The sequence below is a fragment of the Aquitalea sp. FG25 genome (assembly GCF_057809375.1).
Genome location: NZ_JBMDJV010000029.1, coordinates 1 through 55,607 on the forward strand (window position 1 = coordinate 1; position 55,607 = coordinate 55,607).

The 55,607-nt window shown below is 55.4% G+C and carries 58 protein-coding genes and 2 pseudogenes; 26 read left to right on the forward strand and 34 right to left on the reverse strand.

Features of this window, described 5'->3' with window-relative positions:
* Positions 1–123 precede the first annotated feature (123 nt).
* On the forward strand, positions 124–780 hold the full coding sequence (locus ACODR9_RS20590; protein WP_488811862.1) for a BON domain-containing protein: 657 nt from the start codon (positions 124–126) through the stop codon (positions 778–780).
* Positions 781–835: 55 nt separating this feature from the next.
* Here ACODR9_RS20590 and ACODR9_RS20595 read toward each other — a convergent pair whose 3' ends face one another.
* From ACODR9_RS20595 to ACODR9_RS20605, 3 genes are all read right to left on the reverse strand, one after another.
* Positions 836–1,018: a YMGG-like glycine zipper-containing protein gene (locus tag ACODR9_RS20595; RefSeq protein WP_488811864.1), complete on the reverse strand. Its 183-nt coding sequence runs from the start codon at positions 1,016–1,018 to the stop codon at positions 836–838.
* Between the two features lie 104 nt (positions 1,019–1,122).
* Complete coding sequence (locus tag ACODR9_RS20600) at positions 1,123–1,269, reverse strand: lmo0937 family membrane protein (RefSeq protein ID WP_488811866.1); 147 nt, start codon at positions 1,267–1,269, stop codon at positions 1,123–1,125.
* Positions 1,270–1,344: 75 nt separating this feature from the next.
* The gene (locus ACODR9_RS20605) at positions 1,345–1,755 is read right to left on the reverse strand and encodes a PRC-barrel domain-containing protein (RefSeq protein ID WP_488811868.1); all 411 of its coding nucleotides are present in this window, start codon (positions 1,753–1,755) and stop codon (positions 1,345–1,347) included.
* A 251-nt stretch (positions 1,756–2,006) separates the two neighbouring features.
* Here ACODR9_RS20605 and ACODR9_RS20610 point away from each other — a divergent pair, with 251 nt between their 5' ends.
* The 5 genes from ACODR9_RS20610 (at position 2,007) to ACODR9_RS20630 (ending at position 5,760) form a co-directional block, all read left to right on the forward strand.
* A complete protein-coding gene (locus tag ACODR9_RS20610) occupies positions 2,007–2,294 on the forward strand; it encodes a CsbD family protein (protein WP_488811870.1) in 288 nt (95 codons plus the stop codon).
* Between the two features lie 73 nt (positions 2,295–2,367).
* Positions 2,368–3,210: a BON domain-containing protein gene (locus ACODR9_RS20615; protein WP_488811872.1), complete on the forward strand. Its 843-nt coding sequence runs from the start codon at positions 2,368–2,370 to the stop codon at positions 3,208–3,210.
* Between the two features lie 42 nt (positions 3,211–3,252).
* Entirely contained in the window at positions 3,253–4,092 is an 840-nt protein-coding gene (locus ACODR9_RS20620; protein ID WP_488811874.1) for a hypothetical protein, read from the forward strand.
* Positions 4,093–4,176: 84 nt separating this feature from the next.
* Entirely contained in the window at positions 4,177–5,376 is a 1,200-nt protein-coding gene (locus ACODR9_RS20625; protein WP_488811876.1) for a class I SAM-dependent methyltransferase, read from the forward strand.
* A 21-nt stretch (positions 5,377–5,397) separates the two neighbouring features.
* Positions 5,398–5,760, forward strand: a complete 363-nt coding sequence (locus tag ACODR9_RS20630) for a hypothetical protein (RefSeq protein ID WP_488811878.1) — start codon at positions 5,398–5,400, stop codon at positions 5,758–5,760.
* A gap of 71 nt (positions 5,761–5,831) precedes the next feature.
* Here the strand turns inward: ACODR9_RS20630 and ACODR9_RS20635 are convergent, their stop codons facing one another.
* The 5 genes from ACODR9_RS20635 to ACODR9_RS20655 form a co-directional block, all read right to left on the reverse strand.
* Positions 5,832–6,332, reverse strand: a complete 501-nt coding sequence (locus tag ACODR9_RS20635; RefSeq protein WP_488811880.1) for a ferritin-like domain-containing protein — start codon at positions 6,330–6,332, stop codon at positions 5,832–5,834.
* A gap of 32 nt (positions 6,333–6,364) precedes the next feature.
* On the reverse strand, positions 6,365–6,583 hold the full coding sequence (locus ACODR9_RS20640) for a hypothetical protein (RefSeq protein ID WP_488811882.1): 219 nt from the start codon (positions 6,581–6,583) through the stop codon (positions 6,365–6,367).
* A 191-nt stretch (positions 6,584–6,774) separates the two neighbouring features.
* On the reverse strand, positions 6,775–6,981 hold the full coding sequence (locus ACODR9_RS20645) for a hypothetical protein (protein WP_488811884.1): 207 nt from the start codon (positions 6,979–6,981) through the stop codon (positions 6,775–6,777).
* Between the two features lie 154 nt (positions 6,982–7,135).
* Positions 7,136–7,699, reverse strand: coding sequence for a BPSL1445 family SYLF domain-containing lipoprotein (locus tag ACODR9_RS20650; RefSeq protein WP_488811886.1), 564 nt, complete (start codon positions 7,697–7,699; stop codon positions 7,136–7,138).
* Between the two features lie 83 nt (positions 7,700–7,782).
* Entirely contained in the window at positions 7,783–8,019 is a 237-nt protein-coding gene (locus tag ACODR9_RS20655; RefSeq protein ID WP_488811887.1) for a hypothetical protein, read from the reverse strand.
* A 560-nt stretch (positions 8,020–8,579) separates the two neighbouring features.
* Here ACODR9_RS20655 and ACODR9_RS20660 point away from each other — a divergent pair.
* The gene (locus ACODR9_RS20660; RefSeq protein ID WP_488811889.1) at positions 8,580–8,897 is read left to right on the forward strand and encodes a BON domain-containing protein; all 318 of its coding nucleotides are present in this window, start codon (positions 8,580–8,582) and stop codon (positions 8,895–8,897) included.
* A gap of 133 nt (positions 8,898–9,030) precedes the next feature.
* On the opposite strand, the gene ACODR9_RS20665 is transcribed toward ACODR9_RS20660, so the two are convergent.
* Genes ACODR9_RS20665 through wecB form a run of 7 tightly spaced genes read right to left on the reverse strand, consistent with a single transcriptional unit; the run spans position 9,031 to position 17,348 of the window.
* On the reverse strand, positions 9,031–9,867 hold the full coding sequence (locus tag ACODR9_RS20665; protein WP_488811891.1) for a hypothetical protein: 837 nt from the start codon (positions 9,865–9,867) through the stop codon (positions 9,031–9,033).
* The gene (locus ACODR9_RS20670; protein WP_488811893.1) at positions 9,864–10,688 is read right to left on the reverse strand and encodes a YaiO family outer membrane beta-barrel protein; all 825 of its coding nucleotides are present in this window, start codon (positions 10,686–10,688) and stop codon (positions 9,864–9,866) included. Before ACODR9_RS20670 ends, ACODR9_RS20665 begins: the two co-directional genes overlap by 4 nt.
* A gap of 31 nt (positions 10,689–10,719) precedes the next feature.
* Complete coding sequence (locus ACODR9_RS20675; protein WP_488811895.1) at positions 10,720–12,594, reverse strand: polysaccharide deacetylase family protein; 1,875 nt, start codon at positions 12,592–12,594, stop codon at positions 10,720–10,722.
* A gap of 2 nt (positions 12,595–12,596) precedes the next feature.
* Positions 12,597–13,556 carry a hypothetical protein gene (locus ACODR9_RS20680; protein WP_488811897.1) on the reverse strand — a complete coding sequence of 320 codons (960 nt, stop codon included), beginning with the start codon at positions 13,554–13,556 and terminating at the stop codon, positions 12,597–12,599.
* Entirely contained in the window at positions 13,553–14,566 is a 1,014-nt protein-coding gene (locus ACODR9_RS20685) for a bactofilin family protein (RefSeq protein WP_488811899.1), read from the reverse strand. The genes ACODR9_RS20680 and ACODR9_RS20685 overlap by 4 nt, the downstream gene beginning before the upstream one ends.
* The gene (locus tag ACODR9_RS20690; protein WP_488811901.1) at positions 14,563–16,164 is read right to left on the reverse strand and encodes a glycosyltransferase family 2 protein; all 1,602 of its coding nucleotides are present in this window, start codon (positions 16,162–16,164) and stop codon (positions 14,563–14,565) included. The genes ACODR9_RS20685 and ACODR9_RS20690 overlap by 4 nt, the downstream gene beginning before the upstream one ends.
* A gap of 2 nt (positions 16,165–16,166) precedes the next feature.
* Positions 16,167–17,348, reverse strand: coding sequence for a non-hydrolyzing UDP-N-acetylglucosamine 2-epimerase (gene wecB, locus ACODR9_RS20695; protein WP_488811903.1), 1,182 nt, complete (start codon positions 17,346–17,348; stop codon positions 16,167–16,169).
* A gap of 634 nt (positions 17,349–17,982) precedes the next feature.
* Here wecB and ACODR9_RS20700 point away from each other — a divergent pair.
* Together ACODR9_RS20700 and ACODR9_RS20705 are read left to right on the forward strand one after the other, a co-directional pair.
* A complete protein-coding gene (locus ACODR9_RS20700; RefSeq protein ID WP_488811905.1) occupies positions 17,983–18,270 on the forward strand; it encodes a cyclic nucleotide-binding domain-containing protein in 288 nt (95 codons plus the stop codon).
* On the forward strand, positions 18,261–18,695 hold the full coding sequence (locus tag ACODR9_RS20705; RefSeq protein ID WP_488811907.1) for a Crp/Fnr family transcriptional regulator: 435 nt from the start codon (positions 18,261–18,263) through the stop codon (positions 18,693–18,695). Before ACODR9_RS20700 ends, ACODR9_RS20705 begins: the two co-directional genes overlap by 10 nt.
* 254 nt (positions 18,696–18,949) lie before the next feature.
* Here ACODR9_RS20705 and ACODR9_RS20710 read toward each other — a convergent pair whose 3' ends face one another.
* The 5 genes from ACODR9_RS20710 to ACODR9_RS20730 form a co-directional block, all read right to left on the reverse strand.
* The gene (locus tag ACODR9_RS20710) at positions 18,950–19,162 is read right to left on the reverse strand and encodes a hypothetical protein (RefSeq protein ID WP_488811909.1); all 213 of its coding nucleotides are present in this window, start codon (positions 19,160–19,162) and stop codon (positions 18,950–18,952) included.
* Positions 19,163–19,284: 122 nt separating this feature from the next.
* The gene (locus tag ACODR9_RS20715; protein ID WP_488811911.1) at positions 19,285–19,614 is read right to left on the reverse strand and encodes a hypothetical protein; all 330 of its coding nucleotides are present in this window, start codon (positions 19,612–19,614) and stop codon (positions 19,285–19,287) included.
* 242 nt (positions 19,615–19,856) lie between these two features.
* Positions 19,857–21,755, reverse strand: a complete 1,899-nt coding sequence (locus tag ACODR9_RS20720; RefSeq protein WP_488811913.1) for a putative bifunctional diguanylate cyclase/phosphodiesterase — start codon at positions 21,753–21,755, stop codon at positions 19,857–19,859.
* Between the two features lie 5 nt (positions 21,756–21,760).
* The gene (locus tag ACODR9_RS20725) at positions 21,761–24,304 is read right to left on the reverse strand and encodes a chemotaxis protein CheB (protein WP_488811915.1); all 2,544 of its coding nucleotides are present in this window, start codon (positions 24,302–24,304) and stop codon (positions 21,761–21,763) included.
* 196 nt (positions 24,305–24,500) lie between these two features.
* Positions 24,501–25,196: a Crp/Fnr family transcriptional regulator gene (locus tag ACODR9_RS20730; protein WP_488811917.1), complete on the reverse strand. Its 696-nt coding sequence runs from the start codon at positions 25,194–25,196 to the stop codon at positions 24,501–24,503.
* Positions 25,197–25,553: 357 nt separating this feature from the next.
* Here ACODR9_RS20730 and ACODR9_RS20735 point away from each other — a divergent pair, with 357 nt between their 5' ends.
* On the forward strand, positions 25,554–25,946 hold the full coding sequence (locus ACODR9_RS20735) for a phasin family protein (RefSeq protein ID WP_488811919.1): 393 nt from the start codon (positions 25,554–25,556) through the stop codon (positions 25,944–25,946).
* A 56-nt stretch (positions 25,947–26,002) separates the two neighbouring features.
* Here ACODR9_RS20735 and ACODR9_RS20740 read toward each other — a convergent pair whose 3' ends face one another.
* Entirely contained in the window at positions 26,003–26,716 is a 714-nt protein-coding gene (locus ACODR9_RS20740) for a Crp/Fnr family transcriptional regulator (protein ID WP_488811921.1), read from the reverse strand.
* A gap of 197 nt (positions 26,717–26,913) precedes the next feature.
* Between ACODR9_RS20740 and ACODR9_RS20745 the strand changes: the two genes are divergently transcribed.
* From ACODR9_RS20745 to ACODR9_RS20770, 6 genes are all read left to right on the forward strand, one after another.
* Entirely contained in the window at positions 26,914–27,570 is a 657-nt protein-coding gene (locus tag ACODR9_RS20745) for a BON domain-containing protein (RefSeq protein ID WP_488811922.1), read from the forward strand.
* A gap of 139 nt (positions 27,571–27,709) precedes the next feature.
* Entirely contained in the window at positions 27,710–27,910 is a 201-nt protein-coding gene (locus ACODR9_RS20750; RefSeq protein WP_488811924.1) for a hypothetical protein, read from the forward strand.
* A 196-nt stretch (positions 27,911–28,106) separates the two neighbouring features.
* Positions 28,107–29,492, forward strand: coding sequence for a class II fumarate hydratase (fumC, locus tag ACODR9_RS20755; protein WP_488811926.1), 1,386 nt, complete (start codon positions 28,107–28,109; stop codon positions 29,490–29,492).
* 107 nt (positions 29,493–29,599) lie between these two features.
* Positions 29,600–32,293: an aconitate hydratase AcnA gene (acnA, locus tag ACODR9_RS20760; RefSeq protein ID WP_488811928.1), complete on the forward strand. Its 2,694-nt coding sequence runs from the start codon at positions 29,600–29,602 to the stop codon at positions 32,291–32,293.
* 528 nt (positions 32,294–32,821) lie between these two features.
* Entirely contained in the window at positions 32,822–33,694 is an 873-nt protein-coding gene (locus tag ACODR9_RS20765; RefSeq protein WP_488811930.1) for a slipin family protein, read from the forward strand.
* Between the two features lie 123 nt (positions 33,695–33,817).
* The gene (locus ACODR9_RS20770; RefSeq protein ID WP_488811932.1) at positions 33,818–34,024 is read left to right on the forward strand and encodes a hypothetical protein; all 207 of its coding nucleotides are present in this window, start codon (positions 33,818–33,820) and stop codon (positions 34,022–34,024) included.
* A 425-nt stretch (positions 34,025–34,449) separates the two neighbouring features.
* Here ACODR9_RS20770 and ACODR9_RS20775 read toward each other — a convergent pair.
* Positions 34,450–35,344 (reverse strand): annotated as a pseudogene (locus ACODR9_RS20775) (IS5 family transposase).
* A gap of 665 nt (positions 35,345–36,009) precedes the next feature.
* On the opposite strand from ACODR9_RS20775, the gene ACODR9_RS20780 reads away from it, so the two are divergent.
* From ACODR9_RS20780 to ACODR9_RS20790, 3 genes are all read left to right on the forward strand, one after another.
* Positions 36,010–36,366 carry a helix-turn-helix domain-containing protein gene (locus tag ACODR9_RS20780; protein ID WP_488811934.1) on the forward strand — a complete coding sequence of 119 codons (357 nt, stop codon included), beginning with the start codon at positions 36,010–36,012 and terminating at the stop codon, positions 36,364–36,366.
* Positions 36,367–36,369: 3 nt separating this feature from the next.
* Positions 36,370–37,278: a plasmid replication initiator TrfA gene (gene trfA / locus ACODR9_RS20785; RefSeq protein ID WP_488811936.1), complete on the forward strand. Its 909-nt coding sequence runs from the start codon at positions 36,370–36,372 to the stop codon at positions 37,276–37,278.
* A 744-nt stretch (positions 37,279–38,022) separates the two neighbouring features.
* Positions 38,023–38,406 (forward strand): hypothetical protein, encoded by a 384-nt coding sequence (locus ACODR9_RS20790; RefSeq protein WP_488811938.1) that lies wholly within the window; start codon positions 38,023–38,025, stop codon positions 38,404–38,406.
* A gap of 26 nt (positions 38,407–38,432) precedes the next feature.
* On the opposite strand, the gene ACODR9_RS20795 is transcribed toward ACODR9_RS20790, so the two are convergent.
* The 6 genes from ACODR9_RS20795 to ACODR9_RS20820 form a co-directional block, all read right to left on the reverse strand.
* Entirely contained in the window at positions 38,433–38,684 is a 252-nt protein-coding gene (locus ACODR9_RS20795) for a hypothetical protein (protein ID WP_488811940.1), read from the reverse strand.
* A complete protein-coding gene (locus ACODR9_RS20800) occupies positions 38,681–38,842 on the reverse strand; it encodes a hypothetical protein (protein ID WP_488811942.1) in 162 nt (53 codons plus the stop codon). Before ACODR9_RS20800 ends, ACODR9_RS20795 begins: the two co-directional genes overlap by 4 nt.
* Positions 38,843–38,944: 102 nt before the next feature.
* Positions 38,945–39,202, reverse strand: coding sequence for a hypothetical protein (locus tag ACODR9_RS20805; RefSeq protein WP_488811943.1), 258 nt, complete (start codon positions 39,200–39,202; stop codon positions 38,945–38,947).
* A gap of 61 nt (positions 39,203–39,263) precedes the next feature.
* A complete protein-coding gene (gene virB5, locus ACODR9_RS20810; protein ID WP_488811945.1) occupies positions 39,264–39,971 on the reverse strand; it encodes a P-type DNA transfer protein VirB5 in 708 nt (235 codons plus the stop codon).
* A 51-nt stretch (positions 39,972–40,022) separates the two neighbouring features.
* Complete coding sequence (locus tag ACODR9_RS20815; RefSeq protein WP_488811946.1) at positions 40,023–41,054, reverse strand: TrbL/VirB6 family protein; 1,032 nt, start codon at positions 41,052–41,054, stop codon at positions 40,023–40,025.
* A gap of 10 nt (positions 41,055–41,064) precedes the next feature.
* Positions 41,065–41,304 (reverse strand): EexN family lipoprotein, encoded by a 240-nt coding sequence (locus tag ACODR9_RS20820; RefSeq protein WP_488811948.1) that lies wholly within the window; start codon positions 41,302–41,304, stop codon positions 41,065–41,067.
* 131 nt (positions 41,305–41,435) lie between these two features.
* On the opposite strand from ACODR9_RS20820, the gene ACODR9_RS20825 reads away from it, so the two are divergent.
* The 5 genes from ACODR9_RS20825 (at position 41,436) to ACODR9_RS20845 (ending at position 45,273) form a co-directional block, all read left to right on the forward strand.
* Positions 41,436–41,627 (forward strand): hypothetical protein, encoded by a 192-nt coding sequence (locus tag ACODR9_RS20825; protein WP_488811949.1) that lies wholly within the window; start codon positions 41,436–41,438, stop codon positions 41,625–41,627.
* Between the two features lie 322 nt (positions 41,628–41,949).
* On the forward strand, positions 41,950–42,498 hold the full coding sequence (locus tag ACODR9_RS20830; RefSeq protein WP_488811950.1) for a plasmid mobilization protein: 549 nt from the start codon (positions 41,950–41,952) through the stop codon (positions 42,496–42,498).
* A 425-nt stretch (positions 42,499–42,923) separates the two neighbouring features.
* On the forward strand, positions 42,924–43,151 hold the full coding sequence (locus tag ACODR9_RS20835) for a hypothetical protein (RefSeq protein WP_488811951.1): 228 nt from the start codon (positions 42,924–42,926) through the stop codon (positions 43,149–43,151).
* Positions 43,152–43,271: 120 nt separating this feature from the next.
* Positions 43,272–43,850, forward strand: coding sequence for a recombinase family protein (locus ACODR9_RS20840; protein ID WP_488811953.1), 579 nt, complete (start codon positions 43,272–43,274; stop codon positions 43,848–43,850).
* Positions 43,851–43,926: 76 nt separating this feature from the next.
* On the forward strand, positions 43,927–45,273 hold the full coding sequence (locus tag ACODR9_RS20845; RefSeq protein ID WP_488811954.1) for a DNA cytosine methyltransferase: 1,347 nt from the start codon (positions 43,927–43,929) through the stop codon (positions 45,271–45,273).
* Position 45,274: 1 nt separating this feature from the next.
* Here ACODR9_RS20845 and ACODR9_RS20850 read toward each other — a convergent pair whose 3' ends face one another.
* A complete protein-coding gene (locus ACODR9_RS20850; RefSeq protein ID WP_488811956.1) occupies positions 45,275–46,306 on the reverse strand; it encodes a NotI family restriction endonuclease in 1,032 nt (343 codons plus the stop codon).
* Between the two features lie 48 nt (positions 46,307–46,354).
* Here ACODR9_RS20850 and ACODR9_RS20855 point away from each other — a divergent pair, with 48 nt between their 5' ends.
* Both ACODR9_RS20855 and ACODR9_RS20860 read left to right on the forward strand, forming a co-directional pair.
* The gene (locus tag ACODR9_RS20855) at positions 46,355–46,753 is read left to right on the forward strand and encodes a very short patch repair endonuclease (RefSeq protein ID WP_488811957.1); all 399 of its coding nucleotides are present in this window, start codon (positions 46,355–46,357) and stop codon (positions 46,751–46,753) included.
* A 365-nt stretch (positions 46,754–47,118) separates the two neighbouring features.
* Positions 47,119–49,218: an AAA family ATPase gene (locus ACODR9_RS20860; RefSeq protein ID WP_488811959.1), complete on the forward strand. Its 2,100-nt coding sequence runs from the start codon at positions 47,119–47,121 to the stop codon at positions 49,216–49,218.
* A 204-nt stretch (positions 49,219–49,422) separates the two neighbouring features.
* On the opposite strand, the gene ACODR9_RS20865 is transcribed toward ACODR9_RS20860, so the two are convergent.
* The 5 genes and pseudogenes from ACODR9_RS20865 to cysD form a co-directional block, all read right to left on the reverse strand.
* Positions 49,423–50,280, reverse strand: a complete 858-nt coding sequence (locus ACODR9_RS20865; RefSeq protein ID WP_488811960.1) for an HNH endonuclease signature motif containing protein — start codon at positions 50,278–50,280, stop codon at positions 49,423–49,425.
* A gap of 100 nt (positions 50,281–50,380) precedes the next feature.
* Positions 50,381–51,448: a site-specific integrase gene (locus ACODR9_RS20870; protein WP_488811962.1), complete on the reverse strand. Its 1,068-nt coding sequence runs from the start codon at positions 51,446–51,448 to the stop codon at positions 50,381–50,383.
* A gap of 191 nt (positions 51,449–51,639) precedes the next feature.
* Positions 51,640–52,974, reverse strand: a complete 1,335-nt coding sequence (locus tag ACODR9_RS20875; RefSeq protein ID WP_488811964.1) for a tyrosine-type recombinase/integrase — start codon at positions 52,972–52,974, stop codon at positions 51,640–51,642.
* 153 nt (positions 52,975–53,127) lie between these two features.
* The gene (gene cysN / locus ACODR9_RS20880; RefSeq protein WP_488811966.1) at positions 53,128–54,558 is read right to left on the reverse strand and encodes a sulfate adenylyltransferase subunit CysN; all 1,431 of its coding nucleotides are present in this window, start codon (positions 54,556–54,558) and stop codon (positions 53,128–53,130) included.
* Positions 54,559–54,636: 78 nt separating this feature from the next.
* A pseudogene (gene cysD / locus ACODR9_RS20885) lies at positions 54,637–55,563 on the reverse strand (sulfate adenylyltransferase subunit CysD); the annotation flags it as partial.
* Positions 55,564–55,607 lie beyond the last annotated feature (44 nt).

Sequence of the window (55,607 nt, forward strand, 5' to 3'; positions counted from 1 at the left end):
TGGGGCCTAGTGTGAGGCTCTCGAAGTGTCTAGGAAAGAAGGGGCGATTCAGTGCGTTAACAGACAGACAGCTAAGCAGACTATTGGTGATGATGGGTGATCCGACCAAAAGGAGTAGTAATCATGATCAAGACAGACACCCAGCTACAGAAAGATGTGACCGCTGAATTGCAGTGGGACCCTCAGATCAATAGCAGTCAAATCGGCGTGCAAGTCAACGATGGTGTCGTTACCCTGAGCGGCGTCGTTACCGACGCCCCCCAGAAATGGTCAGCCGAACGTGCTGCCTTGCGGGTCGAAGGTGTCCAGGCACTGGCGGTTGACCTGACAGTTGTCGTTCCTGATGCCGAGCAACGCAGTGATAGCGATATTTCACATGCAGCTGCCAGCGCGCTGCAACTGATGGGAACACTCAAGGGGCATGCGATCAAGGTCATAGTTGAAAATGGCTGGATCACGCTAACTGGAGATGTCGAATGGGACTTCCAGCGAAAAGCAGCAAGCAATGTGTTGCGCCATCTCTCTGGTGTGACCGGCATAAGCAATGGCATCAATCTACGCAGCAAACCCATCAGCCACGCTGTTCAGCAAGAAGTGCAAGCAGCCCTCAAACGCCGTGCGATCCGAGATATTGACAGCATTACCGTAAGCATTGATGGCCCAGATGTCATTCTTGGTGGCAGTGTACATAGCTGGTCAGAGCAAGCCTTAGCTAGGCACGCCGCCGCAGGGATGCCTGGAGTACGAAATGTTATCGACAACATCCGCATTGTCATTTGAACACATAGTGCACTGCGGTAGCCACCGCAGTGAATTCACTTCACCTCATGACCAATCACCCCGCCGATGGCAGCGCTACCCAGGGTGCCTGCCGCACTGCCACCGGTAAGGAGGCCCCCACCCCGGCGCCAACACCGGCACCAATGGCGGTATCCTTACCGCGCTCGGACATGGAAGAACAGCCGGCCAGCCCAGCCAGCAACATGGCGGTGAAGAAACTGCTTCGTATTGCATTCATGAATGTCACCTTGCGCCCTTGCCGGCAGCAACACCGGGTTGGCTGCCGACGGCCGGGTTTGAAAAACGCCGGCGTCTGCTGCCGGAAGCACGCTGCCGACATGGCTAGAGACGACGCCCCTGCAGCACACGCACCAGCACCACGATCAGCATCAAGACCAGTAGCAGGTGGATCATGCCCCCCATCGTGTAGGACGAGACCATGCCCAAGGCCCATAGCAAAAACAGAATCACTGCAATTGATTCCAACATGATTAAACTCCTGCAAACAGGCTGGCGATAGCTGGCTGATGACCATCTTCACACCAGACACATGGCCGACCGTATTTACTCGCTGTACATGTCGGTACCGTAAAAATCATGGACAGTAGTGGCCCAGGTGGGGTCAGCCATGTCCGGCCATTGCTCCTTGTCAAAACCCGGGGCATGGGAAAAGCGGTCCTTGCTGACATTCAGCATGAAGCGCTTGTTGATGGCATCCAGCACCAGTGCGCGCCAGGGCACGGCAAACAGCTTGCCGCCTATACCCATGAAACCACCAAAGGCCAGCACGACATATTCCACGCGTCCGTTGCTGACATTCAGCATGATTTCCTTGATGTCACCCAGTACTTCACCCTGTCGATTCAACACGGCATTACCGGTCAGCGTACTGGCACCCATCAGGTAGGGGCCGGGACCGCCGGTGCTGCTGCGGGTGCGATTACTGCCATCCGTATTGAGATTCATCTGGTTCATTACCGTCTCCTTTGCCTGAAGCGCCGCTCGCCTCTGCCGTAACCAAGAGGTATTGATGGTTACCGTCCGGTTTTACTCCCGGCAGCGACGGCGTTCTGTTCGGCAACACACCGAAGTCGGGCAAATCAATTTGTGCGAGATGTTTTCAAGGTGTGCGCTGGCGTACAGACCGCCCCCATGGCCCCTCCTAAGCTGCGAGCAGGCCAAGGCTCGCCATTTAGCGCAGCACGCCATCCGCAAAGGAGTAGTCCATGGACAATTCAGCAGAGCAAGACAAGGCCACTGCAAGCAAACCGGCTCCCGACGAAGTCAGTCACCGCGGCAGTGGGCTTCACCTGCCCAGCACCGAAGAACTCAAAGGCAAATGGAAGGAGCATCTGGGCGCAGCCAAAATTGTCTGGGGCAAGCTGACGGACGACGAATTGCTGTGCGCCGAGGGCGAGGCACAGAAACTGGCCGGGCTGATCCAGCAGCGCTACGCCGTTTCGCGTGAAGAAGCCGAGCGCCAGGTAAAGCAATTCCTGGACACACACAAGTAATGGCGTGATGCCTACCCGTGGCCGGCCTTGGTCCGGCCTTGGTCATATGGTTCGAATAGCGGAAATCCACATCATGAAAAACCTGCCCAGCCAATTGCCAGCAGCCACCCTGGCCCTCTGTCTTGCCCTGTGCCACGCCCCTCTTGTGCTGGCTGCCGCCAGTAATCAGGAACTGAACGATGCGCGCCAGGAAAGCCAGATCTCAACCACTTACGCCTTGAACCCTTCCCTTCGCGACCAGGACATCAGGGTGATGGTGCATGACAGCAAGGCAACCCTGACCGGCACGGTGGAAGATGGCATAAAAAAGGAGCTGGCCAAGGAAATTGCCCTGGGTGCCCCTGGCGTCAAAAGTGTGGACAACCAACTGCAAGTCAACAGCAATTTTGTGCCGGGCAAAACCGGCAGCACCAGCGCTTATGGCGAATTGACCGACGATGCCAACATTACCGCAGCCGTCAAATCCAAATTGCTGTGGAGCAAGTACGCCGATGGGCTTGCTGTGACGGTGCATACCAAGCAAGGCAGGGTCAGCTTGCAGGGAACAGCCAGTAGCACCATGGCCAGCCAGGCTGCCACACGCATGGCCAGCAGCACCCGCGGCGTGATGTCGGTGGACAACCAGCTGCAGGTTGGCAGCGCCAAACCCACGCTGGCCGAGTCCGTCAAGCATTCGAGCAATCAGGCCGAACAGAACATCTCCGACAGCTGGATCACCACCAAGGTGAAGTCCAGCCTGCTGTATTCCAGTCATGTGGAAAGCTCCAGCATCAAGGTCAAGACACGCAATGGCGTGGTTGCGCTCAGTGGCAGGCTGGCCAGCAAAAGCGAACGCGCACTGGCCATTGAACTGAGCAAGAACGTGCGGGGCGTCCGGCAGGTAGATGCCTCGGCCCTGTCCGTGGCCAGCCAGTAGCCACCATCACCGATCGCCAGGACGGTATCAGGAGCAAACACCATGCGTCACGCACTGATTGGTATTTCCCTGTCGCTGATGCTTGGGCCCGTTGCCACCTTGCAGGCCCAAATAAGTCTGGACATCAACATCAGCAGCTACCCGGCCCTGATCCCGATTCCGGGCTACCCCGTGTATTACGACCCCTCGCAGCAGCTGAACTACTTCTTTTACGGTGGGCGTTACTGGATTTTCCATGAAGACAACTGGTATTACAGCAGCTGGTATAACGGGCCATGGACACGGATGGAGGCAAACCTGGTTCCCGTCTTCATCTGGCGGATTCCATTACGTTACTACCAGCGCCGACCTGCCTATTTTCAAGGCTGGAACGCCGATGAAGCACCGCGCTGGGACCAGCACTGGGGTGCCGACTGGAAGCGCCACCACCCCGACTGGCAACAGTGGGACAGGCAGTCGGTTCCTGCTGCCAGCCCGCCGCCCGGACATCAGAAAAACGATGCCCCCCGCCACTACCCGCGCCCGACCAGGCAACAGCCCGCCGTTGAGCAGCCGCCAGCTGCACGCCCCCCTCACGGCTTGACCCCACCGGAGGCCAGACCTCCTTCATCGGCCCAACCGGCAACAGGGCCGGCGCACCATGCACGCCCACCGGCGCAGGACATCCGGCTCCCGGCAGGTGCCACGCCGCCCGGACCAGCCAACCCGGCAAACCCGCAAGCGCCACACACCGGCGGGGCCGGCATGCAGCACGCTGCCCCCTTGCACAAGGCGGAGCACAACACCGGCACAGACATGGCACCCGGCAGCCGGGATGCCACGCACCCGCCACCGCCTGCCACACCGGATGACATCAGGAAACGGCCAGGGACAGAGCCCTGAGCACATGAGCAGACTGTCCGGCTTCACCCCGGGGAAACGCCGCCGTGCCATGCGCGCCAGCGGCTTCGACGAGGAATGACAAACATGATCTGGCAACAACGCATGCAACGGCTGGCCAGCCACTTGCGGCAACACAGCCCATTACCTGCCCGTCTGGTCTGGGATGGCCAGGCCATTGATTTCGGCCTGTTCGAGCAACCGCTGGTCACCATGCACATCCGCAAGCCCGCCGGCTTGCGCTATTTGCTTTCCCCACGGCTGGACCATCTGGGCGAGGCATATGTCAGGGGCCTGGTGGATATCGAGGGCAAGCTCGATGACATCATCGACATGGCGCATGCCCTGGCCCGCCGTGGCAAACGCTACCCGCTGCAAAGACTGGCCGGTTTGCTGTTTTCACACAATCGCCGGGCCGATCGCCAGGCCATCCAGTACCACTACGATGTGTCCAACCATTTTTACGCGCAGTGGCTGGACCCGGAAATGGTGTACTCCTGCGCCTATTTCCCGCAGGGGGATGAAACACTGGCAGCGGCGCAAATCAAGAAAATCGACCATATCCTCACCAAGGTGAAACTGCAAAACGGTCATACCTTGCTGGACATCGGCTGCGGCTGGGGTGCGCTTCTCATCCGCGCGGCGCGACAATTCGATGTCAAATGCCTGGGCATCACCCTGTCACAACAGCAGTATGCCGAAGCCACACGGCGGGTAAGCCTGGCAGGCCTGCAGGACCGGGTGGAAATCCGCCTGATGGATTATCGCGACCTCACCGGCCGCTTCGACCGGATCACCAGTGTCGGCATGTTTGAACATGTTGGCGTCAAAGGGCTGCCGGGCTATTTCAGACAGATACTGAATCTGCTCACCCCGGATGGCCTGGCCCTGAATCATGGCATCACCTCGGTAAGCACCAACCAGCGTGACGCACCATTCGGCGCCGGTAATTTCATCGACAAATTTGTTTTCCCCGGCGGCCAGTTGCCCCATATCGGCACCACCCTGAGCACCATGCAGCAAGGCGGGCTGGAAGTGCTGGACGTGGAAAACCTGCGTCGACACTACGCCTTGACGCTCAGCCTGTGGTCACAGAATTACGAAACCAACAGCATGCGGATCCGGCAGGAAATCGGCGAGGAACGCTACCGTATCTGGCGCATTTATCTGGCTGGGTGTGCTCATGCCTTTCGCAACGATGTAATCAGCGTTTACCAGATCCTGTGCCAACCGGCAGGACGCTATGCCGATACGCTGGCATGGTCACGGCAATACATGTACGGCTAATGCCACTGAAAGGAGAACCCCATGTCTGAAGATGAAATCCTGCACCAGATTCAGGGCTTGAAAGGCAGTCCGCAGGGCGTAATGCTGGCAGCTTATTGGCTGATGATGGGTTCACGCTACGCCCCGATGAAATTTACAATTGATAATATCCGTGCGCTCGATGGCAATGGCCGGGCCATTTTTCACCGCATCAGTACCGGTATTGCATCTCGCAATATGGGAAAACTGAATGAGGCGACAATTCATCAGCTGCTGCAAATCATGGTATCCCACGAAAGCGGCGCAACCTGTGGGGTGTGCAAACTGTTTGACCAACTGCACCGCCAGTCCAACAGCGCGGCCAATCAACACGACATGACCAGCCCGCTTCTACGTAGCGGTTGAAGCATTTCCGTGTCGTATCAATATAAGAGTCCGCCAAATGCGAACTTTTATATTGATACGACACGGTACAATCAATCCAGTAGGCTGCGCATTTCTTCCGCATGCTCCTCTTCCGTTGACAGAATGGTGGTCAGCAGCAAGCTGGTGCTAGGGTCGCTATTGCCCAACTCCTGAATCATTTTCCGATACGATTCGATGGCAATACGCTCGGCCAGCATGTTGGCATGTTGCATTTCCTCCTGTGCATGCTGCATGAACTCGGCTTTCAATGCGGCATTGGACAGGCCGCTAACCATGTAATAGTGCCGGGTATAGCGGAGAAAACAAACCAGTTCAGATGCCAGGGCAGTATTGAGCAGGCCGATCAATCTGTGGCGCTCTCCTCGATAGCCCTGCGTGACGGCACCATCTTCCATCTTTTTGGAAGCATTGCAGCTCAATTTCTTTTCAGCATTCACAAGATCATCTTCTTTTTCATCTTTCATCATCAACACTCCTTGGGTATCTGGCGTGAGAAAAATACAAAACCCGTTTCTGAATACCGGTAGCAGGCAGCATATGACCACCACCATCAGTCATATGGCAGTGGTCATATACCGGCTAATTACAACTTGGGTTTGTTGGCAGGCGAATTACCTTGCCTTGCATCATGCATGCTTCCAGTGTCTTTCGGCGCAGGCTGCTTGCCCAGTTCGGTCTTCGGGGAGGCTTGGCCAACCTTTTCACCAAAAACAGGGGCAGGCTGTTTGGTCGTCGATGACGACTTGTTCTGGTCAATATTGGCAGATTTGTCAGTCTGCGATTTATCATTGAAATTGCTCATTTTCATATCCTCTAAAATATTGCCCCGTGTGAAAACACAAGGTCAACAGTCACATCATCCCATTTAAAACCTGAATAATCGGTGTGCCACACCACATAGAGTGGAGATAATGAGCAATCCGGACAATATGATAAAAAGCCCGCCAGAGCGGGCTTTTGCAAAGTGAATGAAACAAGGCATGACAGCCTCAATCATTGCCCTGAGCTGTCGCAGGCAGCTTTTGATTGCTGGTGCGCTGTCTCACTGCTTTGCAAGGCATTGGCCGAATTGGCCTTGGCTTCATCAGTTTTTTTGTTTTCATGACAATCAGCTGCTTTCATGTGCAAATCTGCACATGCTTTGTGTTCGGTAGCAGCTGCTTTGTGGGCATCACTCGGGTTGGTATTATCCAGGGACATGATATTTCCTTTGTAAAAGAATAATGTTCATGCCAGATGCGGCATCAGAAAATGCATCACACCCGGCATGAAAACAGTATGGGTTCTTATCAAATACAGCGCTGTACAGCAAGCCACATAATAATGATCAATACCAGACATCCTCCCCAAACCGTTAGGGGTCAAGCCGGGAAACTTTTGTTCCCTGCAAGGAAATGTTGAACATCAGCCCGCCATTCGTCATGACAAAGCCAATGACCGGTGCCTTGGCAGTTTCCGTATCAACCGATCCATCGGCCCCTATCGTCAGCACGGCAACATTGGCATCAACACCAGCCGTCCAGCCATTGCCCTGGCGGAAGTGATCCAGCGCTTCCTGGGTCATGAACAGGAAAATGATGGCCTTGGATTGCGCCCCGGCCTGAAAACCAAACGAGCCGGTCATGGTTTTGTAATAACCATCAGGCTGGTTTCCGATTCGCAACTCCCCTTCACCATATGACCCACCTACCATGAAGCCTGCCGTCAGTACCGATGGAAATACCAGCACACCTTTGGCTTTTGTCACCAGTTCGCGCGACCCTTTGGCCTGACGATAAAGACTGTTCAGTGTTGCGGCGGAGTCGGCATCAATTGCCTGCCGGGTTGTCATGTTACTAGCCTGTTGCGAAGGCATGGTGGTGGTACAGGCACTCAGCAGGACACCCAGCAGCAGGGCCATGCAGAAACGTTTGTTCATGAGAATTCTCCAGGAGATATCACGATGCATGTTTATGGCAAAAGGCCGTATAAGCATGAAAGTGATGTTTGGCAGCGGACAGATCAGTGACCGCGATAATTTTCGGGATATGCGGAAATCACTTTTCCGGCATATTCATCTGCTGCTGCACGCTGCGCATCAGTCATGGGCTCTGGAGCAGGCTGATCCACGGGGGACTCGGGGCGTTGGACAATGGCAGAAGTCATCGGCACCGTCGTGCTTGCCGTATCCGCTTCCGCCAGCACGATTTGGGCGGGATGCCCGCTCAGCACCATCGACAACAAGAATATATTGAGCATGTAAAGACTCCAGTGATTGAAAATCAATACACAGGCAGCCTGCAAAAAAATGCTGATCTTGCATGTGTCACCTTACGGGCTGATAGCTCGCCATAAAATCAGCCAGCAAGCATGACAGTGCCAGACATGGCACTAGGCATCTGTGCGCAAGTACACACAATGCACGACGAAATACACAGGGAAATAGCTGAAAATTCACCGCAAATGCCGTGCACGGTGCAACAAGGTCAATATACGTGTGACAGCGAACAGAATATCCGCTTGGCAGGGGTCAGAATCAAAGCGTGTAGTCATGACTACATGTCGGCATGTAGTTGATCAGGGTTTACAGGAAAACCTCAGCATCACTTCAATGTTCACCAAGGATGCAATATAGGCACCAGACGGCGCCATCATCACAGCTCGATGGCAAATACCTAAAGTGAAGTTATTTTCCAGACAGGCTGAAGATGGAAGCAAAACCGCTGCCAAGGTGACTGTTTGAAATTTGCTTGTCTGCTGGAAGTACCTGAACTGCCGTGGAATATGGAAATGCCGACCACTTGATCCATGGAGATATCATGAAAAACCAATTCACCACAATCATGTTTCTGGCGGGTGCAGTGCTGGGCAGCATGCCGCTGCATGCCGAAGAAACCATGCCCTACAGCGTGCAGCAGTATCAGGATGATGCACTCACCACCCAGAAGGTTCGCACGGCATTCGCGCGGGACAAATGGGTTAAAGGACTGGCCATTAATGTACGTACCGAGCGGGGTATTGTGGATCTGAATGGTACGGTCAATCGTCAGAAACAATCTGACCGTGCGGCGCAACTGGCCTCGACGGTTGAGTCCGTCATCGGCGTTAACAACAAGCTGACCGTGATGACCCGCTAGCGCAGCATGCTTGGGCGCATCCTGCACCATTGGCAGGATGCGCCCGGTACTAGGCATGAAGCATCAGCCGTTATCCTCGCGCACGACACCCCGCCGGCCATGTACAGCGGCAACATTCCGGCTTGCAGGTGCTTCAGGGGTCATTCGCATCGAAGCCCGGCAGCTCCGCCTGACGGCTTGGCTGGCCTTCCCAGCTCATCACCCAACCATAGAGTGCAATCAACAACAGCACCTCGACCATCAGGCTGCCCAGGATGAAAAGCAATGGCATGAACAACAGCGAGCCAAAATGCAGCAGCAATGCAGCGGCGAAATAATGCAGCGGTGCCTCCAAGTAAATGTAAGTCAGCGACAGCAGTGTCAGCAGCACTTTGTGCCAATTGGGCTTGTCGAGAATGTAAAAGGTCAGCGCATGTATCCATGGCACCAGAAAGAGCAGCAGCAGGACAAACTTGAGACAAGTGTGAAAATAATCGGGCAGTGAGTGACTGAACGCAGCAGGCATCAAGACAAAATACAGGCAGGAACAGGCCTGGATGATGCCGACCAGGCGCAGTGCATACCGTGCCGGCATGCGCTCCGGGCTGATGACAAAAGAAAGTAGCAGTAACAACAAGGCCGCAAGTGCATTCGCCCAGCTCTGCCAGAACGATGGCGTTGTGGCGGACAATTCCAGCCAGGGCAATACCAGCGGGGGCATCCAGCCTGCCTGCACGCGTAGCGCGGATACGTCCGCCATGCTACCGGTCACCGCGATGCTCCAGCGCGTGAGCACGAACCATCCGCCGGTAATCTCGGGTAGTAGCTTGAGTGTCAAAAGATTGCACAACAGGGGAAAACCGATAATCCAGGCCCAGCGCATAGGGCTGAAGTACTCGGTGCGCATGGCGCGATGCATCTGGATGATCCCGCCGCCATGTCCGGTGCTGCGCAGTGGTGTCAGCCCGTCCAGGCCTTGCTGTGTTTTCATGGCAGATCCCAGAATACGCCGGTGGTGAGGCCGCTGCGCTTGTAATAGGGGCTGTGGTAAAACTCGGCTCGGGCATGAACGCCCCAGTGCTTGCCTACCCACTCGCGCCAGCTCAGTTGATATAGCTGGCTATTGAATAACTGGCGGGGTTGGTTGTTACCGATCGGCATATACCCCTCCCCGCCGGCGTTAATCGCCAGCGTCACCAGCCTCCAGGCATTCCGCCCGTAAGTCATCGCAGCAAAGCCTTGTACCGACTCCACCGCCCCAGGATTGCTGATCGTATAGTGTACGCCGGCTTCTGCCACCCATGGCGCACTGAAGTAATAAGCCATGCTCAGGGTGAGGATGCGGTCGCTATAGCCTTGCCGGTTGTCGTTGTAGGCCAGGCCCAGGCCGGTCACCAGGTTGCGTTCCGGCAGCCATTTGCGATTGAGTGCCACGCCATAATGGGTGCCGGGCCAGAACGTGCCGCTGCTGCTGCGTCCCAGCTCCAGCCGGCCGAACCAGTCGGGACTGAAGTCGTGATTCCAGCCGCCATTCAGCGCGACACCATGTTCATCAAAGCGGCTGGCCTGCTCGGCAATCAGGTCAAACACATTGCTGGGGCTGCTTTGCCATACCCCGGACACGTACACGCCGCTCCAACCGGGATTGTTGGCACTCAAATGGGAGTGCGTGAAACCCAACTCTATGCTGCGCGCCTGGGTGTAGGCGGTGTCGGGCGCTGCTTCTACCGGTGCCGCCATTTCTTCAACCATCCCCGCCTCGGCCTCAGGCTCCTCTTCTGCGGCCCACGCCAGGCCCGCATGTGATGCCATGCAAACTGCTAACCATGTTGCGCGTTGTCGATCAATCATGCCCTGCTCCTTGTGCTGTGCTGGTCGGCTGCAAATATTCGAAGCGCAGTTCCTTGCCTGAGCGGGCGGTAATGCGCCAGGCATCAGGCAGGTCCTCTATGCTGGCAACGCCACTGAGCAGCACTGGCCGTGCCTTCGTCTTGGGCAACAGCCAGCTTTGATGTTGTAGCGATGCCGGATTGTGGGCGTTGACCGTGATCCACGGCTGTCTGGCACCCGCCACGGGCATGACCTGCCAGACGGTCTGTTCGCGTTGGGTCAGAAAGCGCGCCAGCTGTGTCATCGTGTACCAGCGAAACACGCCTTGCTCCCGCAGCTGCTGGGTCTGCTCCAGCCATTGCCGGGCGGTGTTCTGATAAAAGTAGACCCCGGGAGGGTGGAAATAGACCAGTCGTACCTCGCGCTGCCGGACGGTGAAACCGGTCATAGCTTCCAGCCAGGCGCTCATTTGTGACTCGGAGAATTTGTTGCGGACGGCTTCTTCGAACGATGCGACATCGCCATTGGCGGAGACGGGAAAGGCCCAGGGGCGGCCATGCATGTCGTCGGGGTCAATATAGGCGCGGGTCGGCCCCATCGACGAATCCCCGACAAAGTAATACGCCAGCACGCCGTTACGACGCAGCCAGTTGGTCACCCACTGCGGGTGATGGCCATTGGGGGCGGAATATTCGGTCATTTGCTGATGAGTGACATTTTCCAGGTCCTTCTTGTTGTTGACGAGGTAGGAGGTCCACTTCGAGCCGTCATGCTCATTGATGTTGAAAGCAAAATAATTGTGTGCCCAGCCACCATGCGCCCCGACCTCGTAGCCCAGCTGATGCAGGCGGCGGATCCAGCCTTGGGCGGTGATGTTATGCGCCACATCCATCCCCAGACGGTCACCCGGACTGTTGTTGTCCGGGCCGGACGTGAAATGGACCGAATAAGGCCCCTGTTTCAGGAAACCCAGGCCTTCCAGCATCGACATGTAAGGCAGCGCATTATTGGCATCCACATGCCAGTTCATGACCAGGCCACCGATCCCATCCGGCACCGAGGCCAGCTGTGGCAGCTGCAGCATGTGGCCATTGAAAAACCGGAGATAAGACTGCAGCCACAGGCCATCGGTACGCACGCGTAAAAAGGTGACCGGCAAATTGACAAACAGCACCTGGCCCTGCCCGTAACGACGCAGACCGGCAATCAGCGAGCCATCCTTGCTGGTGGCCAGTACTTGTCCGGGGAAAGACCCCCGGGTCAGCAAGTGGCTGAACTCCTCCTTGTCGTAGCCATAGGTGGCGGCCTGCAACATTGCCTCCGGGTCGGAGCCGGTGGCTTGAAAGCGCCCCGGCGCAATACCCAGCGCCTGTACGGCTTGTGCAGACATCAGCATTTGGTCGCCATGCACCATGGCCTTGCCCATTTCCTGGTACAGCAGGTAGTCCACTCCCACCAGCCTGGCCAGGGAAGGCTTGTCCAGAAAACGGCCGCCGGCATCTTCGGTGGCCGCGTCGTAGTTGATCCACAAGGCGCCGCCATTGCGTACGTACTCTTCCAGCACCCCGGCCAAGGCGGCACTGATGCTGCGATGAATGCTGTCAGGCAGCACAATCCCGCGAATGCGGGCACGCTGGGCGGCATCCATCGCCACCAGCTCGCTGGCGGTGATCTGGGCCATGGACACACCGGCTTCGCTGGCTGCGTCCTGCCAGGCCAATATGTATTTGTGACTGTCCAGTTGATCCGGCAGCAGCAGTGCGATGAAGGCACCAGGTGGCGGCGCCACTTTTTGCTGTCGCAGATGCCAGCCGGCAATGGCGACCAGAACCAGACCCATCAGCAATGACCACCATATCCAATGCGGCCAGAATCGAAATCTGCTCATGTTCAGCCTCCCAGGAACTTCTGCAGTTCCACATCTTGTTGCAAACCCAGCAGGACGGTTTCTTCCAGGATGTTCCAGTGATGCGTGTCACGTGCGGCAAGCGCACCTTGCAACCAGGTATTCGCCACATCCAGGCGTTTTTCCTTGAGTGCCGCCAGCACCAGCACACCCCATGGAAAATCCAGTTTGAGCGTGTCTTGCTGCAGCCAGGGCAGGCCTTCCTGCTTCACCCAGTCATCAAAGGAAGGCTGACCGGCCGGGGCCGGCAGGCCCGCCAGGCGCGGAAACAGCTGTGCGGCCACGTCCGGGTAAAAGGCCGCTGGCGACTGATTACGTGTTGCCACGCGCCAGTGCCGCTGGTCTTTATCCCAGAAGGTGAGCGGCAGCGCTTTTTCCAGCTGCCGCATGCGTTGGCAGCTGTATCTGGCGTGCAGGCAGTCATCGCGCAGGGCGGTGTAGACTTCGGTGTTGTCCATGAGATAAGCCAGATGCGAGCCCGTGGCGTATTCGTACACCCCATCATCCAGCCAGCGTAATTGCCAGAGGGCTTTGCGGGCACGCAGCAGCGAGGCGCGCAAGACGGCGGGCATGGCCTGCCGGTCGTAACGGCGGGATAGCAATGAAATCCACAAGGCCAGCGTTGAGTCGTCGGCATCGGCATCGGCCGAGCGTCGCCAGATGCCGTTGGCCTGCTGCGCGAAACGGGGAAAGCTGCCATTGCTCTCCTGCCTTGGCGCCAGCCAGGCAACCCAGGCATCCGTGACAACATGCGTGTGCAAACCCAGCTCTTCTGCCGTCAGCAATGCCTTCATGGCAAAGTAGGGGTCGACCACCCCGCCCCCCTTTTGCAACAGGAGGGCGCCATCTTCCAGCTGATAGCCCGGCAGCTGCAGCTCGCCTCCGGCCTGGCAGGTGGTGACCGACATCGCCCACATGGCCAATAGCAAACACAAGCGTTTCATAGTCCGAGCACCTTTCCGCGCTTGCGTGCCCAGACGGTTCCATGAATCACCATCGGCAGCTTGAGCAAGACAAAGCGGGAAGACAGGCTGATGGCGGCATCCAGCCGGCCCAGCACGGCGCCTGCGCCAATCGACACCTGCCGTGCTGCCACGACATGGCCGGTGATATGGCAAGCCGCCAGGCAGTCCACCGAGTGATCGGAAACCACCGAGCCGTTGATGACGACATTGTTGCCGATATACACCTTGCCACCGGCCTTGATGCTGCCGTCTATGCAGCAGCCATCGCCAATGAGCAATTGCCCGCGCACCACCAGATTGCCCCGCAACAAGCTGTGCGCCGGCAAGGTGACGTCTCCGGCGACAACGGCACGTCGCATGGCTGCGTTATAAAACAGGGTGTCGGGCAAATGGCTGATGTCCACCTCCATGGCAGGAGGGGGCGACGGTTTCCGGTCCCATCCGCAGCCAAGCAAAATCAGCGGTGCCTGAATGCGCTGAAAACTGACAGCGCCGTCGATGAACAGCGACTTGTCTGCCACCAGGCGGCCAAACAGGCTGCAACCGGATGCCACCCGGATACGCTGCGCGCCAGCCCAGCGCAATATCGTGTTGTTCACCCCGAGGTTCAGATTGCCTTCGGCCAGGGCACTGCGCAGGATGACGCCCATTCCGGTTGAAATATCGCCGTTGCAATACATTTCGGTCAGGCAATGGAAACCGGCAGGAATGCGCAAATAGCCCTGCGCGCGCACTTCCTCCGTGATGACGGGCCTTTGCTGGGCTTGCAGTCTGGCAAAGCGCGCCACCCAGTCCGTACCCTGCCCCTTCTGCTCCAGCGCACTCAGGTGACGGCGATAATTGACGGCAAAAATATTGGCGTTGCCGGTGTGCAAGCGGTTGATGCCCAGGGCCGCGATATCGGTTTTCTGATACAACTCCAGGAATCCGGGCAGCAAGGGAATCAGCAGCAGCAGCAGCACACCCAGAACATAAAATAGTGAGCTCATGCCTTTATCCCGCGGTAGCGCCTGGTTTTGTCCCAGTGCAAGGCCCTGTTTTTCTGAAAGGGCTCAACCAGCGATTGCTGCAGCGTTGCCCTGGCAATGGTGACCAGGCTGACCAGAAAACCAAAGATGGAAAACGGCAGAATCCGCAAGCGCTTGCCACTGCCATCCAGATAACAGGCCACGCCGATTTCGAAAAAGGCCGCAAAATTGCCCATGGCGCTGTAGCACACCAGGGCCATGACCAGCAGGATACCTGGAGAGGGCAACATGCTGTCGAAGAAGAACAGCACCAGCGTCATGGCCCAGGCCAGCAACAGCAAGGGCGACATGGCATACGTCCCCAGCAACAGCAAGCCATCCACCTTTTCACGCTGCTGCACACCCTTGGTGGTCAGCAACCGTCCCACATGGCGGACCAGCGCCTGGTTATGACCGCGCGTCCAGCGCATCAACTGCCTGACCCGAACCGGCCAGCTTTCCGGAACTTCTTCGTAACATTCCGCGCGATTGGTATAGGCCGTCAGCCAGCCGCCAATCAGCAAGCGGTAGGTCAGGTCGGTATCCTCAGCCAGCACATCGTCATGCCAGCCGCCGACACTCTCCAGTGCAAGCACGCGGATACCACCCACCGTACCGCCGTATTGCGGCACCAGTCTCATGTTCATCCGGGCTTGCTGGTCTACCTGGTAGCCCCCTGCCCGCTCCATGTCCAGCATGCGGGTCAGCAGGTTGGTTCCCGGGTTCAAGGGCACCACGCGGCCCATGACGGCACCGACTTCGGGATCGAAAAATGGCGCAACCAGTTGCTTGATCAGGCCGCGCCCCGGTATATAGTCGGCATCGAACACGATGAAGATTCTGGTATCGATCAGTGCGGTTGCATCTTTCAGTGCGGCAGCCTTGCCGGGCTTGCCTTCCGTGCGGTGGAAAGGGCGAATCACATCGGGCCGCCTTGCCGCAATGCGGTCGATGATGTCGCGGGTACCATCGGTGGAGCGGTCGTTGACCGGCATGATGATCAGGCGACCAGCCGGATAATCCGTCTCCAGCAGCGCCTCGATCGCGTCGCCAATCACGGTTTCCTCGTTATGTGCGGCAATGAACACCGTCACACGCGGCCATTCTGCCGTTTCGATATCCAGATACGGATGTCGCTGCTGACCGAACAGGCGGTTCAGCGTGAATACCATATGCCGCACCGCATAAATGACGATCAGCAACACGATGCTGTACAGCAGCAGCGTGAGCGTGCGTATCACCCAGATGCCAGACCCGGGCCCCCGACGCAGCAGCAAGGGGTCATCCTCCTTGCCCACCGTGCGCAGGCGGGCTTCTTCGATCTGATCCTTGATCAACTGCTGGGTGCGGCGTAGCTCGTTGTTCTCTTCAGCACCGCGGACATACACCGCAGGCGAGCTGGCATCGATGTCCGGTGCCTCCGCCGCCGGCATGGCCTGCAACGCGGCCTTGTTGCCCATATCAACCAGCGGGGCCGGAGCCGGCCCGGTCATTGCATTCAGGCCTGCCATGGCCAGACCAGGCAGCGCGCAACAAATACCCAACAACAGACCAGCACATATCAGGAGGCATCGGCTCATGTTCATCCCCTCATCACATTCGCGGTGCTTACTTCCGGTGCCGACGTCCCCACCAGCAAGGACGGCAAGGACGACAGGATGGCAGCAATGCGCTGGCTGGCATGCCCGTCGCCATAGGGGTTGTGGGCTTGAGACATATGCAGGTAGGCCGCTTCGTCATCCAGCAACTCACTGGCAGACTGCACGATGCTGTCGGTTTCGGTTCCCACCAGCCGCGCAGTACCTGCGGCCAGGGCTTCCGGCCGCTCCGTGGTATCGCGGGTGACCAGCACCGGCTTGCCCAGGGCCGGGGCTTCTTCCTGAATGCCGCCCGAATCGGTAATGATCAGGTAAGAGCGCACCATCAGATAGACAAAGGGCAGATACTCCTGGGGGTCGATCAGGTGAATGTTGGCCACACTGGACAGCAAGGCGTATACCGGCTCGCGCACATTGGGATTCAGATGGACCGGGTAGACGAGTTCCACTTCCGGATAACGTTCGGCCAGCAGGATCAGCGCACGGCAAAAGTTTTTGAACTTCTCGCCAAAGCTCTCGCGCCGGTGGCCGGTGATCAGGATCATCCTCGACCCGGAACGCAAAAACGCAAAACTGTCGTTCATCCTGGCTTGCAACTGTGGCTGACGCTGCAGCTTGTCCACCGTCAGCAGCAAGGTGTCCACCACGCTGTTGCCTGTGATGAAAATGCGGTCCGAATCAACCCCTTCCTGACGCAAATTGCTGCAAGACTCCTCGGTCGGAGCGAAATACCAGGAGGCCAGGGTATCTACCACGCGGCGGTTCATCTCCTCCGGCCATGGCGAAGTCAGGTCACCGGTACGCAAGCCGGCCTCGACATGGCCCACTGGAATCTTGCGATAAAAGGCGGCCAGGCTCGCGCCCAGCGTGGTGGCCGTATCGCCATGCACCAGGACGACATCCGGCCGGACCAGATCCAGCACTTTATCTATTTCCTGGATGAGCAAGGCCGTCAGCGGGGCCAGGCCCTGTGCCTTGTGCATCACTTGCAAATCATGATCCGGCTTGATGTCGAACAAGTTCAGCACTTGATCAAGCATCTCCCTATGCTGACCGGTCACGCATACCTGAGAGACCACACCAGGGCAGTTTTGCAGCGCCTGCACCACCGGAACCATCTTGATTGCTTCAGGCCGGGTACCAAATATCGTCAACACTGTAATCACGCCAATCTCCTTCGCTGAATACCTTTACCGCACATCAGACATGCACCTTGATCAGGTGCGAGGGATGTACCGCCGACTTGTACTGCCTCCAACCCTCTTTTTATTAACTTTTTATTATTTTATTTAAAATAATTTGCTTAAAATAAGCGCGTAATTGTTCCAGCCCGGTAAGGTCTCCTCCTCTACCTACAGTTCTGACGACTGCATTTAACTGTGACCGGGACCGTGTCATGACCACCTAGCCCCGGCCTGGCGCCAGCATGGTGCAACGGATGGCCATATGCGGTGCGCCATCTGCGCGCACCGCAGCTGCGGGGCTGGACACATCCCGGCAAAGCCCGTCCCGTCAAGGCTTGCACTTGCGCGGCCCTGCCTGCTTGCCTACCGACCGACATGGCACCGCCTGCCTTGTCAGCCACTGCATGCGCCTGACCGCAGGCAGGATTCTCGCTGTGATCTGCAGCCGGATGCTCAAGCACCGGGTACACAGCGTCTGTCTGTTGGCGCACATAACCTTTTCCTTAACGTCATGCCGGCATGCCTTCGCTGTGTTCGCTGGCATACATACATCATTCAATTAATTGATTATGTTAATAAAGATTGAATTAATTAATTTAATATATGAAGATGGTAAATGCTAGAGACATGCCCAGCCAATGGTCTACTCACCGCCTTGCCAAAGGCGGAATGGTTGCATCTGAGCCCCTTTCTCGAACAGGTGGAACTGCCACTTGGCAAAACGCTGTACGAGTCGGGACACAAGCTCAGCCATGTGTATTTCCCGGTGACCGCCATCGTCTCACTGCTGCAGGGGATGGAAAACGGCGATAGCGCTGAAATTGCCGTGGTCGGCAACGAGGGCATTGTCGGCATTGCCCTGTTCATGGGGGCGAGTCGACCCCAAGCCGGGGTGTGGTCCTGAGTAAGGGATATGGCTTCCGCCTGCCTGCAAAAAACATCAAGGAAGCATTCGAGCATTCGCTATCGGTCACGCATCTGTTGCTGCGCTACACCCAGGCACTGATTACCCAGATGTCGCAGACTGCGGTTTGCAACAGACATCATTCGCTGGACCAGCAGCTATGTCGCTGGTTACTGCTCAGCCTAGACAGACTGGATGGCAACGAACTTCACATGACGCAAGAGTTGATTGCCAACATGCTGGGTGTACGCCGGGAAGGCGTGACCAATGCCGCATTGAACCTGCAGCGCGAGGGAATCATCAGCTACAACCGCGGACATATCCGGGTACTCGACCGACCGATGTTGGAATCCCGCACCTGCGAGTGCTATGCGGTGGTGCAAAAGGAATACCAGCGGCTGTTGCCACATCTCTGGCCACAATGAGCTTTTGCTACAGAGACCTTCTCAGCAGGCCACAGTCCGAGCTGACACACAATCAATTTTCGTCAAATACTGACTTTAGCGTTTACTGTAAAGTGCGACTGCAATTCAAAAGTTAGCCGTCGTTGCAACAATCCGGCTGAAAAACGCTGGCTTTTCGCTGCTGAACATTTGTGCATTCCTCAACATATTGGTACGGCAGATACGTAAGCTTGGCAGACTCCATTGAGAACAAAACTTCAGGGTGCTTTGGTAAGCTAAACTTTTTTCTGATCAAAGGGATAGACCAGTTGCAACGGCAATACTACCCATGACATCTGGCAGATATTGCAGCGGTAGTGGCAGCTTCCACTTTGCTCGTGCGCCAATCTTCTCACCACATCACAACAACTATCCATGTCAGCGTGCTGTAAAGCGTGGGCATACCCTGTAGGGTCATGACAGCGCTGATTAGCAATGGTGATACTCATGCTGGATGACCTGTTTTAGTGTGCTGCCTCGCGGGCAGCCCAGACCGGTGAGCAGTCTCGTCGCCAGCCATCAAGGCCATGCCAGTACTGGCAGCGGGGAATGAACGGGAAGGCCGCAGGGACTACTCAGTCCGCGACCCGGCATTGCCAATAGAAAAGGAGGCATCGGCAAACGGGCTTTCGACCGAGTGTTCGTGCTCATAATCGACCAGAATGGTCATCAGCCTGCTGGTCATTGTCGGGCTCAATGCGGTAAACCGCTGGCTGCTGTAGGCCTGATTAATAGCATGAAACAAGGTACGGCTCTCCCCGGACAGGCCGCGCAGGTCGCCAAGGGTAAACAGACGGATGTCATGACGTGACCCCATCAGCAGCCAGAAACCGGCCAGCATGGCGCCATCGCGGCTACCGTTCATGCTGATGATCCGTCCCAGGATTTCCTGTTCCGTCATGGTGATTCCCTTCTTTCTGTCGACAAGACTGTTACGCAGTCATTCCTGAGCAGGGACTGCGTGTGCGTTGTGGCAAGGGCAACGGCCGGGGATCTGCCCATCCGGTGCAGACAATGCAAGGGAAGTGGCAGGAAAAATAGCTTGCCCGGGCCATGCACGGTCATAACGCATCATCCGGCAGGCAGAAGCCTGCATCCGTGCAGCAGCGTACATAGCCATGCGCAAGATGCCGGGCCGGATAATCAGAATGTGGCGACCAGCTCAGGAAGATGTTCCCATATGCGCTCCTGTTCCCAGCGTTGCATCCAGCCGATGACAGAGACGGCCGGCATGGGACGAGCAATGGCATAGCCCTGGCAGTAATGGCAGCCCAGCTGCAATAGCATGGCGCCATGAGCAAGGCTTTCCACGCCTTCGGCGATCACTTCACGGTTGAAAGCACGAGCCAGACGGATGATGCTGTCGACGATATTGCGGTCTTCCAGGCTGTTCAGCATGTTGCTGACAAAACTCTGGTCTATCTTCAGCATGTCGACCGGTAGGTCACGAAAATAGGCCAGCGAGGAGTAGCCGGTACCAAAGTCGTCCAGGGCGAAACTGATACCCTGCGCGCGGCAGGTCAGCAGTGTCTGGATGGACTGGACAATGTTTTCCAGAGCGGCCGTCTCCAGCAGTTCCAGCCCGAGCTGGGCCGGTGAGAGCAGCGGAAACCGTGCCAGCTGCTGCAACAGGTTGTCGGCAAAGTCCTGCTGCTGCAATTGGCAGGCACTGATGTTGATGCTGACATCCAGTACCCAGCCCAGCTGGCGCCAGCTCTCCATCTGCTGCAATACTTGGTTGGTCACCCAGTCGCCCAGCCCCAGTTCGGTGACGCTGCCTTCCAGCACTTTCAGGAATTTCTCCGGCATCAGCAAACCCAGCTCCGGGTGCTGCCACCTTAGCAGGGCTTCCAGCCCGATCACCCTGCCGTCACGCAGATCGACCTTGGGCTGATACACCAGAAGCAGTTCACCTTGCTCCAGCGCAGTGGTCAGGCGTGACAGCTGGTCGTGATACTCACGCATCAGCTTGTCCTGGGCCATATCGTAATATTGGTAGCGGCTTTTTCCGGACTGCTTAGCCAGATACATGGCTTGGTCGGCATGGCGCAGCAGGGTGTCAGTGTCGGCACCATCATGCGGGTAAACCGTGACGCCGATGCTGGCTGAAATCTGGACGTAGCTGCCTGCAAGCAACAGTGGTGTCGCCACGGTCTCCAGAACGCGCTCCAGCACCAGCCGATACTCCTCGTCATCAGCCAGATCGGTCAGCAGTAGCACGAACTCATCGCCGCCAAGCCGGGCAATGATATCGTTCACGCGTAGCGCTAGTCTCAATCGGTCAGCGATCTCTACCAGCAATTGGTCTCCGGCCTCGTGCCCGAGGCTGTCGTTGACCGCCTTGAAGCCATCCAGATCCAGATAGCACACGGCCAGCCGCTTGCCAGTGCGTTGCGCCCGATGAATGGCCAGATTGAGGCACTCGGTCAACAGTCGCCGGTTTGGCAGGCTGGTGAGCAAATCGTAGTTGGCCATGCGATTGAGCTCGTCTTCGTGCAGCCGTATCTGGCTGATATCGGAAAAAAAGCCGATATAGTGCCGTTCTGTCCGCCCTGCGCCAGCCGGCTCGCGCAACAAGGTCAGGAACAGGCGCACAGGATAAGACGCTCCATCGCTCCTCAGACAGTTCAACTCCCCGCACCAGCTGCCATAGCGGTACAGTGCGCGCAGCACGGTCCGGGGGTGCAGGCCATTCTCGTCTTTGCACAACAGGATGGCAGGCATCTGGCCAATGCTGTCCTGGGCTGAAAACCCGGTAATTGCGGTAAATGCAGGATTGATCTCGACAATGCGCATGGCACCATCGGTAATGACAATGCCTTCGTGGCTGTGACTGAACACGCAGGAAGCCAGCCGCATTGCTTCATTGGAAAGCTTCAGTTCTTCATTCTGCATTTCCAGTTCGATCTGATGCACTTGCAGCTCATGGAGCATGCGGTGAGGGTCAGGTGTCCCTGGCAGTTGCGCCGGCATGGCTTTGAGCCTTTGCTCGGCACGCTGGCGCAGGCTACCAGCATTTCGTTTTGCATGGGACTTGACCATCAGCCTTACTCCATGTGCTGTTGCAGCCGAGCTTCCAGGCTGGCAATCTCCGTCGTGTCGATGAAAGTGATCACGATACCGTCAATCACGTTGTCCAGCCGCCTGTAAGGCATGATGCGCACGCGGTACCACCTTCCGTTGTTGCTGTGTACGCGTTTTTCTTCAAAAACAAGCGTTTGCAACACTTTTGCCGCATCATCCAGCAACTGGGGATATTCCAGTTCGCTGCGGATATCTGACAAAGGCCGGCCGATATCGCCGGGAATGAACTTGAACAGGGTGGTAGCGTGGCGGGTAAAGCGCCGCAAACGCATGTCCAGGTCCAGGAAAACCGTGGCAATTTCCGTGCTATTCAGCAGGTTGTTCATGTCATTGCGTTCCCAGGTCAGGTCGTCCAGCTTGGCGTGCAGTTCGGCATTGATGGTTTGCAGCTCTTCGTTCAACGATTGCAGCTCTTCGCGCGAAGTAGTCAGTTCCTCGTTAGTGGCCTGCAGCTCTTCATTGCCGGAATTCATTTCTTCCAGTGCAATCTGCATGTCCTCCTGCATCGAGCGCAGCAGCTTGCGGCTTTGTTCCAGCTCCTGCTCCAGCATCAGCTCGCGCTCGCTTGCAGACGTGCGCCGCCGTGACCTGGCCTTGGGTGGCGGTGCTTTGGTAAACACCACCAGCAGACGGCCCTGCAGTTCTTCCGGTTGCCGGATGTGCTGTACCGTCAGATGAAAGCTGTGCGGCGTTCCAAAGACATCAACTTGCAAATCATTCAGCTGCACCTTGTCGGCACCGGACAGCACTTGCTGGATCGCCGTATGCAGCGCATTGGCCAAGCCTTCGCGCGCCATGGCATGAATGTTCACATTCACCTTGCCAGCTGCCGGCTCCAGATATTTCCCCACCCGGCCGCTGATATAGAGAATATCGCCGTCGTGATTGATCAGTACCCCGGCAGGTGCGTAGTTTTGCTGAATCAGTTGATCCGTCTGGTATTCAAGGCTTTTTCGATAATCTGGCATTGTTTCTTCAATCTGCGGCAACAAGCGCGATTCTGTTAGCAGTGGTATTTCCAGTGTGCGGCTGCTGCCCGCTTCGTTTCCACGGGAAAAAATACGGTTTTTCTTGTCTAGCGGTACAAACAGGGTTGAAAACCGGCCGATGGTTTCCGCGCTGCCCAGCACCAGAATGCCCCCGTTACACAGTGCGTAATGAAACAGGGGCAGCAGTTTTTCCTGTAATACCGAGTCCAGGTAAATCATCAGATTCCGGCATGACAGGATGTCCAGTCGGGTAAATGGCGGATCAGAGATGATGTTCTGCGAGGCAAAAACCACCATGTCGCGGATATCCTTGCTCACCCGAAACTGGCCTTCCTCGGCCACAAAATACTGAGCCAGTCGTGCCGCCCCCACTTCGCTTGCAATACTGCTTGCGTACACGCCACGCCGCGCATGCTGGATGGCATCGCCATCCAGGTCCGTGGCATAGATTTTCAGGCTGAATTGTCCGGCGGGCTGATGCAACAGCAGCGACTCGCGAAACAGGATGGCCAGCGAATAGGCCTCTTCGCCGCTGGAACAGGCCGGCACCCAGGCACGCATTACCTTGCCTGCCGGATACTGCGCAAACAGCGCTGGCAGGCCAATGTCCCGCAAGTAGTCCCACATCGCGGTGTCACGGAAAAAGCGCGTGACACCGATCAGTAATTCCTTGAGCAACAAGTCGCGTTCTTGCAGATTGCAGCGGAAGTACTCGGCATAGGCTGGCATGCTGTCCAGCCGCAGCAGTGCCATGCGCCGTTCGATACGGCGATTCAGGGTATTGGGCTTGTAATGGGAAAAGTCATTACCCGTGTGTTGTTGCAGCAAGGCAATGATTTCCCGCATGGCCTCTTGCCGGGCAGGCTCGGCCAACGGTGCTGGCTGGCGGTCTTCCTCCAGCTGTGTACATTGTTCAAGCACCAGTCTGGCCAAGCGTTCCGGGCTGGCAACGAAGTCAATCACGCCACGTTCGATGGCGCTGCGCGGCATGCTGTCCGCACGCGCGGTCAGCGGGTCCTGCGCATAGGTTCGTCCTCCGCAGGCCTTTATTTCCTGCACCCCCAGCATGCCATCCTCACCCATGCCGGACAGGATGACACCGATGCTGCGCTTTCCCAGTCCATGCGCCAGCGTGTGAAACAGGTGATCGACCGGCAGGCGCAACCCGGCCGGAGGCGTGGAAAGATAAAGACAGCCCCGGTCAAAGCTCAGGGTCTTGTTGGGTGGAATCACATAAATGCAATCGGACAGTATCGGCGTACCGTGCCGGGCCTCATGCACGGCCAGCCGGGTATGGCTGGCCAGCAACTCCGGCAGGATGCTGGCGAAGTCGGGTGCCAGATGCTGGACAATCACCAGCGACACGCCAAGGCCTGGCGCGATCCCGGCCACAAAGGCCTCCAGCGCTTCCAGCCCGCCGGCAGAGCAGCCAATGCCAACAATGGCTGACGGCAAACCGGCATGGTCCGAGCGTGCTGGTTGCGCATGCTTGTGGGTTTCAGGAGGAATATTTTTCATCTCGTTTTTCTGTACAGTGCTCTGCACGCCAGACAGTCCGGGACAAAATGATGCCAGACTGTGACTTGTACCCTACATGTACTGCGCTGACTACAAGAATTTACCGCAACGCACAATCAGGATGATCCCTCAGTCGGCCCGTGCGGTTTGGCCGCAGGCGGCCGTTACGCCACCGCATGCAGCCTGGCAGGCCGGTTCAGGGGTGGCAAACCAGAGGTGCATGATTGCGCGCAAACAATACATAACAGCTGCATGCCATCTGTTGTAAACCTGGCCGATCCAGGATTCTGATCGCGCCGCGGTGATAGCCGATCAGCCCCTGGCCTTGCAGCCAGCCTGCCGCCCGTGTGATGCCGACGCGTCGTACCCCAAGAATGCCGGCCATATCCTGCTGGGTGAAATGCATTTCATCAAGTTGCAGGCGGTCGTGAGCCATCAGCAACCAGCACGCCAGCCGCGGAATGATGTCGTGAAAATGGGCACAGGCGGCAGACAGGGCGAGTTGCTCATGGGTGGAATAAAAATAATGCCGGCTCAGCCGGGTCAGGGATTTGCTGTGTTGCAGCGCATGCCAGAAGCCAAGGCAGTCAACGCGCATGGCCTGTCCGGCTTCCAGCACCGTAGCCTGCAAGGGCGTCCGGGCCAGCCCCAGCACAGTGCCCGCCCCAAGCATACCCTCATTGCCAAGCATGCCGGCCGAAACAACATGATTGCCGCTGCCGGACTGCAGTACCACCAGCCCGGACATGGGAAAGTAAACCTGATGGCCGCCTGGTCCGGAGCCGTCCAAGCGGGCAGCCAGCGGCAATGCCGTCTGCTCGCATCGCGCCAGCAGTTGATGGCGATCGGCTGATGGCAAACGCTGCAGAATGCAATTGTGCGGCTGCTCCATACATTCACTCCCCACACCGGCAGTTGCGTAGACCGGTCATCATCAGGCAACCCCGTATTGAGTGCCATTGCCAGCCTGCACCATCTGGGCAGGTCCTGACTGTGTGTTAACGCGCTTAACGCACCTGGCAGGGCAAGCATGGCCGGTGACCGGCAGTGGCTATGTTTGCCAACGCACATACGGGGGATGGCTGCTATCGGAAGATGCCGCAGGCGGAAGCGTATTTCCGTCTGGCCAGCCGGCTTTGGCGGTTGCAGTTGATGCATCTGGACAGAAGTACGGCCCGGTTTGAACGGTCCGGCAGGAGATGAGTCTTCCTTTCCGGCCCTTACACATGACTTGTCGCGGAGAGCAAACATGAATACTGCACATCAGGAGTTGTCAGCACAGAGCCAGCCGATGTTGGGACTGGGCATCAAACTCATGGCACTGTCGCTGGATTGCGCGGAAAAGATTGTCCATTTCAACCTGGCATTGAGTCAGGCAGGACTGGATACCTACGCCTTGTCGGTAAAAGAACTGCTGGCTGCCAGATCACCGGAGGAGACAATCAGCAAGATCAACCATATTGCCAGTCATGCATCCAGCAAGCTGATGCACTGCTCCACCGAACTGTGCAACGACTTGTCAAAAAACCATGAAAACCTCCGCTCGCTGACCGAGCAGCACTTTGTCAATGTACGTGCTGAACTGGACGACCAGCTTGTGACTGAGGGGAGCAAGAAGAAAGCCGCCAGCAAGACGTCGTAATCGCTGCAGCATGTGAAGCCCGGCTCATCCTGCGCTAGGCTTCACAACGGGCCTGTTTAATTCGCCCGGAAAGGCGGCAACAGCCGCTGATATTCCTTTTTCACCACGGCATAGCACTCACAGGTGCGCGACTCCAGTGCCGGTCTGTCCAGTACCCGGATGTGCCCGCGCGAATAACTGATGATTCCCTCACGCTGCAAATTCAATGCTGCATTGGTCACCCCTTCGCGCCGCACGCCCAGCATGTTGGCAATCAGCTCCTGCGTCATGCACAGCTCGCTGCCTTGCAGCCGGTCCAGGCTGAGCAACAGCCAGCGGCATAATTGCTGATCCAGCGAGTGGTGCCGGTTGCAAACAGCGGTCTGCGACATTTGGGTGATCAGCGCCTGGGTGTAACGCAGCAACAGATGCATGAACGGCAGCGAATGCTCGAACGCCTGCTTGATCACGTGCGCCGGCAAACGGTAACCGTAGCCACCACTTTGGACCACGCCCCGGCTCGGGGTGGACTCTCCTCCCATGAACAAGGCGATGCCGACAATGCCTTCATTGCCAACCACGGCAATCTCGGCGGAGTCACCGTTCTCCATCACGTACAGCAAGGAAACAATGGCTGTCACGGGAAAATAGACGTGGCTGAGTTTGTGTCCTGACTCGTACAGCGTCTTGCCCAGCGGCAATTCCACCTGTTCGAGAAAAGGCCTGATTTGCAACCAGTCAGCCTCTGGCAAGGCTGAGAGCAGACCATTGGCCGGGCATTGCTCCATCATGTGTCACCTCCTCATATTAAATCGATTGATTAAATCTCTATTAACATAAACCATAAATTTACCGGTGTATGTACGTAGACAGCAAAAGAGGTGTACCTGGCTGCATCGCGTTTGACATATCGCTGTGTGTCCCAACAGACAGACTGCCTGATGGGGGTGACGGATCATGGCGATCCAAACCATCAGGAGTCGCCATCATGATCAAGACCGATACCACACTGCTGTCAGATGTCATGGCAGAACTGGCCTGGGATCCGCAGATCCATGCCAGCCATATTGGCGTGCAGGCCAAGGACGGAGTCATCACCCTCAGCGGGCAGGTGGCCGACTTCACGCAAAAGTGGGCGGCAGAACGGGCTGCCTTGCGCGTGGGTGGAGTGCAGGCCCTTGCTGTCGAAATGACAGTGGCCCTGCCCTGGCAGGAACAACGGGGTGATGGCGAGATTTCGGCCGCCGCGGCCAATGCCCTGCAGATGATCCCCGTACTCAAAGACCACAATATCAAGGTGATGGTCGAGCACGGCTGGATCACCCTGTCCGGTGATGTCGAGTGGGACTTCCAGCGCAAGACGGCCATTAGTCTGCTATGCCATCTTGCCGGTGTGACCGGTATCAGCAACCAGATCACACTGCGCAGCAAGCTGGTCAGCCAAGCCATCAAAGAGGAGGTGGAAGCTGCGCTCAAGCGCCGGGCCATACGTGACATCAGCAGCATTACCGTCAGCATTGATGGCCCGGATGTGATTCTTTCCGGCAGTGTCCATAGCTGGTCCGAACGCGCGCTGGCCAACCATGCTGCAGCCGGTATGCCCGGTGTGCGCGATGTCATCGACAAGATTTCCGTCATCATCTGAACGGGCCGGCCACCAGCCCTCCGGCCATCGACGGCACTATGCCGGTTAACGCACAGACGCGGGGTGAAGCGGCGCCCATTGTGTGATTGATGTCGAGTGAATCCACCCGACGCAATCAGCAAGACCAGAGGTAGACACAATGACTGCAATCACTGAAAAGCATGACACCGCAAAACCGGAAGACAGCAACAACAAGGCAAATGCCGGCATCACCAAGACAGATCCGGTCTTCAGCCAGAAGGGCAATAACGTTGGAGCGGGCAAGGACGCCGTCAAGGACCCGGCAGACAAGACACCCGGAAACATGCAGGACAAGACCACAAACCAAGCCAAGTCCTGAATAGCCGCAGCGTAACAGCGGGCCGGCCCTCCTTCACGGCAGGGCTTTCCCCCCGAAACACCCTGGACTGCCTTGCGGCAGCAGCCTAGCGTTGATGTATTGCCTGTCAATTCGCTTCGAGTTGATGGGCATTTTGCATGATGAACCGGCATGGCGTGCGCACCTGCCGTCAACCCACCCGGATGGAGCCCGCTTGATGATCACGTCCCAACGCATGGAAAGCGACAGTTTTGGCAGTATTGCCGTAGCAAACGATGCACTGTGGGGTGCCGAGACCCAGCGCGCACTCCAGCACTTTGCCATTTCGAACGAGCAGATGCCGCCGGCCCTGATCCACGCACTGGCCAGCGTCAAGCGGGCGGCGGCCCAGGCGAATGTGGAACTGGGCTTGCTGGATGCCACCAAGGGCGAGGCCATTCTCAAGGCCTGTGATGAAATAAGCGCAGGCCAGCATGAACGGCAATTTCCACTCTCTGTCTGGCAAACCGGCTCGGGCACCCAAAGCCACATGAACATGAACGAAGTGCTGGCCAACCGGGCAAGCCTGTTCCTTGGCGGCCACCCCGGCCAGCAAGCGCTGCTGCAACCGCATGATGAAATCAATATGGGGCAGTCCACCAACGATGTCTTTCCCACCGCCATGCATCTGGCCGCCGCACAAGGCATCCGCCACCAACTGTTGCCTGCGCTTGGCAGGCTGCAAAAACTGCTGTATGCCAAATCACAGGCGTTTGCCTGGGTAATCAAAATTGGCCGCACCCACCTGCAAGATGCCACCCCGCTGACACTGGGCCAGGAAATATCAGGTTGGGGCGCGCAACTGCATCATGCGGAACAAGCCTTGCAGGCCAGTTTTCCTGCATTGTGCCGCCTGGCGATCGGTGGCACAGCCGTGGGAACCGGCCTCAATACGCATCCCCGCTTTGGCGAACGGGTGGCTGCCATCCTGTCGGTGCAAACCGGCCTGCCACTGTTTTGCGCTGACAACAGGTTTGCCGCACTGGCCGGGCATGACGCCATGGTGCTTGCGCATGGCGCAATGAAATTGCTGGCCACGGCCCTGATGAAAATCGCCAACGATATTCGCTGGCTGGCTTCCGGCCCGCGCTGCGGGCTGGGGGAGCTGATTCTGCCTGCCAACGAACCCGGAAGTTCCATCATGCCGGGCAAGGTCAATCCCACCCAGTGTGAAGCCATCACCATGCTGTGCTGCCAGGTGATGGGCAACGATGTGGCGCTGTCCATCGGTGCCGCTTCAGGCAACTTCGAACTCAATGTCTTCAAGCCGCTGATTGCCTACAACTTTCTGCAAAGCCTGCGCCTGTTGAGTGATGGTATGAACAGTCTGGCCACGCACTGCATTGCCGGGCTGGAGCCCGACCGCAAACGCATCGCCCAGTTGCTGGACCAATCCCTGATGCTGGTTACCGCCCTCAGTCCGCACATTGGCTATGAACAGGCGGCCCGCATTGCCCACCACGCGCAACGGACCGGCTGTACGCTGAAACAGGCCGCGCTGGAGCTGGCCAGCATCAGTGAGGCCCAGTTCGATAGCTGGGTGCAGCCCGGCAATATGGTGTGAGTGCCAGCCTGTCGAATGTGCGCTTGCGCACAGCACTGCCGCGCTGCCCTTGCCAGGATTGTCCTCCATGCCCGTAACGGCAAAGCCCATTAGCAGGAGGCCACACCATGCGCAGCGCCAGTTATTTACGAGAATTCTCCTTTGGCAACGGGCAGATCGGTTTGTATTACGCGCTGCCCTTGCTGGAACAGCAGGGTTTCGGTGCCATCTCCCGGCTGCCAGTTTCCTTGCGCATCATGCTTGAATCCCAGTTGCGGCATGTGGATGGCCAATATGTCAGCGAGGCCCATTTACGCCAGCTCGCCAGCTGGCAGCCACAAGCACCACGCGAGACGGAAATTCCGTTCGTGGTGGCGCGCATTCTGCTGCAGGACTTCACCGGCGTGCCCCTGCTATGTGATCTGGCCGCCATGCGCGATGCCACCATTCGCCTGGGACGTGACCCGGCGCTGATCACACCGAAAATTCCGGTGCATCTGGTGGTGGATCACTCGGTGCAGGTGGACTTTTTCCGCGAGCCCGATGCCTTGCAGCGCAATCTGCAACTGGAATACGAACGCAATGCCGAGCGCTACCGCTTCATCAAATGGGGTCAGCATGCCTTTGCCAATCTGCACGTCACCCCACCGGGGCAGGGCATTGTCCATCAGGTCAATCTGGAGTACCTGGCTCCCGGCCTGACCCGGCAAGGCAAGATCTACTTTCCCGACACCCTGGTCGGGACCGATTCGCATACCACCATGATCAATGGCCTGGGTGTGCTGGGCTGGGGAGTGGGCGGCATCGAGGCGGAATCAGCCATGCTGGGCTTGCCGGTGTTCCTGCTGCAGCCGGATGTGCTGGGCGTACACCTGCACGGGCAGTTGCCGGCGGGGCTTACCGCCACTGATGTGGTCCTCACCCTGACCGAATTGCTGCGCAAGTCGGATGTGGTGGGGGACTTTGTCGAATTCTTTGGCAACGGGGCCGCCCGGCTCTCCGTGCCGGACCGGGCCACAATTGCCAACATGGCCCCGGAATACGGTGCCACAGTAGCTTATTTTCCTCCCGACCACCAGACGGTGGCCTACCTGACGGCCACAGGCCGGGATGGCGAACAGGTGGCCGCGTTTCAGGCCTACTTTCAGGCGCAGCAAATGTTTGGCATGCCCCGGCTGGGCGAGATCGACTACAGTCGGGTCATCAATGTAAACCTGGCGGACATCAAGCCCTGCGTGGCCGGCCCACGCCGGCCGCAGGATCGCATACCGCTGGATGCCTTGAAGCAAAACTTCATCACCACCTTGACCACGCCAACCGAGCACGGCGGCTTCGGCAAGGGTGGTGCAGCCCCGGTCCGGCCGGCCGGGCCTGCTGCAGGCAAGCCGCTGACCCATGGCGACATCGTGATTGCCGCCATTACCTCCTGCACCAACACCTCGCATCCGGGCAGCATGCTGACGGCGGGTTTGCTGGCCCGCAAGGCGGTGGCAGCGGGGCTGACCGTGCCCTCTCGCATCAAGACTTCGCTGGCCCCGGGTTCGCAAGTGGTGCGCGACTACCTGCAAGGCGCAGGCTTGCTGGAACCGCTGGCACAGCTGGGTTTTCGCCTGGTTGCCTATGGCTGCACCACCTGCATTGGCAATTCGGGGCCGCTGGATCTGACCCTGGAACAACAGATTGTCGATGGCGACCTGATCTGCGCTGCCGTACTGTCCGGCAATCGCAATTTCGAAGCGCGCATACATCCGGCACTGCGCGCCAACTTCCTGATGAGCCCGCCACTGGTCGTGGCCTTTGCGCTGGCGGGGCGGATAGACATCGACCTCACCCGTGAGCCGCTCGGACAGGATGCACAGGGCAATGCCGTCTATCTGTCCATGCTGTGGCCAACACCACAGGAAATCGACCGGGCCGTTCACGCAGCGGAAAATCCGGGCCGCTATCCGCTGCTTTACCAGGTGGCGGAGGCCCCCTTGTGGCAGGACCTGCCGCTCGAAACACAGAAGACATACAACTGGCCACGCTCCAGTTATATTGTCCGTCCCCCGTTTCTGGATGATGTCACGCTGCACCGCCTCTCCCCCTTGCCACCGATAAGGCAAGCCCGGGCGCTGGCACTGCTGGGCGACTCGGTCACCACCGACCACATCAGTCCCGCTGGCCGCATTGCCCCGGACTCCTGTGCCGGAGGCTATCTGCAGCAACGGGGCATCACGCCCCGCTTGTTCAACAGTTATGGCTCCCGTCGTGGCAATCACGAGGTCATGGTGCGTGGCACCTTTGCCAATATCCGGATTCTCAACCTGATGTTACCGCCCGCAGCTGACGGCCAGCCGGTCACCGGTGGCTTCAGCCTGCATCAACCGGACGGCATGCAAGGGTTCATTTACGACGTGGCCCAGCGCTATCGGGCGGAGGGCGTGCCGCTTCTGGTGATTGCCGGCAAGGAGTACGGCAGCGGATCAAGCCGTGACTGGGCAGCCAAAGGCACCGCCTTGCTGGGCGTGCGCGCCGTGATTGCCGAAAGCTTCGAACGCATTCACCGCTCCAATCTGGTTGGCATGGGTGTTCTGCCGCTGCAGTTCCAGGCGGGCGACAGCATCCGCACGCTTGGCCTGACCGGCAGTGAAAGCTTCGCACTGGAAGGCTTGCACAGCCCGCTGACGCCTGCACAGCGGGTACAGCTGCATATCGACTACCCGGATGGTTCCCACCGGATCTGCACCTTGCAATTACGCGTTGATACCGCAACCGAGGTCGACTACTTCCTGCATGGTGGGGTATTGCCTTATGTCCTTCATCAATTGCTGGATGCATAACGCTGACGGCTGTAAGCCGAGCGTGTCCGGAATTGTGCGTAAAGCAGCCGTTGCTCACTCCTGCGCTGACAGTCCGCTATGGTCGACCAACAGCCGGTGGCGAGGCCTAGTCGGCGGCAGTTCAGCCTACGTGGCCGGTGGTCTGCTCTATGAAAAATGTCCAGTTCTGGTTATAGACCAGCCATTGATTTCTTGAGTGACGGGAGCTGAAAGCCATCCTTATTCAGACGCAATAATCGCTGCAACGTCTTGACCGGCTCCACCTTAACCCAATAGCCCCGCTACTACTGCCAGGGTTACGGTATCACCCGGCCGATGCCTGTGAGTACTGTCAGTGCCTGGATGCTGCAGTGGCAGCAGGAACGGATATGAGAAAACAGGCCACAGCCAGTGCAATAGCACTAGCCGACGGGTAGCAAATTCATCTGCTATGTATGCTGCCGCACTGACATCCGGTGCAGCTCCGCTGATGATGTACTGTCCGGTTGCCTTCGGCATATGACCGGTATCCCCTGCAGGAGCAGCTCCGTGAATCCCATTACCTTTTTCATTGTTATCTGCATGTTGGCCGTGGGCGCTGGCATCGGCATGCTGGGTAGTACCTGGCTGGCAACCCTCTTCTGGCTGGCTGCCAGCCTGATTGGCATGTCGCTCAAAATGGCCAATACCTGGCAGAAATTCGTGGTACTGCGCGCCGGCAAGCTGCAAGGTGTGCGAGGACCGGGCCTGTTTGTCATCCTCCCGGTGATTGACAGTGTGGTAGCCATCATCGATGTGCGGATCCAGACCACCGCTTTCAACGCTGAACAGGCCCTGACGCGCGACACGGTGCCGGTCAATGTAGATGCCATCATCTTCTGGCATGTGCACGATGCACAGAAAGCTGCGCTGGCTATTACAGATTTCCAGCAGGCCATCGACCGTGTTGCCCAGACCTCCTTGCGCGAGATGATTGGTTCCTCCATGCTGGCCGCCTTATTGTCGGATCGACGTGCAGCAGACCAGCAGCTGTGCACGGACATTGGCCAGAAAACCAGCGAGTGGGGTATTACTGTTAGCTCTGTCGAAGTACGAGATGTAGCCATCCCGGTAGCCTTGCAAGATGCCATGTCCCGTCAGGCGCAGGCAGAGCGCGAAAAGCAGGCACGTATCATCCTCGGGGCGGCCGAGGCGGAAATTGCCGGCCAGTTTGTCGCGGCGGCCCGCATCTACCAGCAGCAGCCCGGTGCCTTACAGTTGCGGGCTATGAACATCATTTACGAGACCACCAAGGAGCGTGGAACCACCATTCTGATTCCTAGCTCCATGGTGGATAGCATGAATCCAGCCATGCTTGCGCTGGGCGTAGCTGGCAGCACCATCTTGCCATTGACAACGCCAGTCATTCCGGAAGCGGCATGAGCAACGCACAGGACTCTTCGAGAAAGGATGGTGCCAGCATGACAGAAAGTGAAATTTTGGCACGGATCAATGCGATGAATGGCAGGCGGGATGGGGCCATGCTGACATGGTTTCTGGCTACTGATGGGCTCTCGCTACGATATCCGCCTGTTTACTCTAGGTGATTTGCGTCGGTTGTCCGGCGAAGGCCGCACGCTGTTTCACGCCCTCAGTGCCGCTTACCGGTCGCAGTGCTTTACCACGCTGACACCAGCTATGGCCACCCTCTTGATGAATATTCTGGTGAGCTACGAGCATGAACAAGCCGTAAAAAGCGACAGGCACCGCTAGATGCCGAGATTCCGGGAGAGGGGCTTGTCCGAAATGCTGTGTAAATCGGTCGTTATTACCAGCCAATCTAACAGACCCCTTCGGCCGAACCGGACAAACCAGCCAAAAGCCCACACTGACCACTACCGCTCCTTAGCTGCCACCTCCGAGACATAGCGGATAACAACAGGTTTGAATCATGATGCTGCCGCGGTAGAGACCACAAGGGCTAACTGAAATGGAAGCGAAAGAGGTGGCTGAGCAAAAGCGAATTCCCCTTAGAGCAAGACTTCAGGACATAGATAACTTCCGGCTGTGCCTGGAAGATTGCACGTTGCGTATCGGGCACCACTTGCCCTTGTTCCAGGCCTCACATTTTGTGCAGCAGCCAGGCTTTGTTGCACAAAATCAGCCGCAGGTCGAACTACCCCAATCCCCAGACGGATTTATTCCATGCGGACCGTTTGCGGCGGGCCCAAGGCTGTGAAGCGATTTAGAATCGCTGCACAGATTTGAAGCTCCGCCACCTGCCGGTCAAAGTCCCGTGACTTAACTCGGTCTGCCAGCAATTTGAAACAGTGCATCTTCGTTTCGACCAGACTGCGGCGATGGTAGCCACTCCACTTTTTCCAGAGTGTGCTCCCTAGATACTTCACTGAGCGTAGCGACTCATTGCGAGCCTGATTGTCCAGTGAACTCCCTTTCCAGAATTGGCCGTTTTTGCGCGGGGGAATGATGGCCGCAGCCCCACGCTCTGCAATCGCTGCGTAACATAGGCGTGTGTCGTACGCACCATCCGTGGTCACTGCCACCAGTCCCTTTGCCGCCGGAATTTGCGATAGCAGCTCTGGCAGCATCGTGGCATCTCCAGTGCGATTGTCGGTCACTTCCATTGCCCGGATTTCCAGCGTTTGCACATCAATTCCCAGATGCAGCTTGCGCCATTGGCGGCGGTAATCAGCGCCATGCTTTTTCACCTTCCATTCGCCTTCGCCCATCATCTTGATGCCGGTGCTATCCACCAGGAGATGCAGACAACCCTGCTTCTTCTGCACCGAGATGCACACCTGCAGGTCTTTCTGCAGGCGGGAAAGCGTGCTGAAGTCGGGAACTGCCCAGTCAAGCCAAGCGCAACATGCTTTCGACCATGCCTGTGGCTTGTCGTAGCGCTAGACCAAAGAGGCATTTGATAGTGAGACAGAACTGAATGGCGGCGTCGGAGAAAGTTGGCTGACGCCCCCTTTTGCCAGTGGCGGGTGCCAGCCAGTTCATGTCTTTGTCGAGCCAGAGGAGTAACTACCCTCGTTGCTTGAGGGGGTGGTTGTAGGCTTGCCAGTTGATGGTTTGGTACTTGGGGGGAGGGGCTTGCTCATGCGGTCATTCTACCGGACGGACGCAAGCCCTGATTTGTGCAACAAAACCGGTCCAAGCTGCCAGATGCCCACCAATAATAGGGAAGACCAGTGATCCACATTGCCCAAATTTGCTTACATGGCGGTTACACGGTCAGAAAAATAAAAAAGGGTTACAGGAAAAATCACTGTAACCCTTTGATTTAAATGGTGCCGGCAAGAGGAATCGAACCCCCGACCTTCGCATTACGAATGCCATAGCCATCATTCCAGCCTCATGATTTCAAAGGGAAAAATCTCATAAAGCAGAAATAAATCAAAGTGTTACTTGCTTTTCGGTATGTCGGGTTATATCCGGTTATCATCCATTTTACCGAAAATCTTAGGTGTTCAAGTGGACAAAATTTGGACAAAGCGCACTATGCCAATGAACTTGACTGGCAGGAGTTATATCAGATTATAATCCGGTAACTTCTCGTGCCCTGGTCGATCTTGAGGCGAATCAGCTTCGAGCGTTGGGCAAGGGTAGTGACGAAGCAAGAGCAACATCGATGTTGGCAGCATCGGCCTTGCGCAGCAGTTTCAGGAAGTAGAAGACGAAAGACTCGGAAAAGTTACGCGTTCCCCAATACTTTTGCGGAGCACGACTTTCCTATGGTTATTGTCACCAACTCTTTCGTCGAATTTCTCAGTACACGATATCCCCCAACGTTGTCTGTCCGCGAAGTGAGTGAGATCACAAGCGAACACGAGCAGACAATCCGAAACAAAGTCAGCAAGGGGGCGTACCCGATCCCCTCCTTCACTCTCGGACGAAAACGTCTGTTCAGGCTGATTGACGTTGCCGACTACATCGAGCGGCAATGCGCAACTGATCCAAGCAATCACTCGAACAAGCGCCCAAAGCGCGGGCGTCCCACCAAGGTTCAGCAACTTGCGAGCAAGTTTGCTGGCGATGACGCGCATGCGTCCGCCATAGCCCAGAGGACACAACAATCCGAAAAGAGGTGAGTCGTGGGCCACCTCGAAACAGACCTTTTGTCCAAGGTAGCGCAACTGGCAGAGCGGGCGGCAGCCAAAGCCCGCGAGCGACCGCATAGCACGCCCGCACGCGCTATGGAGGCACTTCAACTGCCGATGTGGCCGGAACCGACGCGCGGTGTGCCAAATGGTGTCCTGCGATCCGCGCTCTTTGGCGCTATACGGAAAGGACCGCGCCATTACGTCGAACGAGAACAAATTCACACCCTTGAACCCGTCCGCATCATCTATACGGGGGCGCGGCTTGACCAGGGCGATCTTGATGTATGGGAAACCGTGCTCCATGTCGCCCGTTTGCAGACGCTTGGCGATGAATGCCACATCACCGCGTATCAATTGCTGAAGCTACTCGGCAAGACTGACACCGGCAAGAACAGGGATACGCTTGACCGCAGGCTAAGCCGGATGAAAGCAACCGGCATAGACGTTCAGATCGGGCGCTACGGCTACGAAGGGAGCTTGATCGACGAGGTATATCGGGATGTCGAGACAAGAAGGTACACGATCCGACTCAACCCCAAGTTACGTTCCCTGTTCGAGAACGATCAATGGACGGCAATCGACTGGAATGTGCGCCGCGAGCTTGTCGGCCAGCCGCTCGCGCAGTGGCTGCATGGTTTTTTCGCTAGCCACGCCAAGCCGTTCCCATACACAGTCGCAAAGTTGCATGCGCTGTGTGGCAGCGAGAACCCCGACCTGCATGGTTTCAAGCGAGACATGCGCAAGGCACTCAGCGCCGTTTCTGCGGCCAGCGCCGCGCATGGCCAGCCGTTCGCCACGGAAATACGGGGAGACCTCGTTCACGTAGACAAAACGCCGACAGGCGCTCAGCGTCGCCACCTCGCAAGGAAGGCCGAAAACCGGCTCATACAGCGAATATGAGTACCGTTCCAGGACACATGAAACTACCGTCCCAGCACACATGCGGTACCGTTCCAGCACGCAGGGATTACCGTTCCAGCACACAGGTTGTACCGTTCCAGCGCACAGACCATCCACAGCCCATTCATAGCTGGAAGGCGCGCCAATACTCGATTTGGGTGAAAACGGAAACCTACCCTAATCTTCTTTTAATCTTTCTTAATCCGTTCGGTGGCACCCGTGTATTGAGCAAGCCACCTACGGCCTGCTGGCCTACGGCGGCTCCTTCGCTGACCTGCTGGTCTGCTCAGACGGCAGCCCGGCTGCTGCCGCGCTCGCCTGACTTCGTCATTGATATAGGCAAGCAGAAGCTCACATACAAAACGCGCCGATGCCGGACAGCATTGCAAGGCAGGCACACGGCGATAACGCATGCCCGTTATCGTAACGTTATCCGTTACGCGTTATTCGTTATCCGTTACGGAAATACAAATCGTCGGGAAAATAGCCGAATACCTTGGGGCGCAGCCCCAAACCCCGCACTCGCCGTGGGGCAGCCGGTGGGGGTAAAAAACACCCCCACCAGCAGCCATGAGCGTGGGGTCGCTCCGTGGGCGTCAAGAGTACGCTTCGCCGCGATCCTCTCCCGTTCGGTGCTCGCCTTCGGCTGCGCTCCGCTGCGGCTTCCGATCGCACTCTTGACCCCTTCTCCGCTCAACCATTGGACACCGCGAATTCATACCACCACCTGTGAAGGGAGCGAACATGAAACCGTCTCTTAAAGTCGTATCGCGCAATGACGAGGCGATGACAACAACGTCACCCAGTCACGCGAATCTGAACCGCGCTCTCCGCGTCAGCAGGCAGCTTGCGGTCAGCGTCGGCAAGGGTGTACTCAAGGCTATTCTGTACGTCGTGTTTCTTGCCTTGATGTGGCTGCGGGGTATCGTTCACTTCGTGACCGGCGCTTGTGCCGGTATCGGGCTTCTTGCATTAGTCATCGCGGCTTTTCTGAAGCCGGAATTTTGGTTGCTGTGGAAGCTGGGTGCGTTCAGCTTTGCGGCTTTTCTGGCGGGGTGGATGTATGACGGCCTGCTGCTGGCAATCTCGCCAGGGTCAATCATCCTTGGGGAGAGGACGGCCCGTTGATAGCGGGCCGGGAGGATACAGTTTGATTACTCGGGCCATTCCGATTGGTCTACGGTAAACTTTTTTATGCCGAGTTCGCGCAGGAGCTTAGCCGCCGTATCGATCTTGGCGTAGTACTTCACGTTGTAGGGAAATCGCTCGTTTAGCAGTACGCCGCTGTCGCCCTTCGTGTGGAACCTGATGCACATGCCGTCGCCGGTGCCGACAATCTCGGCGGACTGTATCGCACCCACCTGCAACAACGCTTCCACTTCTGCGCGCTTGTAACTCTTCGTCATTTCTTCGGGCCTGTCGCTGCCTTGAGGACTCGTTCAAACTCACCGGTTGTGCTGGTGAAGATGGTTTTGATGATGAATGGAATCTTGCCGAGCAGGTCTATCATCGGCTGTATCGGCTTTGAGAAGTGGCCGCCGATGGCACTCAATATTTTCTTCATCGCTGTTCCTTGTTGTGTTCTAAAATAGCCCGTCTTGGCCGGTCTTTGCTACTCCGAGCCGGCCAGACAGGCGGGCTTTGGTGGCTGCCAAGGCTCGCCGCCTCAGTACCACTCCGATATATCGAGGATGACCCGGCTGCGGTCGATAGATGCTTCCGCCAAGTCACCTATTGCTTGTTCAATAGTCCGCCATTGAACTGGTTTACCATCCTGCAATGGCAGCACGTCAACGCCATTTTCAAATTCGACGACAAGTTTAAATCCTTGGGCCTCATTTGCCACCAAACGCACAGCTTTTGGGGCAACTGGAGCGTCAAGAAAGCTGTATATATCACCGATATTTTTTGTTTCTGTTGTCATGCTGGCTACTCCGAATAGTTGATTAAGAAACGGCGTGGCTGCGCCGTCTGGATGAGTGCTGTTAGAACCCGTTGGCGATGACTGCTTGCCCCAAGCCCATTTTGGCCGTTCGCTCCCGGCTCTGTTGTTCAAGCTGTTTTTCTTGAATAGCTTGCAATTGCATCATCATCGACAGCTTGGCGGTTTCGTTCTGCATCATCACCTGTTCAGCCTGAATGCGGTTTTGCAGGTCTTGCGCTGCCTTCGGGTCGTTAGCCAGGTCAACCGTATCGACAAGCTGCTGCAACTGCTGGAAGCGCTGGCCCGCCGCGTTGAAGCTGGCTTCGGCAGTGGCTTGAAGGCTGGCGAGCAGATTTTGGCGTTGGTCGAGAATCCCCGCGGCCACGCCGTTTTGCATGTCACCTTGTTTCATGATCTGCGCGGCTTGCTTGATGGCTTTAAGCGACCCGGACAGGCCGGAATACTGGCCGGAGTTCGACGCGAGGCCATAGAGCGTTTGCGCGTCAGCGGGCAGGTACTGGCGGGCGGTCGGGTTGTTCAGCAGTTGAGCCATGCCGCGCACGCCGTTCATGCTCTGGAACATTTGCTGTGCCTGCTGCAACTGCGCTTGCAGTTGCTGGATTTCTTCGGCGTATTTCGCAATGTCCTCAACGTGGTTCATGATTCGGTCGAGGTTGCCAACGATGTCCACAACCGGGATGCCGGTTGCATTGGCGGTCGAGGCGATGAAGGCCGAGGCGATCATCATGGCTGCAATCGTTTTTTTCATGTCGTGATACTCCTTTTAGTTGAAATGACGGTGTGGCCGCACCGTATTGAATTAGCCGTTAGCAGCTACGCTATTGCGCCCACTTCCGGCAACCTTTCGGGCTGCCCACGCCACCGGAGTAGCGATCTTTTGCCCACCAGCCTTGACGGCGCGGATGTCGCGTTGAACACCGCGATAAGCCTTCTGAACGCTGCTGGGACGCATGCCACCGCCCATCGAGCGGGCTTTATCGGTTGCCCAATTCACTGCGCCCATGGTGGAGATCGAGACGCCACCGGCCAGCGCCGAGGCAATCGTCTGTACCTGCATCAAGATTAGGAAGCAGACCACTGACATCAGCAGCATCGATGCAAAATTCTGGAACCCCGCGTCGCTGCTTCCTGAAACGGCCACTGCGCCATTCGCGGTATTCAGATAAATGCCGAACAGCAGCTTGATTACCCCCACGGCCAAGGCGCTGACGAAGGCATAATTGAGGGCCTGACCAATCCACGACTCGAAAAACTTCTTTGTTCCCTCAAACATCAGGCAAAGAATAGCCGCTGGCCCGAAGGCAACGACAAGTGCGAGGGCTACTTTGGAAAGGATTATCAAGAATGCGGCATATCCAACGCAGACAAGGCTACTAGCCCAAATCATCAAGGCGTAGAAATATGGCCCAAGGTTGGTCATGCTCGCCATTTGCCAGTTGTCGGAGCCGAGATTAAGGCAGGCTGTGAAAATGTCATCCAGCGTGCTTTTGCTGGAAGAAACGACACCGCCCCCGCCGAAAACACTTGCCATATAGTCGGGCAGTGCAATCAGGTTGTCCGAAATCTGCGAAGAGAATTCACCGATGTTGGTTGCGAAGTAAAGAATGGTGCCGACTTTCATTAGACGGAAAGCGCCGTCCATAATCGGCTCGCTTATCAGCCCCCGGTACATTGCGAACCCCCAGAGAATCACGTACAGCGTGAAGCACTGATGCGCGACAGGGGAAATGGCTGCCATGACTGTCGGCAGCGTGTCGGTTACGTAATGCGCGACAGACGCATCAACCATGCTGAATATACCGGCGAGAAATCCTGTGGCCGCTCCTGCCATGACAGCCCCCTTATTTCTTCGCAGGCTGGCCGAGAATGAACGGCGTGCCTAGCGACTGATGTTTAGCGACGACACGGTTTGCGGCCAAGCATTCCGGAGTGGTGGCATCTGGCGTGTTGTTGCACTCCTTGACCTTGGCGTTTCGTTCGGCTGGATGTGCCTCGTAGTAGGCGTCATCGTGGCCGCTATCACTTTTCCCGCATGCTGCGAGGAGCAGAATAACGGGCGCTAGAGCTAGTAATTTTTTCATCGTCTTGCGTTCCTTATGTTTACATTCTATATTTACAAATTAGCTAATTTGTAACTACATTTTACTCAGTTCGTAGTTCGTTGCAAGAGGCTATTTTTTGTATTGCACAATACAAATCGAGGAGTGCGAGATTGAATGATGAAGTGGCTGATTTGCTGGAAAACCTGTTGTATCCAGAAAGGCAGGATTTGATTCAATTGGCCTCTATTCCAGAGGTAGGCAGCGATCTTGTGATCGCGCATATTGAATTGACGATAGAAACAAGCGAGCAAATCTCAGCCTCATTGCTGGCGTTGGAAGCGGTCTTAAGGCGTGGCAGGTAGGGAGAAATTTTCGCTAGCGAAAAATATTAATAGCCGGTCGGCTCATCTGGGTTTTGTATTGTGCAATACAAAATGTGATGCGAATTTTCGCTAGCGAAAGTTTTTCCGGCGGTGATGGGCTAGCGCAGGATAGCCAGAGAAATACCAATATTAATAGCGGCGGTTTGGTGGCTTTGGTCGTAGAGAAAATGACTCGCTGCCAGTCGAATCTTTCGCTAGCGAAAATTTAGAGTGTGGGGGGAGGACTAGGGCAGGATAGGGTTTATGATAGCAATATTAATATTGCTCCCCCCGGCCCCCACACTCAGGATTTTCGCTAGTCATGGATGCTGATCGAGAGGTAAGAAACAAAACGATTGGTATGGCCGCTAAGCCATCCGAGAAAGCTGCATTTGAAGCCTTCTGCCGGGCAAAGGGTATGCCGCCATCTCAAATGCTGCGGCTTATGTTGTCCCGGGTCTGCCCGGGCGAGATTGAGCCGGGCGACCCTCCCGAGAAGGTCGCAAAGGAAACGCCACTGTTCCTTCGCCTTCCCCAGGGCGAAGTGAAGGAGATTCGCCAGCGGTCAAAACGTGAAGGCACGACGCCGCAAGGCTGGGTGCGAAAACTCATTCGGGCCACCTTGCGGCGAGCGCCGCAGTTCACCCGCGACGAGGAAAACGCCCTCTTACAGTCGAACCGCGAACTTGCCCACCTTGGCCGCAACATGAACCAGATTGCGCACCAGCTAAACAATTCTCTGAATGCGTCAGATCAAATGACAGCCCAGCGGCTTGAGATACTGGTGCGTATGATCGACGCGCATAAGGAAAAGGTGTACGGCATCATTAACGCAAGTTGGGGTCGGTACGGAGGGGATGGCGATGAGTAACGAAGGGACTTATGCCAGCGTTTGGGATGCGATAACAGAGACGCCAGAACAATTGGCCATTCTAGGTATCCGGGCTGAACTGATGCAGAAAGATGGTACTGCCCCAGGCCCAGGGCCTGCATAGTTTGGCGGTCGGTGTTCAAAGTCACTGTGCCTTGTAAAGCAGGGAGAAGTGTCCCAAGTCCGTGGTACTTGTATAGAGGGCTTTAGGAAACTTACAGCGGTTTCAGGCGTGCACGGCAGCAGCCGGGCTGCCGCCCGAGCACGCCAGCAGGCGAGCGTAGGGGCTGCCGAAGCCCCGCAGGGTGCAGGCAGCGGATGTGTATGAAACTGCGGACGGCAATGCCTCATCTTGCCTCGATCTTCTGCCGTGATGCCAAACTAGCTGTGCAAGGCGCGGCTGTCCCACGTCAGGAGAACCGACGATGAAAACCCAGATCGACAACCTTGTGTGCAGCATTCAGCATGACCTCGTGCAAGCATCCCCAGCCGTGCCCGAGTTGGCCACCTTTTTCCAGGCCATCGGCACAGACGGCTTTTCCAAAGCCGCAGCGCAGCGGGCCATCCTTGGCCGCTGGGCCGAGGACATGACCTTGCCCCCGGATGTGCGCGACTACGCGCAGCAGCAGCTCAATGCCCTTCCCGCTTTCTGATCCGGAGCGTGTCCAGAAAACGGTCTATTGTTGAACATGACTAATGGATACCTAAACAACAACATGAGCCAGCTTTTTCGTGTTAAATTTCCCGTAAATTTTTCTATGTTCTGAAAACGTATGGAAACACGACGATTCGGGTATGTCCGGGTCTCTACTGATGATCAGAATCTTGACATACAGCGGGACGCGCTAACCAAGGCAGGGTGTAACCGTATATTCCAAGAGAATGTTAGCGGTAAGACATCAGATCGGCCCGTCCTAGCAGATTGCTTGGGCCATTTGCACAAAGGAGACACTCTCGTTGTTTGGCGTCTAGATCGCCTTGGAAGAAGCCTTCCAGATCTTGTGCAAATCGTTGGAGATCTCAACCGGCAAGGCATCGGTTTTGAGAGCCTGACGGAACGTATTGAGACAGCGAGTGCAACGGGAACATTGACCTTTCACATCTTCGCTGCATTAGCCGAATTTGAACGAAATTTGATTAGAGAGCGCACGCAAGCTGGGCTTGCGGCTGCGCGAGCAAGAGGGCGATCTGGCGGGAGAAAGCCAAAGATTGGAGAGCAGCAGCGTCAAGAAATTCAGGCGCTCTATGACTCCAAGACTGTGCCCGTTACCGACATCGCGAAGCGATACGGCGTATCGCGCACAACACTTTACAAGCATCTTGACGGGATTCATTCCCCGGCAGGACATTGAATATTGAAAGCGGCAAGCACAACGGGGGCAACCGATGTGCCTGCCTAACCACCACCCTACTATTAAGGAGTAGAGCATGGCTAGTGAGTATGGTATGACACTTGAGGCACGCAGCGAAACCCTTACGGACGCTGATATTGGCGCTCGTAGCGCAAAAACAAAAAAGCCATCGGCACCGAAACGGGCCAACGGAAAGGGGAAGAAGGCTCTTGCCCCACTGCGTACCATTGATCTGTTCTGCGGCGCAGGCGGCATCACAGAGGGCTTCCGTCAAGCTGGCTATGTCAGCCTATACGGCAATGATGTAATGCCCGAGGCTATCGAGACCTTCAAGCTCAACCATCCAACCGCAATTGCTGACTGCCGACCGGTTGAGGACGTCGATCCTGCTGAAATACGTGAACGTCTTGGTTTGCAGCCCGGTGAGCTTGATGTTCTGGTGGGAGGCCCTCCCTGCCAAGGATTTTCGATCAATGCCCCCGAGCGATTCCTGAACGATCCGCGTAACAAGCTGTTCAAGCACTACGAGCGGTTTGTCGAAGAATTCCAGCCCAAGGCGTTCTTGTTCGAGAACGTCCCGGGCCTGCTATCGCTGGGCGACGGCAAGGTGTTCCGCCAGATCATCAAAATCTTCACCGGACTGGGCTACAGTCTGACGGCCAAGATTCTGTTTGCCGCTCACTATGGCGTGCCGCAAGAGCGTTGGCGTTTGATCCTGCTTGGTTCCAAGCTGGGTGAAGTGGCCCACCCGGAGCCGACGCACTACGCGGTTGGTCGGGCTAACTTCCGAGGCGGCAATACGATGACCTTCCAGCTTGAAGACGCCGCACGTGAGCGCCTATTGCCCGCTGTGACTGTCAGCGCGGCCATTGCTGATCTACCGCGTTTGGAAATGGGTGAAGGTTCAGAAGTTATTGGCTACACCACTGACGCGCACAGCGCCTACGTGGAAATGATGCGCAACCCGGCTGGGGTGACATTCAACCACTTCGCCGCCAAGCTATCGAAGCAAAACGCCGAGCGTATGAAGCATGTGAAGCCGGGTGGGTCATGGCGCGATATTCCGCATGAACTGCTGCCAAAAGGCATGCAGCGTGCTCGCCGTTCAGATCACACAAAGCGCTACGGAAGACTACACCCTGACGGTTTGCCTGGCACAGTATTGACTAAATGTGACCCTCATTGGGGAACAGTGTTTCTACCGGATCAAGATCGCTCACTGACCGTGCGCGAAGCTGCACGCTTCCAGTCATTCCCGGATACGTATAAGTTCCTTGGCTCTCGCGTTTCGCAGTATGAGCAGGTTGGTAATGCTGTGCCGGTGTTGATGGCAAAAGCGATTGCCGAGCAAATCCGCTCGCACTTGGCCGAGCATGGCATCGAGGCACTAAACATAGAGGATAGTGCCACGAAGGTGGTTTGATTCAGCTTCCCGTATCGTCGTCGCTGGGCTCCAAACTAAGCTGGCCGGTGCCTGCCATATCGGCATCGGTCGGCAAAGGATGGACAATTTTCTCTGTGATACGTGACTCGAAGGTTGGCAGAGGAACAGGCTTGCCACCAGTCAACCCCTCTACCGAACGTTCTAGTGTGGTGTAGCGGACTTCATCACGAACAATGCGAGTCTGCTTCCCACCATCCACCTCTTCAAAGCGGACGATGAACCACGCAATGTCCGCATTGGATATGTCAGCCACATTATCCATCTCGCCAATTGAGTCGAAAAAGGCTCGATCCACGACAACAGCCATCTTCTTACCCCAGCGCCGCAGGGTTGGCACCTTGATTTGAAGCTGTGGCATCAGTCGTTTTGGCCCACTGCTGCGATAGTCTGGGCGACGACGGCCTGCCGGGAAAACAACCCAATCCACCGAATCGTCGTTGAATGCCTCGAACTCGCCTTTCATGGCGTTGCCACTGAAATAGACTGCCTGAATTTCAAGCGCTGCCCATGCCATAGGGGCATCCTCTGGAGTCTTGCTACTGACCAGAACCATGTCGATGCGGCCCACGTCATCACCACCTTCGTTGTCCGTGGTGGCACCGGCTTCGAGGAAGCCGACCTCTCCCACCAGTAGCGGATCGGGGTCATTTAGAATGGTTTCACCAACCCACTTGAACACGTCCAGTGCTTCATGGAAGCGATAGGGACATGTAGCGCGGAAATCGCCTTGCTTGCCCTCGACAGGGACACCCACTGCGCGGCCATTATCCGGGTGTGCTGTGTATGAGTAGAGTCGCAGCGAGCAGACGCCGCCATCCTTGGAGCAAATTGCTCCCGCCTTGCGTGCTTGAAATGGGCACGGCTGCGGCACCCGCAGCTTCTTCGACTTGAGGCATTCGGTGGAAAACTGATGCCGCTCTTCTGAAGATAGCTGCGTTAGGTTGTAACCGTACCACTCCCCAATACCGAAGCGTGGAGTGAGATCTTTTGGTTTTCTTGGAGTTTTTGCCATAACCCCGGAAATTACCACATTGGACACTGGCGGCCGAGAGGGAATGCAATGGGAATAACCCGGAGCGAGAATATGCGGCGCATCCGCAGCAAAAACACCGGTCCTGAAATGGAGGTGCGCCGGATACTGCGCGAACTCGGGTTCCCTGGCTACAGGCTCCACCGGAAAGGCTTGCCCGGTCGACCCGATGTGGTTTTTGTCGGTCGCCGTAAAGCTGTTCTGATACACGGTTGCTTCTGGCACGGCCACGACTGCAAGATCGGTTCACGCGAGCCGAAATCAAACCAGGACTACTGGCTGCCGAAGATCGAACGGAACCGGCTGCGCGATGCAAAGAACCTTGCAGAGCTGACCGAGCTTGGCTGGGACGTGCTCATCGTCTGGGAGTGTGAACTACATGACCTTAATGCATTAACTGAGAAGCTTGTAGCATTCATGTTGGGATAGTCTTGCAGGTGTTCAAAGTCCCTGTGCCTTGTATAGCAACTCCCGGAACAATGTGTTCAAAGTTCTGCTCCCTTGTGCTTGATTTCAGTTTCTTAGGGAGACTTTGAATGATTGCAGGCGAGCACGGCAGCAGCTGTGCCGACTCCCGAGTTCGCCAGCAGGCGGACGCTGGGTGTTCTGAGCTTACCAAGTCAGCTTGGCATCTTCACCGCCACTTTTAGACATCCAATGGCGTTCTCATTAGTGTCAATGCAAAATTAATGCCATCGGTATATCATGCATGAGTCACTACCATTTGAAGACTGGCCTTTTAGCTAATCTTAAATATTTGCAACTTCACTACATCCAGTTGGAATGAGGACGCCATGAATGCACATAAAATCACAATTGAGAACTGCAACAGTATTGAACATGCAGAAATTCATATTGCCAAAGGAACACTAAATATTAAATATGGCCCAAATGGCCTTGGAAAAAGCTCTATTGCAAAATCAATTTATGCTGCAGTAAGAAATGATGGATCCCTTCAAAACCTAAAGCCTTTCAAGTATAGAAAAAATGAAGGCGAAAATGAACCATCCGTAACAGGCATTGATGATATAAAGTCAGTGATCGTCTTCGATGATTCTTATGTTTCTCAATTCGTTTTTCAGCGAGATGAAGTATTAAAAAATAGTTATGAAATTTTTATTAAAACCGAAGCATTTGACTCTGCGATGGAAGAGATTGAAGTGCTTTTTTCTGGCATTAAGTCAACATTCAATAACAATGAAGATCTAAGAAAAGCGATATCTGACTTAAAAGAATTACGAGATGCATTCGGAGTGACGAAAGCCGGAGCACTATCAAAATCTAGCAAAGGGTATAAGGCATTTGGCACCGGAAATAAAATTGAAAACATTCCTGAGCAACTTAAACAATACGAGGCATTTATCCGTAGCGATCAACCAGCAACTTGGATTGCGTGGCAAAAAAATGGAAATGCATTTCTAGAACTTTCGCACAATTGCCCATACTGCTCCAGTGATCTTCAAGAATCAAACAAAAAAGAAACAGCAAAATTAGTTGCTCAAGAATATGACTCAAAGTCAATAGAGCATTTAAATATACTGCAGGGCATTATCAGTCGGCTTGGACAATATTTCGAGGAAAGCTGCCGAGGCCAACTTGAGAAGATTACAAAATCAAAGATTGAGCTTACAGCGGAGGAGACAAACTTCTTGAGTGCCCTACGCGGCGATATTGAAACATTAATAGAAAAACTCGAAGGATTGCAGGCAATATCATTCTTTGCACTACGTGACGTTGAAAAAATTGAGGAAGAAATTGGTAAACTATCTATAAACTTAAGTCTTCTTGGAAAGCTTAATTCAGAAAATACTAATTCTATTGTAAATCCAATAAATGAAAAGCTCCGCGAGCTTGGAGAGCGAATTGGAGAACTAAAAGGGAAAATAAATAGGCACAAGAAACATATAGAAAAATCAATTATAGACAATCAAGATGGAATAAATAATTTTCTTAATTCAGCCGGCTATAAATATAGTGTCGCAATAAAATCAGAAGCAAACTCATACAAAATGAAATTAATCCACCAAGACTATGGTGAACATATTGAGTTAGCCTCTCAGCATTTGAGCTATGGAGAAAAAAATGCGTTTGCCCTTGTTCTCTTTATGCATCAAGTACTCAGAGAAAAACCTGATCTAGCAGTTTTAGATGATCCCGTCTCTAGTTTCGACAAGACTAAGAAATTCGCAATACTGAATGAGCTATTTCGTGGCAAGGCTTGTCTTCGTGGCACAACTGTACTTTTGCTTACTCATGATATTGAGCCTGCCATTGACGTTATTCGAAGTGTAAAAAGACTGTTTCAACACCCTAAGCCGACTGCATATTTCCTTGCCTCAAAGGCTGGAATTGTCTCCGAAGTTGCGATCACAGAAAACGACATTCAGACCTTTGCTCAAATATGTGAAACGAACATTCGAGATCTTCTGGATGAGGTCATTAAGTGCATATATTTAAGAAGACATTTTGAAATCGTCAATGATTTAGGTGAAGAATACAATTACCTGGCAAACCTGCTGCATGCGAGAGACATTCCGATTTTAAGAAATGGTGTTGAAATGAGTGCTCAAGATATTAAAGTGGCAGAAGATGGAATCAAAGAATGGATTCCAGATTTCAATTACATCGCAACATTGGCAATAATTAAAAACAAATCAGAAATGAAACGTCGTTTCCAAAGCGCGACTGCTGGATACGACAAACTCCAACTCTTCCGTATTTTTAAAGAAGTACATATGCCAGATAATGGGGAAGAAAGCAGCGTACTTCAAAAATTTGTGAATGAATCATTTCACATTGAGAATGAATATGTTATGCAACTCAATCCTCATAAATTTGATAATGTGCCAGAGTACATTATTCATGCGTGTAACGAAGCAATGCCAATGCACTGAGTGATTGAAAGTTTAACAATACGCAAAGCACGTCAAACAAAAGGCCAGCATTTATGCAGGCCTTTTGTTTTCCACACACCACTAGAGGCTACATTGACACTATCACTTGTAAAGCAGTGCAGGTTCTAGATGACTTGTTTTTACAGATTCAAGCTAAAGATATTTTATTATGCAGCTGCACTCGCTATTGAATGCTATTCGTTTTCAGAGATCAACTTTCTTGACATTTCTTGCATATGTGGCAGCGCTTACAGCCCCCGGATGAAACCCGACTTCTTCACATGAATAAATCTCTAGTTGTATTTCATGTTTACAATCTTTAATCCCTGCAGCTGTTAGTGGCAATCCATTATCACCTTTCATATTTTCTTTGCCAACCACTGCTAACAGAATTCCTTTGGCTTGCCTGCCAGTTAATAACTCATACAGCTCAATCTTCTTATCAAGCCATGACCCATATGCAGGCGCATCTTGGTATGATTTTCTAAAATAGTACACGTCAATGATAATATCTGCATCCAGCGCATCATCTTGGCGCAAGGCGTCAAGTAAGAGGCTTTCGTTATTCCGGAAAAACTGAACTTGGTGTTCAAAAAATTGCTTATGTATTTTTTCATAATGGCAAATTGCCACATGAATCAGTGCAAATTGCAGTATGTCATGCCTCTCTGCCGAATATTTCTTTGTCTCTTGATCTGCCGGTTGATCCTCAACGAGAACTGGCATTGGCTGACTAGTTTTAGATCCTTTAATTAATTCTTCTAGTTGATCAAAACGCTGAATGATGGTTTTATTATACGAATCATTAAGTAAGTTTTTGTATTCTTTGAGAGCTTTCCTGTCAATTACATTGGCATGGGCCATTTTATGATGTTTGTCACAAAGAAGAATGAGATTGGAAAGTGTATTATTTTCTCTGTTCTCATCGATATGATGAATCTCAAGATAAGTGTGCTCTTGACACCCCTTGATTGCGCACGAATGCCCGGATTCAACGGCAACAGCCCTTCGCAATTCTGCAGGAATAGCAGGGCGAGCAGCTTCATAGTTTTTTTCAGTCATATTGAAAATTATAAAAAGCAATAATTAATTGGGTTAATTATGCGTATTTAATGAATTGCACGTGCGAAAGTAGTGAATTTTTGAATAAGAAAATACATTACTAAGCAAGGCGTTTTGCTAAATCCTCTGCTCGCGGGTGGTAATACCGCAAAAGCATTCGAGGGTCTTTGTGGCCCGTAATCTTCGTAAGCTCGTGCATTGGAAAGATTACTGCTAGACGTGAAGTAGCCTCATGCCTCAAGTCATGGAAGTGCATATCAACTAGGTACTTCCCATCAGGAGCTTTGCCAGCCTCAAGGCATTCACGCTCATATACTTGCCTTGCTCGTGCCAAGGCCCGTTCAAATGCTCTAGTAACCGCATCGCTGCGCACATCGAAAACCTTCCCCTCAAGAGCATGTGTAGCCTGCTGCAACTCCTGTAGCACCACAACAGCCTTGGACGAAAGGGGGACATCGCGTGAGGTACCATTCTTGGTGTCAGGCAAATGTGCAACCCTCCGCTTCAAGTCGATATGCTCCCAACGAAGACTAGTTATCTCACCGCGCCTCATTGCAGTTTCTACGGCCAGCCAGATTATCGAGGGCAGCACCTCAGACTCGCTGGCGGCAATAATCCGTTCGAGTTCTCCGTCGCCGGTAGCTCTACCCAAGGCGATATCTTCAGTAGCAACCCGGCGTACTCTGCCATTGCTTGGCTGTGGCTTCCGCACCAGCTCTACCGGATTCGTTAGGCTAAGCATGCCCCACTCCTTGCGAGCGAGGTTAAACACGTGCGAAAGCACCGCAAAACGGCGAAGAACCGTTGCTGGCTTGTAATCCTTCAACCACTCATCACGAAGCTTGGCTATGTCGGTGCTGCGAATTGAAGCCATCGGCCGAGGAGCTAACTCCGTGCTTTGCCACATACGAATTAGGGAACTCTCTTGAATTGCTCCCTTTTTGGCTACTACAACCTCGCTTAGATACCGGTTGAGGGCTTCTGCCAATGTTGTCGTCTCAGCTTCGACTCGGCTCACGAACACGCCCCGATCCATCTCTGATTCGATCTGACGTGCCCATGCCTCTGCGTCCGCTCGGGTGTTGAACGTTTTGACTTGCGCAGGGAAATTCTTGCGCGAGATACGGGCTTGCCATTGCAGCTCGCCGCGCTTCCTGAATGATGCCATTTGCCACTCACTCCCTAGTTGAAGCCAACTTGGACAGATTTTGGACAATAAATCGACATCTGAAAAGAAAAAGGGCTGCGAATTATCGCAACCCTTTGATTTATATGGTGCCGGTAAGAGGAGTCGAACCCCCGACCTTCGCATTACGAATGCGAAGTCAAAAAAACACAACTACACCACGACAGCCAAGGCTAGATCAGATTGAAGTCAGCCGGCTCAATAAATATCTTGCGCTCACCCATCTCGTCCAGCCAGTCACTGTACCATTGCATCATCTCCTGACGGTGTTTTAGATAACGTGCATTGCGATTGTACAGATCTCGGATGGCTTTTGCAGATGGAGCCAAGTCTCCCTTATCGCCTTTTGCAGCATGACCAATGTGCAACTCAATAGCATCGCGGTGAAAACGCATCGCTTCATTCAGTGCAGAGGTCATAGTAGTTCGGAAACCATGCAAACACTGGTCTGTACTCGTACTGTAGCCCATGGCTCGGATAGCGTTGTTAATGCCTGTATTAGACACAGGACTTCCCACTCGCCCTCCGGCAAAAACAAAGATGGCATACTCATTAAGAGCTTTGACTTGCTGCATTACATCCAAAGCCTGGCGACTCAAGAATATCATACGCGGGCGGCCCATCTTTTCCCCTCGGTAGCTATAAGCCACCCCGTCCACAGGCTGACGTTCTGGAGGAATAGTCCACACACCCTCCTCCAAATTGAACTCCGCCCAACGAGCGAAACGAATTTCGGAAGACCTAGCACCTGTCAGCAATGCAAACCGAAGAAAGAGCTTGATGACCAGCAGACAATCAACTGACCGTAACTTTTGAAGCAACTGCGGAACACTCTCAAGAGGGAGGGCTGCTTTTGGAGTGCTAACAATTACTGGCAAGATACCGTTGCGGCCAGTCAGGCTTGATACTGGATCATACTGAATCCGGCTTGTACGCTTAGCATGTTTCATCACACCGCTAATATGCTGCAGTACGCGTGCCGCAGTTTGCTGATGGCCTTGCTTGCTGAGTAGGTCCACCGGCTTTCTTAATAGCGCCTCATTCAAAGTACCCACCGGCAACCGGCCAATGTAGGGAAAGATGTGCTTACGTATCTGGCTGGCAATACGAGCGCGGGTGACCGGCTTAATATTTTTTACCCGACAGTGCTCATCCAACCACTCCATTGCCACCACTTCAAAAGTTGACTCATGGGCGAGCTTACCCGCCTCTTTGCACAACTTCCGCTCAATTGCCGGGTCTTTGCCCTGCCGGATGCTCTCACGGCAATCATCGGCTGCCTGCCGCGCCTCTTTAAGGCTGAGCTGAGGGTAGTCCCCTAGCCAGATTTTGATCCTCTTTCCATACAGGCTGCCGAGATACCGCCAGCGCTTCCGTTCAGCACTGACTACTAGCCACAAGCCACCCCCATCTCGAAAGTCAGACTCAGACTTACCTGCTTCCACTTGTGCAGTACGGCACTGAATATCCTTCAGCAATGCCATACCAATGCCTTTATCCGCTGCCATAAAGAAACCCCCCTACGTTCCCCCTAAGATATCACGGGGGTACGTACGGGGGTACGTTTTGCTGTGGATGTAGCTGGTTTCCAGTGCACCACCTTGGACGTTAATTCTTGGATATCTCTATAAAAAAAGATTATCTAAGAGGTTTTGGACGACTTAAAACAGCTTTGAAATGTCCTTCGCCTCCCAGTGCGGGAAGTGCTTGCGCACCAGTTGGTTGAACTCCAGCTCGAACGCACGCAGACGGGCCAGCTCATCGCTCACCGGCTCTGCACTGGACTCAGCAGCAGCCGTTACCATGCCCGCAGCGGCAGTGGCATTGGACAGGCGGTCGATGATGATGAAGCTGCCGGTGCCACGGCACTGGGCATAGGCATCAAACACCACCGGGGCGTTAAGCTCCACGCGGCACAGGGCAATTTCATTCAACGCCAGTTGCGGGGCATCAAATTGCTGCAGCGAATTGACATCAATGCGATGCTCGATGGCTGCCACCCGGCCCGTCACAACCTTGCCAGCCAGCTTGAAGCCATATTCCTTGCCCACCGTCAGCGGGGCCTCGGCCATCCACACTACATGTGCATCAAAGGCCTGCGCCACACTAGGCAGCTGCTCGCCGGCACGCACAATCATGTCGCCACGGGAAATGTCGATTTCATCTTCCAATGTCAGGGTAATGGCCTGGCCAACAAAGGCTGACGGCTGATTGCCCTCGAAAGTAACCACTTCCTTCACCTTGCTGCGCTTGCCGGAGGGCAAGGCCACAATGGCGTCGCCAGGCTTCACTTCACCAGCCACCACGGTGCCACAGAAGCCACGGAAATCCAGGTTCGGGCGGTTGACGTACTGTACCGGCAGGCGGAAGGCTTCCAGTGCCACGTCGTGGCTGACTTGCACGCTCTCCAGCAGTTCCATCAGGGTGGCGCCCTGATACCAGCCCATGTTTTCGCTGCGCGTCACCACATTGTCGCCACGCAGGGCGGAGATCGGCACAAAGCGGATATCCGGAATGGTCAGGTGCTCGGAGAAGGCCAGGTATTCTTCACGGATGCGCTCGTACACGTCCTGGCTGTGCTCCACCAGGTCCATCTTGTTGATGGCCACAATCACGTGCTTGATGCCCAGCAGACTGACGATATAGCTGTGGCGCCGGGTCTGAGTCTGCACGCCACGGCGCGCGTCGATCAAAATCACCGCCAGATTGCAGGTAGAAGCGCCAGTCGCCATGTTACGGGTGTACTGCTCGTGGCCGGGGCAGTCGGCAATGATGAATTTGCGCTTCTCGGTGCTGAAGTAGCGGTAGGCCACGTCGATGGTGATGCCCTGCTCGCGCTCGGCCTGCAAACCATCCACCAGCAAGGCCAGGTCGATTTCCTGGTCGGTGGTGTTGTACTTTTTCGAGTCGCGCTCGATGGCGGCCAGCTGGTCTTCGAAAATCAGCTTGGAGTCATGCAGCAGGCGGCCAATCAGCGTGGATTTGCCGTCATCGACATTGCCGCAGGTGATAAAGCGCAGCATGTCCTTGTTTTCATGCTGCTTGAGGTATTCCAGGATATCGCTGGCAATCAGCTCGGACTGGTGAGACATGATCGTTCTTTCCGCTGTAGCCCACCGCCAGGGCGATGGACATCAATTCTTCACAATGGTGACAGGATGAAGCCGGGCTTAGAAATAGCCTTCCATCTTCTTTTTCTCCATCGACCCGGCCTGATCATGATCGATCAAACGGCCCTGACGCTCGCTGGTGGTGGTCAGCAGCATTTCCTGAATCACCTCCGGCAGCGTGGCGGCGGTGGATTCCACCGCGCCGGTTAGCGGGTAACAGCCCAGCGTGCGGAAACGTACCTGTTTCTTGGTAATGCTGGCTTTTTGTTCCGGCGTCAGGTATTGCAGGATGCGGTCGTCATCAATCATCACCAGCGTGCCATTGAGGTTGACCACTTCGCGCTCGGCAGCAAAGTACAGCGGTACGATGTCGATGTTTTCCAGATAGATGTATTGCCAGATATCCAGCTCGGTCCAGTTGGACAGCGGGAACACGCGAATACTCTCGCCCTTGTCGATCTTGCTGTTGTAGATGTTCCAGAGTTCCGGACGCTGGTTTTTCGGGTCCCAGCGATGGTTCTTGTCGCGGAAGGAGTACACGCGCTCCTTGGCACGGGACTTTTCCTCGTCACGGCGCGCACCGCCAAAAGCCGCATCGAAACCGTATTTGTTCAATGCCTGCTTCAGACCTTCGGTCTTCATCACGTCGGTATGCTTGGCGCTGCCCACGGTAAACGGGTTGACGTTAGCCTTCACGCCCTCTTCGTTGACATGCACGATCAGGTCCCAGCCTTCGGCGGCCTGCTTGTCGCGCAGGGCGTACATATCCTTGAACTTCCAGGTGGTGTCTACATGCATCAGCGGGAACGGAGGCTTGCCCGGCGCAAAGGCCTTGCGCGCCAGATGCAGCATGACGGCAGAGTCTTTGCCGATACTGTACAGCATGACCGGATTTTCAAATTCTGCGGCCACTTCGCGAATGATGTGAATCGACTCGGCTTCCAGCTGCTTGAGGTGAGTCAGCTTTTGTTGACTGATATTCATGGTTCCCGCCTGTTCCTGGGCTGCCTGTGTTCCAAAATGAGCACAGC

What these genes read in the sequence shown, in the direction of transcription:
- ACODR9_RS20590 (WP_488811862.1), top strand. Translation starts at nt 124, where the DNA reads ATGATCAAGACAGACACCCAGCTACAGAAAGATGTGACCGCTGAATTG.
- ACODR9_RS20595 (WP_488811864.1), bottom strand. Translation starts at nt 1,018, where the DNA reads ATGAATGCAATACGAAGCAGTTTCTTCACCGCCATGTTGCTGGCTGGG.
- ACODR9_RS20600 (WP_488811866.1), bottom strand. Translation starts at nt 1,269, where the DNA reads ATGTTGGAATCAATTGCAGTGATTCTGTTTTTGCTATGGGCCTTGGGC.
- ACODR9_RS20605 (WP_488811868.1), bottom strand. Translation starts at nt 1,755, where the DNA reads ATGAACCAGATGAATCTCAATACGGATGGCAGTAATCGCACCCGCAGC.
- ACODR9_RS20610 (WP_488811870.1), top strand. Translation starts at nt 2,007, where the DNA reads ATGGACAATTCAGCAGAGCAAGACAAGGCCACTGCAAGCAAACCGGCT.
- ACODR9_RS20615 (WP_488811872.1), top strand. Translation starts at nt 2,368, where the DNA reads ATGAAAAACCTGCCCAGCCAATTGCCAGCAGCCACCCTGGCCCTCTGT.
- ACODR9_RS20620 (WP_488811874.1), top strand. Translation starts at nt 3,253, where the DNA reads ATGCGTCACGCACTGATTGGTATTTCCCTGTCGCTGATGCTTGGGCCC.
- ACODR9_RS20625 (WP_488811876.1), top strand. Translation starts at nt 4,177, where the DNA reads ATGATCTGGCAACAACGCATGCAACGGCTGGCCAGCCACTTGCGGCAA.
- ACODR9_RS20630 (WP_488811878.1), top strand. Translation starts at nt 5,398, where the DNA reads ATGTCTGAAGATGAAATCCTGCACCAGATTCAGGGCTTGAAAGGCAGT.
- ACODR9_RS20635 (WP_488811880.1), bottom strand. Translation starts at nt 6,332, where the DNA reads ATGGTGGTGGTCATATGCTGCCTGCTACCGGTATTCAGAAACGGGTTT.
- ACODR9_RS20640 (WP_488811882.1), bottom strand. Translation starts at nt 6,583, where the DNA reads ATGAGCAATTTCAATGATAAATCGCAGACTGACAAATCTGCCAATATT.
- ACODR9_RS20645 (WP_488811884.1), bottom strand. Translation starts at nt 6,981, where the DNA reads ATGTCCCTGGATAATACCAACCCGAGTGATGCCCACAAAGCAGCTGCT.
- ACODR9_RS20650 (WP_488811886.1), bottom strand. Translation starts at nt 7,699, where the DNA reads ATGAACAAACGTTTCTGCATGGCCCTGCTGCTGGGTGTCCTGCTGAGT.
- ACODR9_RS20655 (WP_488811887.1), bottom strand. Translation starts at nt 8,019, where the DNA reads ATGCTCAATATATTCTTGTTGTCGATGGTGCTGAGCGGGCATCCCGCC.
- ACODR9_RS20660 (WP_488811889.1), top strand. Translation starts at nt 8,580, where the DNA reads ATGAAAAACCAATTCACCACAATCATGTTTCTGGCGGGTGCAGTGCTG.
- ACODR9_RS20665 (WP_488811891.1), bottom strand. Translation starts at nt 9,867, where the DNA reads ATGAAAACACAGCAAGGCCTGGACGGGCTGACACCACTGCGCAGCACC.
- ACODR9_RS20670 (WP_488811893.1), bottom strand. Translation starts at nt 10,688, where the DNA reads ATGGCATCACATGCGGGCCTGGCGTGGGCCGCAGAAGAGGAGCCTGAG.
- ACODR9_RS20675 (WP_488811895.1), bottom strand. Translation starts at nt 12,594, where the DNA reads ATGAGCAGATTTCGATTCTGGCCGCATTGGATATGGTGGTCATTGCTG.
- ACODR9_RS20680 (WP_488811897.1), bottom strand. Translation starts at nt 13,556, where the DNA reads ATGAAACGCTTGTGTTTGCTATTGGCCATGTGGGCGATGTCGGTCACC.
- ACODR9_RS20685 (WP_488811899.1), bottom strand. Translation starts at nt 14,566, where the DNA reads ATGAGCTCACTATTTTATGTTCTGGGTGTGCTGCTGCTGCTGCTGATT.
- ACODR9_RS20690 (WP_488811901.1), bottom strand. Translation starts at nt 16,164, where the DNA reads ATGAGCCGATGCCTCCTGATATGTGCTGGTCTGTTGTTGGGTATTTGT.
- ACODR9_RS20700 (WP_488811905.1), top strand. Translation starts at nt 17,983, where the DNA reads ATGCTAGAGACATGCCCAGCCAATGGTCTACTCACCGCCTTGCCAAAG.
- ACODR9_RS20710 (WP_488811909.1), bottom strand. Translation starts at nt 19,162, where the DNA reads ATGAGTATCACCATTGCTAATCAGCGCTGTCATGACCCTACAGGGTAT.
- ACODR9_RS20715 (WP_488811911.1), bottom strand. Translation starts at nt 19,614, where the DNA reads ATGACGGAACAGGAAATCCTGGGACGGATCATCAGCATGAACGGTAGC.
- ACODR9_RS20720 (WP_488811913.1), bottom strand. Translation starts at nt 21,755, where the DNA reads ATGGTCAAGTCCCATGCAAAACGAAATGCTGGTAGCCTGCGCCAGCGT.
- ACODR9_RS20725 (WP_488811915.1), bottom strand. Translation starts at nt 24,304, where the DNA reads ATGAAAAATATTCCTCCTGAAACCCACAAGCATGCGCAACCAGCACGC.
- ACODR9_RS20730 (WP_488811917.1), bottom strand. Translation starts at nt 25,196, where the DNA reads ATGGAGCAGCCGCACAATTGCATTCTGCAGCGTTTGCCATCAGCCGAT.
- ACODR9_RS20735 (WP_488811919.1), top strand. Translation starts at nt 25,554, where the DNA reads ATGAATACTGCACATCAGGAGTTGTCAGCACAGAGCCAGCCGATGTTG.
- ACODR9_RS20740 (WP_488811921.1), bottom strand. Translation starts at nt 26,716, where the DNA reads ATGATGGAGCAATGCCCGGCCAATGGTCTGCTCTCAGCCTTGCCAGAG.
- ACODR9_RS20745 (WP_488811922.1), top strand. Translation starts at nt 26,914, where the DNA reads ATGATCAAGACCGATACCACACTGCTGTCAGATGTCATGGCAGAACTG.
- ACODR9_RS20750 (WP_488811924.1), top strand. Translation starts at nt 27,710, where the DNA reads ATGACTGCAATCACTGAAAAGCATGACACCGCAAAACCGGAAGACAGC.
- fumC (WP_488811926.1), top strand. Translation starts at nt 28,107, where the DNA reads ATGATCACGTCCCAACGCATGGAAAGCGACAGTTTTGGCAGTATTGCC.
- acnA (WP_488811928.1), top strand. Translation starts at nt 29,600, where the DNA reads ATGCGCAGCGCCAGTTATTTACGAGAATTCTCCTTTGGCAACGGGCAG.
- ACODR9_RS20770 (WP_488811932.1), top strand. Translation starts at nt 33,818, where the DNA reads ATGGGCTCTCGCTACGATATCCGCCTGTTTACTCTAGGTGATTTGCGT.
- ACODR9_RS20780 (WP_488811934.1), top strand. Translation starts at nt 36,010, where the DNA reads ATGGTTATTGTCACCAACTCTTTCGTCGAATTTCTCAGTACACGATAT.
- ACODR9_RS20790 (WP_488811938.1), top strand. Translation starts at nt 38,023, where the DNA reads ATGAAACCGTCTCTTAAAGTCGTATCGCGCAATGACGAGGCGATGACA.
- ACODR9_RS20795 (WP_488811940.1), bottom strand. Translation starts at nt 38,684, where the DNA reads ATGACGAAGAGTTACAAGCGCGCAGAAGTGGAAGCGTTGTTGCAGGTG.
- ACODR9_RS20800 (WP_488811942.1), bottom strand. Translation starts at nt 38,842, where the DNA reads ATGAAGAAAATATTGAGTGCCATCGGCGGCCACTTCTCAAAGCCGATA.
- ACODR9_RS20805 (WP_488811943.1), bottom strand. Translation starts at nt 39,202, where the DNA reads ATGACAACAGAAACAAAAAATATCGGTGATATATACAGCTTTCTTGAC.
- virB5 (WP_488811945.1), bottom strand. Translation starts at nt 39,971, where the DNA reads ATGAAAAAAACGATTGCAGCCATGATGATCGCCTCGGCCTTCATCGCC.
- ACODR9_RS20815 (WP_488811946.1), bottom strand. Translation starts at nt 41,054, where the DNA reads ATGGCAGGAGCGGCCACAGGATTTCTCGCCGGTATATTCAGCATGGTT.
- ACODR9_RS20820 (WP_488811948.1), bottom strand. Translation starts at nt 41,304, where the DNA reads ATGAAAAAATTACTAGCTCTAGCGCCCGTTATTCTGCTCCTCGCAGCA.
- ACODR9_RS20830 (WP_488811950.1), top strand. Translation starts at nt 41,950, where the DNA reads ATGGATGCTGATCGAGAGGTAAGAAACAAAACGATTGGTATGGCCGCT.
- ACODR9_RS20835 (WP_488811951.1), top strand. Translation starts at nt 42,924, where the DNA reads ATGAAAACCCAGATCGACAACCTTGTGTGCAGCATTCAGCATGACCTC.
- ACODR9_RS20840 (WP_488811953.1), top strand. Translation starts at nt 43,272, where the DNA reads ATGGAAACACGACGATTCGGGTATGTCCGGGTCTCTACTGATGATCAG.
- ACODR9_RS20845 (WP_488811954.1), top strand. Translation starts at nt 43,927, where the DNA reads ATGGCTAGTGAGTATGGTATGACACTTGAGGCACGCAGCGAAACCCTT.
- ACODR9_RS20850 (WP_488811956.1), bottom strand. Translation starts at nt 46,306, where the DNA reads ATGGCAAAAACTCCAAGAAAACCAAAAGATCTCACTCCACGCTTCGGT.
- ACODR9_RS20855 (WP_488811957.1), top strand. Translation starts at nt 46,355, where the DNA reads ATGGGAATAACCCGGAGCGAGAATATGCGGCGCATCCGCAGCAAAAAC.
- ACODR9_RS20860 (WP_488811959.1), top strand. Translation starts at nt 47,119, where the DNA reads ATGAATGCACATAAAATCACAATTGAGAACTGCAACAGTATTGAACAT.
- ACODR9_RS20865 (WP_488811960.1), bottom strand. Translation starts at nt 50,280, where the DNA reads ATGACTGAAAAAAACTATGAAGCTGCTCGCCCTGCTATTCCTGCAGAA.
- ACODR9_RS20870 (WP_488811962.1), bottom strand. Translation starts at nt 51,448, where the DNA reads ATGGCATCATTCAGGAAGCGCGGCGAGCTGCAATGGCAAGCCCGTATC.
- ACODR9_RS20875 (WP_488811964.1), bottom strand. Translation starts at nt 52,974, where the DNA reads ATGGCAGCGGATAAAGGCATTGGTATGGCATTGCTGAAGGATATTCAG.
- cysN (WP_488811966.1), bottom strand. Translation starts at nt 54,558, where the DNA reads ATGTCTCACCAGTCCGAGCTGATTGCCAGCGATATCCTGGAATACCTC.